Here is a 53785-nt window from a genome sequence, read left to right on the forward strand (position 1 = left end):
TACTGGTACACCTATAAACCATATACACGCTATAGCGCTTTTGTAATCTCGACAAGTAGATCCATTAGTATCGGAAGCATCTGAACAAGCACGTAGCCGAGGCCCGCCCGCTGTATCATCGAAAATCCACGCTCGCTCAGCCCAATCATGACGGATAGACCACCACCCAGCATCATCACGAGGCTGATCGGATAAGATAGCGCACGCACCAAATCGACGAGTGGCGTAAACATCGTAACTACCTTCGCTGTCACCGCCGCATCTACAGCGCCCGCAGCCGCCAATGACACGTCGCCAAACGTAAGTGATACCAACGCTATACCAATGCCTACCGCCGCTTTGACAGCCGTTCCTGACCGCCTAGGAGCATTCGTCTCGCCCCGCATAAATTCACTTATCGTACCCACCCGTTTAATCTTCGCCACACCAATCGCCTCCTATTTTATGTCGCTCACCGTATAAATATAAGCGTTCAGATTTTCGCATAACTTCGCAAGCTGGCGCCGCCGATACTCCGTCGTGGTCAGCCAGATAAACTTCGGTGGCTTTTCGAATACGCCCAGGGCAATGAGCGTACGGTACCTTCCCATCTTCGCACGGTTAGCCGCCATCTTTTGCGTATTATCTACCTCGATGATGTGGTAAACGCCGCCCATCGAATATAGAGCGTCAGCAATAACGCTGACTTCGCCAGGCACCATCAGTTTAACTTCCGCTTGCCAGGTCGTTGGACAGCCGCGAGCGATATATACGTCGTTTCTCATCACACAGTGTTCAATTTGGCCCGACCGCTTCAACGGATGGTCACAGCCGACTTGTTCTCGGCCAGCAGCGTTCAGGTAATAAATCTTTTCGCCAAGTCGGGCCGACGACAAATATTCGCCCATGCCGGCCAGCACCCGATTAGCATTGCGGTCACTCTTCAACCGATGCAGGCGCTGTATCTGCGACCGACTAAGATAGCCGAGTTTTTTCAACGATAAGAGTATGCTTTCGTGGCGTTGCTTTTTCGCAAGTGTCGCTTTCATGTTTCGCTCGCTCCTTCCGTTTGTGAGGCGCTATGGTGCGCTCGATATATTCGTTCTCGATGAACGGCGTCTGGACGATTTGCTTACCGTCGGGCGTCAGGTATATCGCTCGACCCCGCACTTTCGGCAACGCTTCGGCGCCATCCTCGTCTAGTACAACTTGGCTCGCTATCGCCGTCTGAAGCCGGAAGCAAACGCGCGTGTCGGCGTTCTGTTTGATTTGTCGCGGCAAAGTGTCAGCGGTAGGGTACTGTGTGCAAAATATCAGCCGATAGCCTAAGCCGGCGCCCACCTGCGCAATCCTGGCGAGTATCCGTTCGCATTCTATCCGCATCTTCTTTTCCTCGCTATCTGTGACGCCTTTGCTCGCCAGTTGTGCCGCTTCGTCAACGAGGATAAAGTGGCGCCCGGTGTCGCCCGCTTCTCTAACGTCCTCGTATCCTTGCGCCAAGTATTTCGCTTGCTTTGCCGTCATTTCAGCGTCTAAACGTATCAGGGTAGTAAGAGTCTCAGCTACGTCTATCGCCACTGTAGCGACCTGCTGCGCGCTCTGATAACGCGCGAAGGTAAGCCCGCCCTTTAAGTCGATAAGTGTTAGGCGAACATCTTCCGGCTTGCGTGCAATTAGCGACGTGATGACGTTCTTCAGGAACACCGATTTACCGTATCTGGTAGCGCCGGCAACGACCATGTGACCGAGTTCCGTGTCGTGACGAACGAAGCCGCCTCGCGCCTGACCAAGCGGAATTTCCCAGCCGCGACATTGCGCCAACATCGCCTCATCAAACGCCAGGTATTCGGTGAGCGCTTCGTTATAGACGCGAAAAATGAGCATGCCGTCGAAGCTGATTTCGACCTCTTTTCGGATGTTTTTACTTTTGCGAAGTAATTTCCGAAGCTGGTCACCGATGTCACCCCGCCAGTCAATGCGCTTTATATCCGCAAGCGATACATCCAGCAGGCGCTTCTTTGCGTTCAAGCCGTCCTGGAATCGGTCAAGTTTGTCGCGAAACTGTTGCGCCGACAAGCCTTGCGGCAATTGGAACGCATATTCGGAATAGTCGCGCCTAGTCGTCCGTCGATGAATGCGAATATTTGTGCCGTCCTTTGCGGTCAAGCCGGCGTTGGCTGCAATCCGGACGATAGCTTGCGTATCATTTCCGACAAGCCCTCGCTGATGGACGTGCACCGCACCGACCAAGCCGCCTACTGCGAGCGATGAAACGATTTCGAAAAGCATAGTCGCCACCCCTTTATATCGTAAGATAGTCCCGCACGGACAGTACGGTCGAAATGGGCGCCAAGCGCCGCCATAGTTGGATTTGCGTTGTTCCGACCGATGTTCCGCCGAGGAAATTTATTCGGAATAGTAAAAGGTATGACGGTCAGCACGTCCACTATTCACAAATTTTGCGCACGTTTAAAAAATGTTATTTTCGGACAAACTGCGGATAAAAAAGCAGAGGTGACGTAGAATGTTCGGATTAGGGAAGCCGCGCAGTGAGTTCGGGCGTTGGCTCGACCGCAACGGAATAACCCAGGCGGAAGTAGCAAGACGGGCAAAGGTGAGCGCCATGACACTGACGCGCTTGTGTGGTGAAAAAGGCTATACGCCAAAGATAGCGACATGGGTGCGGATTGAGCGGGCGTTGAAGGCGATGGGGTATGACGTGGACGCAAACAAGTTTTTCGATATGTAAAAAGGGTTTTAGGAATTTTTGGCGAATCTTTTCGCATACACTTCCGTAGTAAACAAAAAGGGGAGGAATACACGTGGGAGCTAAACGGTTTATAGTGCTGTTGTTAGTGGCGATTTTACTGGCGGGATGTAGTGCGAAAACAGAGACACCGAAGTATAACGTCAAATATGACGCTGGCGCATTCGTGAATGATACGGAAGAATTTGTCGCGAAGGTTGAGCAGACGCACGCCGGCGGCGATGTTGTCGACGCTTCGCTAGAAGATGCAGCCGACGAGTACGAGGCGTTATATGGTAAGGATAGTAGCTTCGAAGGCAAAAACGATGTGACTGCTGCGCTGTTGGCTACAAGTGTAATGTCGCTGTATTACGATGTAAAAATCGAAGGAGAAGACGACTCTTATTCGGACGATTTGGCGGCAATTAATCGTTATATTGATGACGTAAAAAATGCGCCCCGACCGTAATGGCCGAGGCGTTTGTTTATTTGTCGTCCTTAAAGCCTTTACCTTGCGACGGATTACTGATGACTCCCGCCGCCACCAGGACAGCGAAAATCATATCGACGTACTGTTCGTATTTGTCAGGCGCAACCAGGCCAGCGTCGTTTAAAATAAGTCCGCCAAGCGCTGCCAATGCGAGCCACAATCCGTAGTTTCTAAACCGTTCCATAATTAATCCCTCCTTTATTGTTTACGTTTTTCCATGTGCCAATGCGGAAAAGCCTTCTTTGTCGCCGCAAATGCCCCGTCAATTTCGTGTTGATCAAAGCCGCCAATCACAACGTCGTACCATACTTTTTCCGGTTTAGTATTTGGCTTTGGCTTTGATGCTTGCGGCTTGATTGGGTAATACTTAACGCCTTCATGCCGGCATACAGCCTTTACTACACATTCATACATACCATGCCGGTAAGCCTTGTCTTTTAACTTGTCTGCATTAGGACCATCTACAAAATCATATTCGACAATCGTCATGTTGCATCTGCCTGTTTCCCTGTGCATGAAGTAATAATCTTTTCCGTTATTACCTTGCCTACTGAAAGTTCTTCTTACTGGATATCCGGCCTTTTTGAACTCTTCGGCCAAGAGTTTACCAAACTCTCCATCAGAAAAGATTGAGTGGATAAATTCGGCCCCAGCTCCACCACCAGCATTAAAGTGATGGCTTATTCCAAACTCGGCATTTGAATCGCGCACACGTTTTGTCCTCGGTCCGGAGTCAAGCGTCTCATCTCCAGGCCTAGTGAGCCCCGAGGTAATTCCATGCTCATTCAAGCGCTTGTTCACATACAGTGCAGCTTCTAGGCTGTATTCCTTTTCCTTGATTCCGTTTGCACACGCTCCTGGATCTGTGCCGCCATGCCCAGCGTCGTTAATACATTTGTCTGACATTGATAATCCGCCCCTTTTCGATTATTATTAAAACTAAGGTCGGCGCCGCAATTTCGAACGTGTCCAGCGAGCGAGTGCGTCCGCCGACTGGCTTATCGAAAAACCGCTATGCCAACCGTAATAAGCAAACCGACAACGGTTAAAATTACGCCCCAAACCCACTTCGTATTAGCCTTCATGTCGCGAATGTCCTCGCGTGCTTCAGTCGCAATTTGTTTCGCTTCTTCCGCTAATACTTTCGCTTCCTCTGCCGTATGTTTTACTTCGTTCATATAGTCCATCTTCGTGTCAATACGAACAAGCCACTCGCGAATTTCCGCGATGTCTCGGCTGATTGGTTCCGCCATTACTGCGCCCCTCCCCCCGATGATGTGGCGTTTTTATCCACGCAAAAAAGGCGACCGAATGGCGGCCGCCTTGCGTTGTGGTGCGTGTCTAACTACTGCGTAGTTTATTCCAACTATGATGATTTAGCAGATAACCCATCCTTTTTCAGCTTCAGTGTTTTCCTTTTTTGCATTCGATTCTTGAATATCCTTATTGCTGGTTTTTCTATATAGTAAGTAATTAATGTTGCTAAGATGATAGATACACTTACAGGTATTATCAAATAAAATTCTTGAACCATACCGTTTTTCTCTAAGAAATTGATAATGATATAACCAATGTTTTGGTGAATCAGATATAAACTATATGAAATAGCTCCTAAAAACGTTAGGACTTTATTATTAAGTAGTGACAACTTGCTATTTATCAAGAGATAGAAAACACCGAAAAACATTGTTACAAATAAACTTGCTTTCAAGTCATTGAGCGCGAATTCATAGATTAAACAAAGACCAATTAACAAATGATATTTTAGTTGATTTTTAGTTTTTAATAAATAAAACATTATCCCTGCGATAAACAAGTGAGCATAATCAGCAATAGAGTAAAAAACTAACGCTTTAGTAATTATATAGCCTCCAGTAAGCGCATCTAAAACTTGAAATATCGATGTGCTAATTAACCACAATATCGAAAGTAAATACACTCGTTGCTTTAAACCAAAAAACAGAATAACTCCAATAATAATATAGAAGGTCAGCTCCACTTTTAAGCTCCAGTAAGCACCATCAACGTGGTCTATGACGCCAGGTAAAAACCCTTGAAGCATTGTCAGATTAAAAACACCATCAAACAAAGTTACTCCTCTACCGCCTAAATCATAAAGCTTTACTGCAACAAAAGTGATTATAACCGCTACGATATATGATGGATATAATCTTATAATCCTTTTCTTAGCAAAATCAGTTACATTATTCGTCCTGGTAATTGTCATGAAAATAACAAACCCACTGATCATGAAAAACAGATTTACACCTAAATTACCATAATTAAAGCCAAAATATGAGGTCTTTGCATGTCCAAAAAGGGCCTCATATCTTGTTGTATAGTGATATAAAACTACCGCAAGCGCAGCTAACCCTCTCAGCGCGTCTAATTCATTCAATCTTCCTAGGTTGCTCAATGCAAAACCTCACAATCTAGTGTTAAGGATATATTAATCTTAAAACAATAGACTTGAAAATTCTACAAGTAACTCAAAATTTTTGAATTAAGGTTCTGTTGCAACGACTGCCGGAGATCCTGACGGGAACAGTACACACAACTCTACTTTTCCTGAAGTATTTTTTCTTGCGAAGAACCTTAGTCCGTTTACAGGGAACGTTGATGGGTTTGATATTACGTCTAGTTCAATATGTTTATTTCCGATTTTGAACTGATTGGGCGCTGTTGTTTGAACCCCATACCCAAGCGCTACAGAAAAGTCATGCGACGATTTAGCATTTCTCCCAATAGCAACAGAACCTGGGGCGTTTGCATTAGCCAGTGCCCCAATTGCAACGGCATTAGCATTGTTCGCTGCCGCTAACCGACCGATGGCTGTTGTTTGAGAGGCTGACGCATCTGCAAAAGACCCTAGCGCAACTGATTCCGCTATCGATTTCGCTGACGGTCCCACAGAAGTACCATCGCTGGCTGAACTACTATTTCGCCCTATTGACACACCGGTTTCGGCAGTTGCTGATTTTCCTATTGAAGTCCCATTTCCTGTGACTATTGCAACTGATCCAATCGCCACCCCTTCTGCACCGGCACTCGACTGTTCGCCCAAAACTGTCCCTCGTAATGCAGCATAACTATTGGAGCCTATTGCAGTACCGCGCATATCAGCTTTAGATTTTATACCTGCTGAAGTAGCTAATGGCCCCGCAATGCCACCCTCTAATGCTCCTACTGACGTAAATGTAGGCACTCCACGAACAGGTACATCTGCTATCATTTTGTAGGCTGTCCCTGCTCCAGTAAATGTATTGTAATAGTTTGCCAAAATCCTTCCTTTATACTCAACAATATCAACAAGGTCTACGGAATCATTTGGCGTTGCAGGAGTTATTTTTAAAGTCTCCACAATTCGCTTTCCATCACTTGTAATAACACGACCAGGATAGCCCGCAACACTTGATCTAAAAGCAATATGATAAGCTCCATTTGCACCCTTGATCGCCTTAGTTGCCCATCCGAAAATACCGTCTATATTTTCTCTAATTGCATAAAAAAGCTCGTACTTCATATCTGCAGGGTTTGCTGTTCGCCTCACAACATAAACTCCGACGGTATCTTCATCAGAACCAAAGAGCATACCTTCAGGTGTCGCTATTCCTACCACTGGCTGATACCCCGAATTTGAAAAGCTAACCCACGTTTGACCCCCATCATCAGAGTATTTAATTCGTTTTAAAGGATCAGCAGTATTTGTCGGGTCATCCGCAGTTTTGTGATAACTAATCCATATCCGCGGTGTGACAGCATTCCAATACGGATCTAATACCGCAAGATGCATGTGAGCGTGCGATTTGTCTATAGTTGGCTCAAAGTCCAGCATGTCAAATATCTGCGTAAATGTAACTCCGTTATTTCTCGATAACCAAACATATCGCGAGTTTGTCATATCTCCATTTATATATGTTGTAGCTGAAACCCATCCAGAAGCTTTATCAACGTCTATACTAAACTGAGTTGTTCTTCCGTTAGTGACTAGCACCTGCGTCCACGTAGCTGTAAGTGGATTAGTTGCCCACCCTGTAGATTTCCATAACCCATCTGTCGAACGTATCAGCAAGACTTCTCCGTCGCCTAACATACGTATGCCGTTTATAGCGTCATTTACAGTAAAAGCTTTAACTAACGTCCATGGACCGTTTTCGGAGGTAGCTCGGTATAACGAACGCGAGTTACTTCCATAGAGGTATCCATCCCCGATATTGTCAAGAAAACGAGGGTCACCCGCTGCTGTCGTACTTAAAACCACATTCTGCGCTGGAATGAATGAAAGCCCTGTCGTTGTTTCTGCTAACTGCTCGTTGAACTCTGCTGTCTTCTCGTCAAACTTCGCGAAATTCTCGGTAACCTCCGCAGACTTCTCGTCAAGCTTCACGAAATTCTCGTTAAACTCGACCATCTGCACGTAATCCGTCGACTTCCATTTGTGCAATCCTAAATTCGGTGTCTTTTCGCTACTCATATAATCCGCTCCCTTTTTGCGCCCTATTCCGGTTCAATAAGGAACGCCTTCTCTATACCTTCTGCTTTTCGTTACTTAGCGCTATCCATAAGGGTGATTAGCGCATCTTCAACGACATCGAGTCGCGCCTTCAATTCCCCGTTCTCTTGCTGAAGAAATTCGATAGATACCTCGGCTTCCTCCGTAGGCTCTACGCCAGTCCACGTTACTTTGAACGTATCCCAGTCGATCCCTTTCAAACTTACCCTTTCGATTCCGTTTAAGTAGCCTGTCAAACTGTTAGCCTTTTTAACGAGTTTATCAACCGTGATACGATCGCCTGCTAAGATTATTTCTCCCATTAGTAGATAACCCCTCCGCTAACTGTAGTTTCGAGCGTCGTGGCGTTAAGGTTTAGAGCGCCAGTTTTGTGGACAATTGAAGAAGATACGCTCAGGCCGAAATCACTCTTCGTCGGTCCGTGCGCATTAGTATCAGACCAAACAACCTGCGAACCGAATTGTGCACACATACACGTAAATTGGGCTGTGAAGTAGCTTGTATAAACGTGCCCTTTCGAGGCATCATAAAAAATGGAGTATTTATTATTAACCTTGGCATCTCCGTCAAAACGACAGTTGCTAGCAACTCCGTACATGCTACGAGTGAACCGAAGGACTGAAGAACGTGAAATAGTAGAAGAATTATAAAAGTCAACGTCGTTGATTCGGACATAGCACATACAGTCTTCGACTAGTATTGATAGCACGTTTAATCCCGTTACGCCGTCCCTTGCTGACGGCGCTATTCCGTCCAATTGGATTTTCACGCTGCCACCAATGAGCCCTTTAATTAGCACCTCTTCCGAATAACTCCCCGCAGCGCAGGCGATTGTATAAGCGTTCATGTGTGTATTTGGAATAACGTCAACCGCACGCTGTATTGTTTTATATGGCTTCGCTTTCGTGCCGTCACCAGTCGAATCGTTCCCTGTTGTGCTGACAAATATAAACTTCTCCACCGCACTTTTCGGTAGCACGTCGTCGGATAATACTATTTGACCGAGGCGTAATAATCCATCAGCCCCCGGCATCCGAACAGCTCCGATTTGCTCTGCCGTTACTCCGTGCGGATTGCTCATGTTTTCTAAATGCGTGCCGACTTGTTCGTCAATCTTATCGACAAGGGCGTTATGATTCGCTCGCGATACATTTTCATTTCCTAACGGCTTCGGTAATCCTATCCGCGGCGTATATTCTGGCATGTAGCCACCTCCCGATTTATTCTGGTTTATAAACTTCGAGCTGATCGTGAGTAAATTGTTTAGCGTCCAACGTATCCCACGCCCATGAGAAAGCATCGTATTCATCCCACGAAAGGTAACGATACGTATATTCCACGACCAAATGCGCGGGCATAATCTCTGCCACCGCCGCTTTTAAATCGTCTATATTCGAAGGGATTCCGCGCGAATCAATGAATTTAATCGTAACTTTGTGGGCGTCAGGAGACTCGCTGACTTCTACCTCTCCGCCAACGTACGATTCACAAACGCTTTTCAATAGCGCCACATTGACCGAGCCAAATCCGCGTATTCTCGATTTGATAGTCGACCGTCTTCCGGAGCGATCTACAACAAACGTATCCTCGAAGCTGGTCCAGTCCATCTCCTCAATTTCCTCGAACACCGGACGGATGTCTTCGAGCACCTTCCATACGGAATGACTAGCACCGATCTTAATGCCGAGCAATTTCTCCCAGAGCGCTAACCCCCAAGATGCCTTATCGATGAACATTTGCTCCATTACGTCGTCAATATCGTACATTAGGCGAAGATAAGCGGCTGCTTTCGCGTTTATAATCGCTTCAGATTCGCGAAGTTCTTCGTAATACTTAGGCAGATAGTCGAACATGGCACGCTTTATATCGCGAGTAGTATTCACGTTAAAGTCACCGTCCCGTTAATGGCAACCTGCCCGTCTGGAATGGCGATGTTAGCCGTGCCCCCGTTTATAGTAAGTCCGCTGTAGTCAAGCACGTCCGGAATGTCGAGCAGCAGATTCGCAATCCGTGAGTACCTTACGATGGTATCCCTAAACGCTAAACCTTCAAGATACTCGTCTAACGCCGTTTCGAATTCCGCTTTAACTGCCAAGATGTCTCCGCCAGCCTGCAGCGTCAGCGTTGCCGTAACGTTAATCGGAACCTCGACCACGCCTGTGACGGTTACTGCTGCCCCGAAAGGACGCTGCGATTCGATATACGTAGTTGCTGCGTTGATGATCGTTTGATTCGGCGCTTTTCTGTCCGAGCTTAGTAGGACGACTTTCACCGTACCAGGTCCGGCCCATAATGGATAAACCTTCGCATCACTTACTCCGACGACTTCCCTCGCCCATTGCAAATAATGATTAGCGTTTCCACTGGTAGCCGGCTTCTGCACGCGATCCTTTAGGCGCCCAAGTAATTCTTTGTCAGACTCTGCGTCAGCCCCTCCGCTAAAGGCTAAAGCGTTTGTTGCCATAACCACTCCGGATAAATCTCCTGGAGCTAACGAAGTAATTCGACCCGCCAATATGTTTCCGTCTTCCCCGCCATCTTGCGACTCTGCCGTAACTGTAGCCATTCCTCCCGTAAGGACAACTTCGTCCTTCGTTAGGAAATAGACAGGCTCCTCATCGTCCGTCATAAGTAGCGTATCTACGGGAACGATTGTGCCTTCAGGTCCGGTTAACGTGACGATCCCTTCCGACTTGGCTGCTGCTTTTCGCGTTACACCGAATTCGCCTGCACGTAAGTCGAGCCATTGCCCTTCTGTTGTTTCCGCGAAGGCTAGCATCATAACTGCGTCCAACTCGACGTATGCCAACGATAGCTCGATTGCAGACGGGTAAAGCAAGTCGTAAGCGACCGATCCCTCCCGCTTATCGATCGAATCGTCAACGTCCTCAAGCATCGCCTCGAGTATCGCTTCTGGCGTTTTATATTCATACATTTACTTCCACCTCCTCCGTTATTACAACGTCGTTATCCGCGGGAATCACCGTAACGGTAATGAACAACTTGTCGCCATCCCGTGTAAACGTCGTCTGCACATCGTCAATTCGGTCGTCATAAACAAGTGCCTCGCTAACTATCCGAGGAACCTCTGCGTCGAGCAACTCCTCTGTAATTTCGTCGTCGCCGATTAGCTCGTTTAATTCACATCCGTAGTCGTCCGAATAAATGGCGAACCTTGACCGCTCCGTTAAAATAGCCTTCCGGATGAACTGCCGCAAAGATTCTCCCCCATCTATAAACTTTCCGATGGTGCCATTTTCGAAATCAATCGCCCACGTTTTCGACGGCTCAACGACTATCTCCGCTTCCTCTTCCGCCAGGATTGCTTCGTCTAAAGCATCTGAGTAATTTTCGGGAATAAACGCCATATTTACACCGCCTTATCTATTACGAAATATAATTGCGAATCGTCGTCTCCTATGATGATAACGCGATCCCCTACCGAAAGACCGCCGTTGGCCGCCGTCTGCGATACGATTAAGTCGTCCATGTCGAGGTCAATCTCATCAGTCCCGACGCGAAGCTTAAGGTTAGGCATAGGCGCCAACACTTCGCCTAGTTCGATGGTGACATCCTTGTTATGTCCGTGTTGGCGGATTAGTTGGACGAACTTCGATGCCGATGAACCTTCGAGTCCTATGCGTTTATCCATCGTTAAATCACCCTCCGTATCTCCATGTAGTGACCAGCCCAGTAACCTGTCGTATAGCTGTGTTCCTGGCATCCAGACGAAGCTAAGCTTACGCAAAATCCTGGACGCGTTACGATACCAACGTGGGAAACTCCGGAACGATACGTACCTTGGAAGAACACTAAATCGCCCGCCTGAGCGCTTGCCTTCGAAACTTGCTTTCCTTTTCGTATCTGTGCCGACGTGCCGTGGCCGATGTCTTTACCAGTTGCTTTCTTGAATACGTAGTAAGTAAACCCGGAACAATCGCCCGTACCGTTTGCAATACTCTTTCCGCCGAATACATAACGAACTTTCCCCTTAAAGCTACGCGCTAGGTTAACTACGTCGGTTGCCTTGTCATTTGAGGCGCCGCCGCTTGCCATAGTCTTCTCCGGTTCTTCAGGTGGCTCATATTCTAGCTCGTTTAATTCCAATGTTTTCGATACGGTAATGCTCATCGAATGGAGTCCGTTAGGCTCGAACGTATGCGAGTCGGTAATAACGTAAAATCCTCCGCTGATGCCCGTCATTTTCTCGCTGACTTGCACCATTTTGCCGGAGATAATTGACTTCTCGCCGAGAGCATCTATGTTAGACTCCCTCGCTACTTTGTTGAGTTCCTTCAGTAAAGCGTTGGCAATCGGCATAAGTTGAGCGACTGACTTCTCGCTTTCGTGCTCCTTCTCGCGCATCAGTCCGTATTTCTTAGTGGACGCCGAATCGCTGACCGTGACACCTTTCGATTCCTCGCCGCTCTTCCCTGTGATACGAACGGAGTTGCGTAAGTCTTCAATAGATTCCGAGTAACTGGCGCTAAGTAAGTTCGAGCCGTCCTTTATAATCAAGCGCTTTACCTGCGACTTTCTCTCGCGTAAAACTAACTTTCCTTTTTCGTTTCCAAGCATAAAAACCTTGCCGGTTTTCTTTCGAGTTTCCGTCAAGGCTATCATAATCATGTCGTATAAAGTTTTATCGCGCAGAATTAATTTAGGAATAACGTAGCCTGTGTCGTCGATCGTGCCCGCACTGATTCCATACTTACTGCAGATAGTGCGAATGATTTGTGAAGCCTTCTGCTTAACGAACTTCATCGAGTCCATATTTTTCGTAAGGTAATAGTTATAGTCGTACGCCGTAAACGAAAAGGAGCCGTCGCTGGCTATTTCAGTATTGAAGATAACGCCGCGAAAGATTTCGTCTCCATCTACGTAAAGCCGAACGTCCTTCCCGACCTCGATATTAACCGCCTTCGTCGTGCCGTTTGTCGTATTGCTCATCGACACCTTGCACGAACGGCTGGCCTGCGTTGTTTCCCCTGACCAATTTACCGAAGTGACTAACTCCGTTAATTTAACGTAGGTGTCAGAGCTTGAGTAATACCGAAGAGAAACGCTCATTTTGGTATCACCAACTTTTGCCCCGGATAAATCAAGTTCGGATTCTTGCCGATTAACTTCTTATTCGCGTTGTAAATCTTGCGCCATTTTGTTGCGTCGCCGTAAACGGAAGGCTTCTTCGCGATATTCCACAGGCAGTCACCTTTCTTCACAACGTATATCTTCTTCGGGACTGGCTTCGGCTTAGGAGGACGTGGCTTCGGCTTAGGCTTCGGTTTAGCAACCGTTACCCTTTCGACTCTAACCTCGCGCCATTCCTTTAACGCCAACGTAAAATAAATGTCACCGGGCGAGCCGGCACGTTCAGCTTCGATTTGAAAGTCGCGTATGGTTACGGGGAGATTAACGCCGCCAGCGCCAGTAACTACGTACTGAATCGGTTGCCGACGGTTACGCCAACTTTCGATTTTAGCGACGAAGGCGGTAGGGGAAATGAATCCTCTATAGCCGCAGTATGTCGGATTATAATGCTTCGGCCAAAATGTTTGTATCGTAAATGGGCGCAAGCCCCGTAGTTTGATATTCGTTACCTCGCCGAGTCCTTCAACTTCGATATCTTCGTAATCGAACGGAGAGTCATAAGCATTCGCCGTAGGATTGACGGGCAGGCGCAGTCGTTCTTTACCACTAATAAGCCAGAATTCTACCGCCATTATGCACCTGCACCTCCCGCTTGTTCGACTTTCTTAACGAATATGTCGAAGAGTTGCTCCGCTTGTTGCTCTGTCGAACCACCGCCAATCGTTACGTTAAATTGATACGTATTGCCTACGCCTTTGCCTTGCTTTTGCGCACGGTATTCCGCTGCCTCTCCGCGAGTTAGTACCGCCTCGTCCTTGTGCAAACGGGCGCTGTAACCGTTGTAAGGTACGCGGTCAAGTCCGCCATTGTGCGAACTTTCTCCGCCGAACCAACGTGACGTTTTATCTTTCACCCAACCAACGGCTTTTTTACCGAGCTTACCGCTATAACTACCGACAGCGTTCGTCGGGTTGAGATTGGCGATTTTCCAACCGTTGTCTTTTACGTATTTAATGGCGCCGTCAATTACGCCTTTTCCGATAGCTGTGCCGATTTTTACACCAGCTTCAATGATCGGACCCTGTGACGAAGACAACGCTGTACCTAAGATTTGCACCGCCACTTCTCCGGCTTTCTGAATCTTTTCGCGACCGCCGCCATCAAGCCACGACTGGAATTTCGCGAATAAATCCGTTATTATCCATTCAACTTTTGCGCTCAAAGTGGTCTTTTTCTTCCACTCTTCGGAATTAGATAACGCAGTGAACCAGTTGATTAGCGACGTGGCTCCGTTTGTTAGACCGGTAAGGATATTTTTAATGATTTTAGCGCCAACGTTTGCGGCTTTTGAAAAGTCTCCACCTTCAAGTTTTGCGATTAAATTCGATAAGAATCCGCTGATAACTTCGAGCGACGGCGCACCCATGTCGCGTAACAATAACGCAAATTGTTCGCGAACTCGCGCCCATAATCCGATCGTCGTTCCGCCCATATCGTCGACTAGTTTCGTAGTCATGCCGATTTTGTTAAAGTATTCATCGAGCTTAACAAGCTGCTGTTCTAACGGTAGACTCTTGATTTCGTTCATTATCTTCCGTGGCATTTCAAACCGGTCAATAATCGAGAGGGCGTCGCCACTAAATAATTCACGCAATGAAAACACCGCGCCTTCAATCCCTTGCCCCGGATCTATGGCCGCAAGTCGTTCGGTTATCTTCCACATTTTTTCGAGTTCCTTCGTATTCTTACTCAGCGTAATGAACGATTTTGAGTTTCCGTAAACTGTTTGCGAATCAAGTATCGGAGATTGAACTGAAAGTCGGTCGACCATATCCGTATACTGTTTCGCTAGCTTTTTATCGTCAAACATTGCGCCGATGATTACGTTAGACTGCTCGAATTTCGCCGCCTCAAGCACGGTAGCTTCGAAGACTTTCTTTGCGCCTTCAACCGCCGCATATCCGGCAGCCACGCCGGCAAGTGCTCCCGTTAACATGCCTAGTCCTTTCGTAACTGAGCCGATACCTCCGCCCATCTTGTCAAATGAGCGACCGGCCCTATTTGCAGAAGTTTCCGCCTTGGTTGTCGACCTAGCGAGCGTATCCATTGCCTTTTCTGTTCGCGCTGTTTGGCGGGTGATCTTCCGCATCGGGTCGGAAAACTTATCGTCCAACCGAAGTATCGCTCTTAAATCAAACGCCATTATTTCGTCCTCCCTTCCGCCTTATTTCGTTCTTTTGCTTCCTCTTCAAGTACGAGTTCCATTGACGCGTACATGAACTTGCGGTGTCGCCAAGGCTTTTGGTAAACTTCGTCAGGCGGGATTCCGTGGCGTTGGAAAATTTCGTGTAGTAAGTATGGTTCGCCACCCGCCAGTATTAGTTTTTTACTTCTTCGATTTCCTCTTCATCGTCCTCAAAACCACTAAGTTCGAGGATCGCCATCTGAAGCTTTTCGATTTCTCCAGGCAATAACGTTTTAGTTACGACGTCAGCCGCGTCCTTTGCGCCCTTCGCTTTGATTAGTTCCACGTGGTTAAAGTCGGGCTCAACGCAAGCCTTTGATATAAGTAATCCGCCGAGCATCCTTGTGTCGACTTCCTTCTTTTGCTTAGCACCTTTTCCGACAAAGTGCGTCGCTTCTTCGCGAGCCTCTTCGAGAGTTTCGTCGGTTAACGCCTTTACGATAAAATCCACGCCAAGTCGTTTAATGTGGACGTTCTTTTCGATATTCAAATCCGAAGCCAATAACGCTTTTAATGCGTCGCTCATTTACGTCACCCCTTCATAAACTAATTGTTAGATTTAAAGGCGGGATTTTTACGCCCGCCAGTGTTTTACAGATATTCGAAATCCGAGAATGTGAACGGAGTTTCTTCCGTTACCAAACTACCAACCTCGTAAGATAAAATCGGAATATTATCGAACTGTACGCCTTTGATACGTACATGTGTTTTGCCTTCGTGATTTTCCGGATCATCGAGTTTCATCACTAGCTCCGTAACAAATGAACCTTTTGAATCGTTTTTGACTTGTGCAATTTGTTTCGCTAGTTTTGCAGTAATCTTATACCCCGTCATTGTGCCGGAATAAGTAATACTTACGACTTTATGGCCGGTTACACGCGTACCTGCACGCATGACTTCCTCTTTACCGATTTCTCCGTTTGCTTCCGCTTGTGTTACGTTAGTAAGCCATTCACCATCGGCCGAGTACATTTTCCCGAAGCTGCCGTTCAACGTTTTCGTTGCATCTAATACCATCCGTTATTCACCGTCCTTCTTTCGTTTATTAAACGTTAATTGTTAAGAAAATCCGCTCCATCGAATCAATTTCGCGATAAGCAATCGTTAAGAAAACGGTGTCGCCAACGCTAGGATTCTGTGTGTCTAGTTCGACCACGATGTCCGTCAGCACGTTACTCGCTTCGAGCGTTTCGAGGTACGCTTTGATTGCGTTAATCAACGCTACCTGTCCGTCTTCATTATTGTCTAGCTTGCCGATGTAGTTATCGCGAGCCGTCTTTTCGACGTCCGTTGCAACTGCTTGGCGTGAGCGAGTTGAGCGAATCTTCGTCTTAGCTGTTGTAATACCTTGCTCGATCTTAACTTTTTCGCCGTCATTGACGAGCACCAGCGAGCCTGCTTCGAGTGCCGTAATGATTTCGCTATTACGTAAGCGTTTCGTCACATCATCGACCGCTACTTCTGTAAACGTGATGGAGCGATTGATTGCCGTACCTGCGATTAAGCCTGCGATATGAGCCGCATACTTTCCGCTTGAATAATCAGTCCCATCGATAGATACGCCTGTGATAAGATTTACTACATAATCGTCAAGTAACGCCGCTGAGCGAGTATTTCCTGTCGCTGGGTTAGCGTCGTCTGCCGCTGTGCCGCCCGTAACGAACATGAAATGCTTGCGTTCTGTTCGGTTTGCGACCACCCACGCCACCGTATTAGTTCGTTCGGTTGCGCTTGGCTCTCCGTCGAATACAAACACGTTGAATGGTCGTGCTTCGAATGCGTTGCGCATATCTACGTAGTCCGCAGTTGCTGGCGTTGCTGGCATCGTGTAGACAAGTACCTCTTTCGCGCCGCCTTGTAATGCGAATTTAATCGACTGAATGTTCGCTGCACCGAATAGTTCCGCCGCACCCGTTTCGTCGCTCACCGTGTAAAATGTTTTAGCTGTAGCTGTTCCTCCCGTATACGTGTTTAACGGGATTGCTACGATACCACGTGCGCCTCCTGTGATTTGTCCCTCAGCCGCATTTACGAAATTCGTATATAAGCCTGGGCGAATCGGGGGGTTCGCCGGGTCCCATTGATTAATTGCCATTTACTCGTCCTCCTCCGTAAATACTGTTGTGTCTGTTTCTAGGTTGTTAATTGGTTCATAAGCGACATACGTCCGTGTTTCGCGAATCTCCGCCTCTAACATTCCAATTACTGCGAACACGCCCGTCGTTTCCGTCTTGAACGATTGCGATAACGAAAAAGACCCGATACGTAAGTACCGAGCCCCTAACGGAATCATTTGCTTGTCGTTCAGCAAGCGTTCGATCGCCTGCATTTTAGTCAAGCAGTCGAGCTTGCTAGTTCCGAAGTATACTAGTTGATACGTCTGGTCAATGCGGTAACTGGACGCTGTTTCTGTACCCGCCTTACTTCCGACAAGCTCAATCACCAGCTCAGCCGCCTTGTATGTGTCCGGCATATTCTGCAACTTAAACGTGGCGCCCGGCAGCTCAGGCGCAACAAAATCGCGAATACTTTGAACCTCCGTTTTAATGTCCGCCAAACCTACCACCCCGCCTTCTTAAGTTCGTTCTCTATTTCCTCTTCGAGCCACCGCTGCCATTTTGCCTCGTCCGCCGATTCGTCTAAGAATTTCTTAACCGTGCCTGACGTCCTAAGCGACTTGCCTCCGGCGTTCTCTTCGTGGATGTAGTAGCCGTAGTTGAATCCTTTTTGCGCAGCATTCGCCGTAACGATAACCTTCGAATTGAGCTCCTGCCCTTCAACTTCACCCGCTATTTGCCGACGTAAATTGCCGGTATCTAACGGAGCAATGTCGCGAGCCTCTCGAACCCAATCGTCCTTTATATCGTCTAGTGCCTGCTTAGCCCCGCGCCCTGCTGCGTCCGGCGACTTTGCGATTAAATTGCGTAGTGGTCCGAGGTCTAGATCGAAGTCCTTCGCCATTACAAATGCACCGCCGTTAGCGTTGGCTTTCCGTTAATCATGCGGACCGGTTCAATCTTTATCGGAGTACGTCTGATCGTCACGCCTAATTCGTTTGTATATTCGATTACGTCGTCATAACGTACGTCCGGGAATTTGTTGAACAGGATTTCCATTCCGCTGACCACTTCGTCGCCTAGCTGATTTTGTACGACTTGCGTGCGCTCATCTACGCGACATTTTAACGTGAAACTAGTCGGTACGCCACCTTCGCCCCACTCGTCCGGCTCGCCTTTACGCTGAATAGTTACGGATTGCTTCATTGGAATCATCGCCATGTTACAACACCGTCCATTTCATGACGCGTCCTGTCGATAATTCCACGCCGTTCTCTTCGTTGATGATGTCGATTACTTCCGGTGGGACTAGCGCGTCGAGTCCTTTCTTCGCCCAATCCTTAAATGTAAACGAGATGCCCTTTATCGAGAAGCCCGCGACCCCTTGCTGCTGAAGTTTATTAGTATCGTTATATGCGCTCGCCAACACTGCGCCGAAAAGGTAAACGGCTTCGTTCGGAATCGTTAGTCCGCTGAATTTTCGTGTGAGTGTGCGGCTTGCTACGTTTAATAACGCTGTCTTGCGTGTATCGTCCCCGTCAATAAAGTCCTCGTTGTCTAGCGTGTTAAGCTTGATGTATTCCGTTGCCACTAATAAATCCCACTCCATAAAATCGCCTCCTTATTTTCCGGAGGTTTTCTTCGCAGGAGCTTTAGGTTTCGGCTTCGGCGTTTCCTCCGCTTTTGGTTCGGCTTTCGCCTCTGCGACGCGCTGTGCGTCTGAGATATTCGATAACACTTCGATCGTTGCTTCGTCCTCAGTAGCGTAGCGACCGTCGTTAAACTTCTTAAATTCGCCATCTACGTAAAAGCCGAGCTCTTTATATTGCGATTTAAATTCTGCCATGTACTTCACCGCCTAATTAGAAAAGCCCGCAGAAACCTGCGAGCCGTTAGTTTGAATTAGTTAAGTCCTTTAAGACGTCCATGAGCTTTTTCTTGTTGGAATTCAAGCGTGTACTCGCCAACAAGCATACCGACTGTGTAATCGCCTTTTTCACCCATGTATTTGTGAAAGAATTCGCGACCAACTAATGGACGAATAGCCATACGGTTAGCATCAACGAAAAGTAACTCGTCAGCAGCCAGGTTGTTGTTCAACGCAATTTCAAATTGACCGAAGTCATTTACAAGCGTATCAACTACTTCACCACGAGAATTTTCAGAACGGCTGATTTGTACTTTGTTTGTATCAAGCGCAGACAATTTACGTTTTTGTTTCGCGCCTACGATTACTTTGTAGTTTCCGCCAGTAGCGAATCCGCCAGCTTCGTAGATTGATTGACCAAGGTTCGTGATAGCGTCAAGTGAAATCGCGCCAGCAACGTTAGTGACATTAGTTTGAATGAACTGACGAACACCTTTCATTTGGCGGATTTGACCGTTTTCATATTGAACGCCGTTGATAAGCGCTTTTTCTAATTGCAACGCAAGCTCAACTTGTTTCTTTTGTTTTTCGTACTCGTAAAGATCGCCAATTCCGTACTGTTGAACGGCTTGTGCAGTACCGGAGATTTCAACAGAGTCGTCAAAAATTTGCGTTTTGTTAGACTTAGCAACACGTGCTTTGTATCGAGCTCCACGTACGTCTGATCCTTCTGCACCTTCTACGAATTGTACTTCGATTTTAGCAGCGTCAGCGATTGCAGCGGCAGTAGTTCCAGCATAACCGCGCGTAACAGTTAATGTTTTAGTTCCCGTGGTAATAGCAGTAACTAACAGTAATTCTTCGCCGATTTTAACAACGTGGCCTACGCGGAATGGCTCTACGTCTGCAACTACAACAGCAGTATCGGATACAAGCTTAGCGCCTGCTACAGTAGATTCGTCAGCATACATTTCATCTTCGAACCATTGGTGAGTAGTTTGCGTAACTGGTGCAGCGAATCCTAACATGTTAAGTAGTGGGGTTTGGTGTTGGTTAAGCAATAGAATCTCATCTACTACCGATTGTTTTTTGCCGATTAAACTCGCATCATAAATTTTAGCCATTTTATAATTTCCTCCTGAGTGTTTGTTTTTTTGTACTAAAAAAGACGCGTCAATTTTTTGACAGCGTCCATACTACTTGTTCAGTTCGGCCTTCAGAGTTGCGTAGGCCATCTTATCCTCAATACGTCCGCTCTTACGTGCTTTTTCCGCAGCATCGTGTAGCAACTGCTCGGCTGTCTTGTCGGTGCGCTCTGGAGTTCCGTTCGTCGGCTCTCCGATAGCTGTCGGTTGTTTCTTCGCAAGCAAAAACGGTTTATTGTCAACGAGCGCCTTAATCGCGTCATCCATTCCGACTACTTTTCCGTCCTCGTCGATTGTCACGGCCGATAAATCTGCGAGGCTGAATGCGTCATCGATATAGGCGACTTGATTGCTCGTAGCAACCTTAATAAATTCCGTGCGGATTTTTTCCGCTTTCATACTTTCGCGAGTGGCCTCGAGTTCAGCCGATAGTGCCGATTTTTCTGCCTCGAATTTTTTCGCGATTTCTGCTAAGCGTTCTTTTTCGCTAAGTTCGGCAAGGCGTTTTTCTTCGAGTTGCTTTTCATACTCGCTCGCCTTCGTTTTGATTTCGTCGTAGTCCGCATACTTGTCGAGTTTCTTTTTCTCGCGTGCAATACGGTCAGCTACAATTTTATCTAGTTCTTCTTGCGTAAATGTTTTCGGTGCTGGTGTTGGTTCCTTAGGCGCGGCCGGTGGTTCTGTTGGTTCTACTGGCTCCGTTGGATCTTCACCTGCGAAGTGTTGTAAGTCTAAACGTAATAATTTGCGTTGTTCCATTTTCGTACCTCCGCGTTTAAGGTCATACGTGGACCATAGATTTTTTCAGCCGAAAGTTTAACGCCGTTTCGTAAGGCATAAAAAAGACGCCGACTATAAAAGCCAAGCGCTAGTTAACGTTATTAAGTTTCTTTAAATCGTCTGGTAATCGGTCGGGCCTACGCACAGGTGATACTACATGGGCACATCGGGGATGAAATATCTCGTTCCTCGGTAGATTTCCGATGTAAGGATAATTGCCTGGCGCATCAGGCGTCAGCTTCACGATTTTGCCTTCCCAATTTCGGCAAGCATCCTTCGCGCCGTGCCTCGAAATCACTCCGTATTGAACATCGCGTCCTACCGCCTCGTTAATCGTCGATTCCTTGTGCGCCTCCATCATCTTAGTCCGCACTAACATATCCGTATACTTTGCCAACTTCCAACGGCCCCCGCTCGCATCGATTATCGACGTGTCCGCCGCATCTCCGAGTTGCTTTCGTATTCTTTTCGTCAAATCTCGGCGTAGTGTAGCCGTACCACTCACACCTTGCGCCATATGAGCACGCATCATTTCCGACGTTGCTGTACGGACTGCCGCTCGCGTTCGGCGTTCTACGTTTTGAGTCACCGCGAGTAAATCCGCTTGCGTGTCGGCAATGGCTGCCTTGACAAGTTCCTTGTTCATACGATTAAACTTGACGATATTAGTCGCTTCCTGCAGTGTCGACGCAAGCCCTAGCGCATAGATTGCGTCAGCCGAACCTTGCGTGACAGCTTTCGTTAGCGCTTCGCCAGTCCACTCCGCCGTGAATCCGTTTAGCTCTTTCAACGTTGCCGCTATGTGTGCCTGTACCGCCAGTATTGAGGCACGTTCGAAATCCGAAAGCATTAGCGAATTAAGTTGCGCTTGGATATTCGTCAATGCACGCTCGTAGGCGCTGACTAGCTTTCGCACATCGTAGTCGTAATTGGGGCGAGGTGGCTCGCGAAATTCATTGGCCATTACGCACCAATCCCTTTGTCCACGTTAAATATCGAAGCATCGACCGTGCCAATCGCCGCCTTTTCATCTTTCTCAATACGTCGCGTGATTTCCGTGGCCTTGTCGTCGTCTACTTCGTCAAGCGACTTGATAGCTGACTGTACGTCTAGCGTAGGTTTTCCTCCAGTACGAAGTTGCGCTATTTCCGCTTCTTCTTTGAGATTCTTCGGAAGGCCATCTTTCCAAATAACCGTAGGATATACGTCTTCTCCGGAATATTCTCCGAACTCCTTATCGAATAAGTAGCACGTCCATAGTGCATCTCTAATCGCTTTATCATAGTGATTGCGGATTCTTTTCACCTTGCTCAATATCGGCAAGAATCGCGCTTTAATCGAACCACTATCCGTATGGCTCGTTCCTGTCCCGCCGGAGTTGCCGCCACTTACTGTTGTTCCGAATAGCCATTGCGGCGTTTCGCTCATTTGGAAAATATACGAAAGCAAGAAGTCCATTTCCTTGAATACGGAATCAAGCTGACCGTTCCACGTAACTGCCCCAGGCGTTGCGTCTTCTTTCGTAATAGGTATATATTTACCGCCGAAACTAGTGCTATTCGCCATCGGTCCCTCAATATCTGGGCCGTAAAAAGTCGGATCAGCGTGCTTCTGCAGAATATAAGATAGCGCCGTTACGCAATCCTCTAACGCGTGCAATGCGCTCGCGATGGTTTCGATAAATCCTCCGCCTTGCCAATCGTCATCTACCGACGTGTACGGAATATGGAATACCGGAATATGAGGAAGCCCTGTCGCCACGACATCGGTTTTGCGGCCTGTCGCTACCTTTTCGCCAATCGTGTATAGCGTAATAGGAACGCCAAACTGATTGTTGACTCCGACTTCCGGGAGCTGGTGTAAACGATAGCGTTCATAAATAATAAATCCTGGCACATGTCGCTCAACGTTCAAGAACGGAATCTCTGTTTTACGGGTCTCGACCCATTCGATTGTAGCGATATTTACCGCCTTAAATTGCTTAACGTTACCGTCCGCTGTTTCCGGAAAAACTGTCTCAGCGTTTACATGTTCGATAATCGGCTCCATCGAAATGTCTGCGATATACTGAGCGAATGCTTCCGGCGATAATACGCTTTGAACCTCCGATAAGTCTTGGCGTCTACCATAGCGAACTTTAATAAAAGAATCGCCGCGATATCCGTTAGCCGTTGTACTTTCGTAAATAATCGTATTTAAATCGTTCTCCTCTACGTACTTATTTAGCGCCTTTTGTTCCGGCGAATCGTCTGGCTTGCCTGCTTCGTAAATCGGACGGTCACCAACGAGCATGTCGGCCGGTTTCATTACCAGGATTCTAGCGAGATTTATCGCGATATATAGTCGGTCTAGTTGTACTTGTTGTGGCGTTCCGTCAAGTAATGCGCGAACTCGATCGTAAACTTCCCACTGCTTTCCGTCATAATACTTTTTCATTCGCTTGTATTTTGCGATACGTTCGATGTCTGCTTCCGGCGGAAACTGACCGCCTTCGTAAAATATCGTCACATTAGCGCCTCCTTTCTCGCTTCTTGTATGCGTTTATTTGCTATGTCGACGTAATCTGATTCGCGTTCGATTCCGATAAAATTACGACAGGTATTAATCGCCGCGACCACTGTACTTCCGCTACCTGCCGTTAAATCTACTACCGTGTCGCCCTCATTGCTGAACGTTTTTATTAAATCTTCGAGCAGTAGTACAGGTTTTTGCGTCGGATGGTATCCGTCGTAATCCTTTTTATATCTTAGGATGTTACTCTTATACTTTCCGCCTTCCCAAAGATTGAACACACTGTCGAATCGCTTATCTATTTCTCGTAACTCGGTGTATGTTTTAAATCCGTCCATTTTGTTGATATTGAACACGTTAATTAACTCGTCGTAAGTCCTTTCGGTACATAGACCGTACTGCGTGCTTGTGACGTAAAAGGTGTGCTCCGCTCTGCGATGACCTAGCGTATCGTTTATCTGTTTTAACGTCAGCCCAATATACTCCAACACGTGCGTAAAGTATGATCTTAAGGGATGTACTCCTTCTATGTCATGCGTTTTACTAAATACGAGTATGTCCTCGTAGTAACTGACAGGCGCTTTTTTAGCGATTAAACTATTAGCGAAGTGATCTTTCTCCCACACCATACGGTATGAAAACGGTACATTAGGAGTGGCTTCGTTTATAAGCCTACTAGTGTAAGGTTCTTGGCTGAATAAGACCATTTTTCCGTTCTTGCGTAGAATACGGTTAGCTATTGCGTAAACGTCTTTCGGGTCAATCGCAAAATCCCAGGAAGTTTTATTTCCTCCCCAACCGTCAAGCATTGCGCCGTTCATCGTACCGTAGGGTAAGTCCGTTAGTATTAAGTCAACGCTACCGCTTTCTATACGCTTACTCACTTCGAGGCAGTCGCCTTGCGTTACTTTATTTAGAAGTTCCGTCAAACTACCGCCTCCTTTTCGTTATAGTTTCGTATAAATTCCTCAAAGTCTGACTCTGTGGCGTGTACTCCGTATTGCTTATGAAACTCCTTATGCAGCGATCGCCCTATCGGATAGCCTTTAATATTTTCGTGTTTTTGCTTTATTAATTCGAATAAAGATGCGATTTCTTCGACGGTGTAGTCCGAAACTTTCTTATGCTTCAGTAGACCAAGTTCCGCTATAGATTCGTCACGTATTTCGTTAAACGCCTTCGTATGATGCACGTCTAAATTTTTATGACGCATGCCGGTAACTACACACGTAAACCTCGTACTTTGTAAACACTCCATACGCCATTCAAATGTCGCAGTACGTAAGTGTTCATTTAGGCTCGTTACTCCGCCCTTCCATAACGGGTGCTCGTCTAAGGGTTTCGCCCACTTATTGACGCGCTCTTGCTTAGTGAACTCAGGAGCCCCGCAATGTTTGCGTATTGGTATGGCGTGTTTATGCAATTGCTTCGCTATGTGTTTACTACTACAGCCGACTTCCTCCGCTATATCGCGTGTGCTACGTTTTTTATCTACGTACTCTATGCGTAACCATTCAGAATCTACGTTATAACTTGGTTGCTGTCTTCGCGTAATACCTTCCTCTTTTAATCGCGTAAGTATCGTTTTCTTGGCTACGTCGTAATGTTTTCCGATAGCCTCTGCGGTCATACCGGAATTGTATTTCTCTGCTATTTCCTTCGCAGGTAAATCTATTCGGTTGTGCGCTTTTCGCATAAAACCACTCCTCGTTGTGATTTCTCGGCATTAAAAAAGACCGAAAGCGCACCGAGATATGCGCTTATCAGAACGGCTCATGACTTCCGTTCCTATTCGGTCAGTAAAAATTATTAAGTTATAACCATGACGGCTTATCTTGTAATTGTCGTTTCGCTCTCTTTATTGAGCTTATCGAAATTTCGAGGCTGTCAATGGCGTCATCGTGTTCGCCTTGCCCGTAGCGCTCAAACTGTTCGAGCATAATGCGATGCTTACGGCAGAACCGAATCTTTTTCGACTCTATGTCTGGCATCATTGACTCAATACGCAATTCTTTCCGTGATCTTTGGTAAACCTTCTTTACGCGATTGTGTGCCGGATAGCCTGCGAACTGTAACGCTTCTTTCAATTTATCTACGAAGAACTCCTGCGCAGCCACGCTTTCCGCGCCAATTACGTCAGGTTGCCATTTAATCGTTAATTTCGTTATAGCCTTCATAAACTCATCCGGGTGAATACGCTCCGCATACGAATCCGCTACGTAAATTGCGCCACTTTCCTTATGCTTCGCAACTACGGTTACTGCTGAGTAATCTCCACGTTCTTTTCCGAGGGCGAAATCGACGCCCATTGAAATCGTGTATTGATTATGCGGAAATTGTTTGTCCGGTTCATTGTCGTCCCAATACGTAAAGGTTTCCGGATTAAATACCATGTTTTCTTCGTCTATCGGATTATTCTGATACTCCGTGTTAAAGGCTTTGCTTCCGTTGTCCCATCGCCAAGTCATTAGCTTCCAAATAGACTGAAACTCCGACCATAATACCTTTACGCCGTTATTCATTTCGTCGAAATTCTCTTTATAGAAAGCCTCGGCGTCGATACGTCTGTTAGGATTCTCGCGTTCGATATATATTTCGCGACACTGTTCCCATAAGTCACCGCGTTCAGGCGGATTTATTATCGCCCTATATACGCGCGTTTCGAAGTCAGACCGCTTATATAAGATGTTCATTAATAAGCTGTCATAGTGAACAGTAGTGCCCATTATCACGAAGGCTGTCTTCTCGCCCTTTGGGTCACCGAGAGGCATTACGACAGAACTGAACCAATCACGTAGTTTAGTTCGTTGCTCCGGAGTAGCCGCATTAGTCTTTGCGTCCTCTAAGTCATCACACGTAATTAAATCCGGACGAGAACCATTCCAATTTCGTCCACGAAGCGCTTGACCTGTCGAGGCTGCTTCAATCTTCGTTAATTGTCGTTTTTGCTCTCCGCGTGGTTCCCATGTTATGAACTCCGCACTATTATCTTTCGGATTTTCTTGTTGCTTTATCGAAAGTAACGGGCCAAAGTCGGCGCGTAGCTTCTCGTTGAACTTTAACTGCGTCGCCAACCACTCTAAGTTCGGTCCTGATACGGAAGGAGTTTCCGAAATAATGATAATGTATTTACGTTTGCGGTAAACTGTTTCGTGTAACGGGAACGCCTTAGTTAAATACGTCGACTTACCATGCGACCTCGCTACGGCTACTGCAGTCTTAGCGTTTGGCTTCGTCGTCGATACTTCGTTCATTATTTCGCAAATTTCCTTATGGAACTCCGCCGCATCTTCGCGATTGGTTACGTCAAACCCTTCCCAGTTACCTGCGTTGCCGGGATTCTTGGCCTCCGAAAAATATTCGATGGAAAATTCGAGCAGGTCGCGCTCGCAACGGTGAATCCGTTCAAGCCTCGCCAATTCCTTACAAGCCGCCAGGTAGTCCGCCATTGTATCAGCATCCATTTCGCCTACGTCCGGATACTTTGCGTCAAGCGCCTCTTTATATTCTCGGTAGGTGGCGATTATATCAGCACGTTCTGCTGACTCGACCCACCTGTTACCGAACCATGCGATAATAATCGCCTCCTTTTCGTTTTATTTGCGCCAGAAATCGACGCTATGTAAAACGATTAACCACATCGTTTGTGATTTGCCCCATTTGCTCGGTTATTAACCGGCTCAATTCCAGGTCAAAACTGCGAATCTTCCCCGTAACACTGCGCTCAGTTGCGCTGGACGCTGTGGTCCATAAATATCGTTAGATTACGTTTGACTTTCGTTTATGTATCGTTTATTATGAATGTAACAAAACATTTGAAGGAGTTGTATTCGAAAATGATTAACGAAACGTTAGAATTCTATAAAAGTAAGTTGAGCCGAAAAGAAGCGCTACTTTCAAAATTACAAGCTAAAGAAAATAACCTAGATTACGAAATGGCTCCGAATGAAACAATCCAATTGCACGTACTGCAAGCCGAAGTGAGAATGCTTAAAGAATTCGTAGAGGACTTAGGCGATTTAGCGTGAACGAAGTCCAACCGATTAAATCAATCCGCGACATTAGCCGTATGAAAAAGGCGATGCACGGGCGCGACCTCCTACTATTTACGCTAGGCATTAATACGGCGCTAAGGATTAGCGACTTGCTTACGTTAACTGCCACCGATGTTGCTGGCGATTATATTACGCTACATGAAGGCAAGACCGGCAAGTCTAAGCGTATTAAGATTAACGCCGTTGCTCGCAAAGCTATTAACGAGTTAGCGCCGGCTGATGGGCCGTTGTTCCCTTCGCGAAAAGGTGGCAAGGCGATTAGTCGTGTGCAGGCTTACCGTTTGTTGAACGCAGCCGCCAATCGTGCTGGCGTTAATATTGAAATCGGCTGCCATTCGCTGAGGAAGACAGCCGGCTTTCATACATATAAGAAGACCGGCGACATTGCGCAGGTCATGCGTATGTTAAACCACGCGACCGAGCGCGACACCTTGAAATATATCGGGATCACACAAGGGACAATCGATGAGACTTACGAAACACTTTGCTTGTAAAAATACGAAGAGCCTCCGCTTAATTGACGGAGGTTTTTTCGTATGGCGTGCGCTTTAACCTCGAGTAAACGCCCAGAATACGTATAGCACCAAAGGCCATCCGACAACTACTGGGATACTTTCGCGAATACTGTTCAATCTATACGCCGGATCAACGTAAATGAAATTTAACGTAGATGTTACGATGATTCCTACCGTAAAATAGACGAGACTGACGATAAGTACGGCCGTTAGCATACGTTTTCCTCCTTCCGTTAAAGCCAAAGCGAAAATTTTGTACGCCGATTTGTCGTTGGTTAGAAAACGCACATCTGACGGTAGCCCTTTGGGGGGTTTCCGCCAATGTATGGCGCATTCATAACGTTGTATAACATAAGTAACTCGAACGCATTGTGTTACATTAAGAATCGCTTTACACCAACGTTAACGGCGCTCAATGAACGCTGCTAAGTTTATGCATCGTAAGAACAGCGATACAACAACGTTCAGCATGCCGTATGAATCCGCCTCGACTGCATACAATCGTGCATATTCTAGCGCAGGCTCAAAGCGTTCCGGGCGTGTGTCCGCCAGGAGCCTCGTGCAGGTAATCCGAGACCCTTACGCTACCGAAGTCCGACATAGACGCCACACCTACCGCACGCTATTCCGTGTTCCTTCTACTATATGTCCGCACTATCTACGTATCGGACCGCTCACCGCCACGTATCCGTTCAATCTCCGCCCTCATGCTGTCGATATCTGCCGCATCCCCCTTGCTAGCTACCTCGACCTTCTCCGTCAACATGCCGTGCAGCTGTACGACTGTGCGGAAAGCCGCCGCATTGCCTGTCTCGATAATGTTATCGATCATAGAATCGAACATGTCCGGCAGCCTGTCGGTCGTATTGCGCACCACTGCGTTCTTGATAGCGTCGTTAAATTCGTCCAGCTTCTTCCACTCGAATAGTGTCGACTTAGCAACGCCTACCTCTTTCGCCACTTCCTCATACGTCATGCCTGCGCGTTTAGGCTGCGATAATATCGTAATAGCCGCCCATTGTTTTTCGTTGAGTATACGTTTTGCCATCGTTATCGCCTCCGTTTGATTAGTCGGACTCGGTGTCCGCTATTGTCCGATTATCTCTTCGTACTATATACCGCGAAACAGCGTAAATGTTGACGAATATATGTACGCAGTGATTAGCGAGAAGTCTTACGACTTCAAGACCTTGTAGTCCGGCCCAAAAAGCGAGCCGTCCTACCATATTGTCATATCCTTTAACGTCGGTATTTAAAAGAATAAATAATCATGGCGCCGAATGACTGTTCTTTAGGAATGAAGGCGCAGGGTAGTGTATTTATATATATATAATATATATAATCCCGAGCCAAAAACGGCTGTATCCCTTGCGGCTGTAGGCTCGAAGCCACTTTTCGGATGTCCGAATGAAAACACACTTTTAGGCGAAAGTGTCCGAATGAAAACACACTTTTATTGGAGTCCGAATATCCCTCGCGTTGTTGCGTCGTAATCATCACGGTCAGCCCTGCGGAATATCGACGGATTCAACATATAAAACGTGCCGTCAGTCGCCGTCGTCACTTTCGCAAATACCGACTTCCCGTCGTAAATCATTCTCGTTGTTGCCCTTGATATAACTTGCGGGGTCACTCCGATTGCTTCAGCCAGTGACTTACGGTTGTGCTTTACGACTGCCCTCGCGTCCTTTTCGTTAGGGTTTTCGCAAAGGATATTCGAGTCAACGTGAATATACGGAATCAGCCGGTAAAGCAGCCCGACATCGTGAGCGCTGACATCTTTATACATTTCGCGTAGTTGCGTAATATAGGTGCGGACCACTCGCTCGCCTTCCGTTCTGCCTCGGAAATGAAAGCCTTTCTCGACGTAGTAGCCGTCGTCTTTCTTTTTAATGATTCCGTGGTTTAAGCAAGCGTCCAGGAAGTCTGTAAAGGTCGAGCGCTTGGATTTCGGAAGGTTGAGCGCCTTTTGCATTTCGGCAGGCGTTAATGGCGTTGAGTCCTTTTCGGATCGTACAAGGAGTCCGTTCCAATTGACGTGACTAGTTAATACGAGCAGATACCCGCATTGAGCCGGTGTAAGTGCGTTGGCAACGTAGTGCATGCGTTCGATTACGCTGAAGAAGAACGACTCCTTGCGCCCTTCCCCTTTTTGCTTCATTATTCGCTTAACTGTTTCGCGTTGCTCTACTGATTGAATAAAGAAAGGCTTGCCGGTTTCATCACGTCCATAATTGCCGTTGGTGCGCGTAATTGATCCTCGCGGCGCTCCGCTTACTAGTTTGGATAGGCTTTCGTTTAGTTGGCGCTTATTCATTTTCGTCACACTCCTCGTCGAAAACAAATACCAGCCTACCCTCCATAACAGCGCGGAATATATCGATAATTAATGCTTTTATATCCTTTCGAGACACACCCCAGTTTTTCCGCGGACTATACGTTTTACAAAACTCGATTGATATCCTCCCAGCAACCTTGTCGATGTTATCGTTGTTAACTGATTTGAAGTTTACCCTAACGGCCACATAATCCATAATTAAATTAGCAATCTCTTTATTCACTCCAACGTCTCCTTTTCGTTTAAAATTAAAAAGCCCGCCGAAGCGAGCGTGGTTGTTTCGTAATTTGTTCGAAGTGCGAATTACCCTTCTGCATTGTCATAATCTAAAGTCGACCTATAAACCGTAATTATTTCTCCTTCAAAGCCTGTTTTTAGGGCATAATTTTTGCTTGACCAACATTCTTCGTTTTCACCGTTGTACACAATATCCATAACAACAGGAGGAAATAATGGCACTCTATATCCTCTTGTTTCCTTAACATATTTTTCAGCTTGTTCAGAGAAGTCATTTTCATCTTTAAAGTTATGAATATCACTTAGTACAATTTCTCCATCCCAATCTTCCATAAAACCGTGTACTGTCATTTTTAATTCTCCTTTCTTGAATATGACTTTTCCAACGTTTGCAATTGCACATTTCCACATAAGTGTGTATTACTTAATAATTCTTGATAGCTTTCTAATAGTCCATTCTGCGATTTTAAAAATTCCCATCCTACCTAATACAATATTTAAGTGTCTTTTTAATCTTTTCACCTGAAAATAAAGAGTATCATGCATTTCAAACCGCCCTTTCCTTCGTAATTTGTTCTAACTGGTGTACTATTCTATTTCATCTGAAAGAGTAGGGAATCCATAATTCAAAAAATAATCATCAAAGTCGTATTCCTTTTCGTCACCGCATTTGGTGCATTCTGCAATTACAATTGAAGAATTATAACAACAAACTTCGTAATGATGTTCACACTTCATTGTTTGTTCCTCCTTTTATTGCGCTTTAGAATCGGACTAAGACATACTGATTGGTTTGGAATCAACTTTTCTATCTTTCAGCCATCTCTTAGGTTTTTCTTTGTAGACAGGTTCTCTGTTTTCTGCAATTGCTACCATCAATTCCATACCGTTATATATTCCGAACATGTACTCGTCATAATTCCAATTGCCACTATAACCTTGAATTTTTAATGATTCTTTCATTGCTTCAATTTGATTTTTATTCATTTTTCTTTCTCCTTTTTAATGCAGATTTTTTGTCAGTTATTCAGCAAGCGCCGAAGCGCCCGCGAAATCGTTTCTTCTTAAGACATAGATACGAAACGTGCCAAAAGTTGACGTCTCTTCATCCTACAGTCCGTACTAGTTCCGAAAAGTTGACGTTTTGCCCCCTCTTAACGTATACACAACTGAGGCGCCCATTGTTGATGCCACTCTTAACGTAAGAACACAAAACAGCGTAAAAGTTGATGTCCATTCTCTATTAAGCGCGGCTGTCGCCTAATTTGTAGACAACAACCGGCTGTACTTTCGTAAACTCTACGTACCTATGTTTCCGTTCCTTATTACGAATTCGGGACTTCTTATCTACGAATCTATTTTCATAATCAGTTCGTTTTCTCCGCGTCGGCACGCCGTGCTTTTGGCCATCCGCAGCATTTCCGTCCATACCAGTCGTTGATTTAACCTCACGATTATCACGGCGATCAAACTGGCGCTCGCTCAAAAACGGATATTCAGTCTGCGATATTTTGTGCTCGTTAGTGTCCGTCAACTCCTCATGCAAACACAAATCAGCCAACCGCTCCAACGCCGTGCTGTCCGGCATTTCGCCAGCCTTTGCGAAGTAATCCTCGACCAGCGCCTCGATTTTAACTATGCGAACCTCTCGCGGCATTTCACCGCGCTTGGTCGCTTGTTGTAATTCCGTTATTGCTTCGTGTAGTTTCGTTTTATAGTCCGCCATTACTCCGCCTCCAATGCTTTCTCGTAACAGCTGCACTTATCCGCTAATTTATGCCAATCGCGCACATCTTTTACGAAGACATATCCGCCAATATCTATCCCGATTTTACCGTCGGCCGTTACGTGAATACTCGGCGCATAATAATCGTCTTTAGTTTCACGCCAAATTTCACGGTCAGTATTTACGTAAGCTTGTTCGCCCATTATTCCGCCTCTTTCCTGTTGTAATATTCCGCCACCTTTAACGTATATTTGAATAATCCTTGGCGATAATTACCGTCTACAAATTTAATCACGCCTGTATTTACGAGCGCTTCAGCCGAGCGAACCCGCACATAATTGATGATTACTCCGTTTTTATCACCAATCCATGCGCGATATCCGGGACCCTCATTCGTCCAAAGATAAACGCCGTCCTCTCTTAATGCGGAAACTATTTGCGACTGATATTTCGATAATCCCTTAATCATTCCGATTCCCCTTTCGTCGATAAAATCGTATATCCTTCGTCATGCCTTGACCAATACCAATAAACCTCCGATATTGCTTCGATTGCCCTGTCGAGTAAATGATTAACGGCGTCCTTCGCCAGTCCGCCCATCGCCTCGCCCGCCTTAGCCTGCGTTAGGTCATCCACGTAGACTAGCGTGAGTGCCTGACGCTGCCGGTCCGTTAAGCCTGCCTGATCTATTGCCGTAGCCATGTCGGTTAATAGAACAACCGCGTCATAGTCGCCTTGATACTGCCTACCTATCAAAGCGTGGTACTCCGAAAGTAATAGTTTGACACCCGCTGTACTGTCGAGTGCATAACGTTCGGCTAGGCGTCGTTCGCCTATGTGCATATCCCGTTTTACTGCGCCCATCAGTTCGCCTCCAGTTCGTTGTCAAGGCGTTTGTTTGTGATTTCTACGTATTCCGGCTCGCGTTCAAACCCGATAAAGTTACGTCCTGTTCGGGCGGAGGCTACCGCTGTGGTTCCGCTGCCCATGAAGCAATCAAGTACTACGTCACCTGGATTTGACGAATGGAGTATAATATTTTCTATAAGATCCAAAGGCTTAGGTGTGCAGTGCCCGAGTTTAGGCGCCACCTCATAATCCCATACGTCGTGATGTGTTTTTTGGTGGTTATAGGTGTAACGTTCACTCTCGTATTGCTGACGCATCCCTTCGTAGATACCCGTCAATTCTGCGTACGACACTGCTACAAATGAATTATCGCGCGGAAGCTCCAACAATGATTCATATGTTTCTTGTGTAGGTAAATCCCACTGGCTCGAACTACAACGGAAGCAATGGTCTGCTCGTTGACCAACATTTTCCATCAGAGCCTTTTTCGTAATCCCTAACGCAGCTAGAAATTCTCTGAAGTAACTTCGAAGACTCTCAAATTTATTTACATCGTGTGTAACGTCTGTAAGTTCTTTCTGAAATGTATAGAATAAGCAGTACTCTGTCAGTGGTCGGTAACTTCGACTGGACTCTGTTTTAATTACGTTGTCAAAGTAGTATTTGCGAGGGCTTCCGTTGTAACGCTTATTCCATAGGATGAAATTTTTATATACGAAAGAAGTCTCGTCGTCAATTGCGTCCATTAATTTACGAACCTGCACCATATCATTATGGAAGAAGTAGAACGACCCATTTGGCTTTAGTACACGCTCACACTCTTTAAATACCGTACTCATAAAATCGACGTACCCTTCGACTGACTTCCATTTGTCCCACCGCGAGTCCTTCCCGATATTATAGGGCGGATCAATCACGATTAAATTGACGCTATCGTCCGGAATCAGTCGCATTCCTTCGATACAATCGCGCTGATAAATTCGATTTAATTCCAATTCGCCAAGTAATTTCTTTTCCATTCTTCCGCCTCCATTTCGCTTTTCTTCGCCTTGCCTTGATAATTTCGTTAAACCTTCGTATACTATAGGAAAAGAACCCGAAGGAGCTATCCGCCATGCCTAAAAAAGAACCGAAGGGCTTCGCCTGGATTTCGTACGAAACCGAAGCCGACCAGCCGTACATCACCGTAGATTCTCAGCAGCGCCTGTACCTTTCCTCTGGCGTGTGCAAATTGCTCGGCGCCGACTGCCCGATGCGTCTGTACGTCGGATACGACCACGCCAACATGCGCTTGATTGTCGCCCGTCCGGATATAGTACGTGCTGTTGATACGAAACCATTCCGATTTGACAAACGACGCTATGGTAACGCCAAGCCGTTTATTAGGACGTTGGGCCTCAACCGCAATGAACTTCCGTTACGATTTACGTATGCTGGCAAGGACTTTTCGGACGCTAACCTACCGGAAGGGAGTTTTGCGTTTAGCCTAGCCGGATTTAAGGGCGCCGATGACTTAACGTAAAAGGACTGCGGGATAATTGCCTACTTTATCCCGTCGTTTTCCTCCGTTTTCCCTATTAATTCAATGTCGTAAATACTTTCGAGTATTCCGGTAGTATCGTTGTACTCCGCTTTCATGCGGTACTTCCCTGGTTCCCTCGGAAATCGAACTTCGTATTCAATATCACAAAGCCACGAGCCAACCATTTCGAAATTTACGAGCTCCTTTCCGCTCTGAGCGTGTTTAAACGAACTCACGTAACTCTCCGGCTCTATGTCAAATCCTTCGTTTACGACCACTTCCAAAATTATGTCGGTTATATCGAAACTACTCAATCACTCCGCCTCCTCTACTCTAAATCGACGTTGTAATCCGTCGTAATTGTATTATTCGGTACGTGGAATTCATACGTGTTCGATCCGTTGTAATCTCCGTACATAAATCGCATGAATGCTGAATCAAACTTATTTTCGTAAACTACTACGTATGGATTGTCGATTGACTCTTCTTTTAATGCTGAATTGTCAACTTCAGCCTTCGCGATTTTCTTGAAGCCATCATTACTTTCCGTGACGTAGTAATAGTACTGCTCTTCGTCTACACTGCCATAACCTAGTGAGAATTGTCCTTGCACCTCGCTGTTGTCTTTTATTGCGTAGATTTCCACCTCAATCGGATTAGCCGGAGTTGTTGAAGCCACAAAGGCGGGTATGATTCCGATTGCTAACGAACCTGCCCCGATACATAGCCCTAAAACCACCGACAATAACCATTCGACGAAATCATCCGCACCGGCCGTCATTCCCAATAAGGTTGTCGCAACGATAGCCGCTAATATTCCAAAAAGTAATAAACCCATTCACTCCGCCTCCTTAATTTTCGCAATAACTTCGTCAACCTGCGTATATAAATCGTCCAATGTACCGTCATTAATAATCTCGTACTCTGCGTCGAAGGTATCAACGTAGCTCTCCGTCTCGTGCGTCAAGTCTTCCAGCGAAAAGGCATCTCCAGCCTGTTGCGCTCGGGCAATCCGCAACGCTGACGGAGCCTTGATGCGGATGATTGTGAAGCCCTCGGCGCGCAACCTTTCGTATTCCAATGGCGTGCGTAAGTCCGTAATCACTACGTTAGCGCCTCGCTCGTCAACTTCGCTGTGCCACCATATGTGGGCGTCGACTTGGCGCATGCAGGCGTTAATCCAAATGTGGCGGGCGCCTGGAATGTCGAGATTGCGCAACCCTTCGCCGAATACCTGACAGGCTCGGCGAGGCTTTGGCGATTTGGGCACGTCGCGATATATTTCGTGCAGAAGACGCTTCATTTCGTCAGCGAAGGCGAATCGGGCAAATCCGTAGCGTTCGACGAGATGGTCGGCGATGGTGTCCTTGCCGGATCGAGCAGCGCCAGCGAGGGCGATTTTACGTATCGGATACTTCATCGCCCCCAACCTCCGTCAAGTATTTTTGCGAGCACTTCCGAAGTAGGTATTCCGCTGTACTTAGCGTCTATTTTAGTAGTTCCGTCGATCCGAGACGTTAATGTTAATTCGTTAATTTTCGGCTGTGTCCTTTCGTCGAGCAGTCGAATATCCTCTTCGTTAGACTTGGCGAGGTGTTTTACGGTTTCAATCTCGACGCCCTGCCTTTCGACATTGCCTTGCGTGTCGCGTAGTTGCGACTCTAAGTCGTGTACTCTCGCGGCTAGGTTCGCCAGGATGTCGTGTATGTCCGGAGTTGGTTCGGCGGGCTCGGAGTTGACCGGAATGAGTACATAATAGCCGCCAGAACGACGTCCGCCTCTATCGAAAAATATATGACCGTCCTGAGCAGTCCTCTTGACTGTACGAACACCGTCTACATACGACGCCCCATGACCGTATACGAGCACCTTCTCGCCCACCTCGGCTTTGCGATCGACTAGTCGGTAGCGTACTAATCCCTTTAAGTCTCCGACAGTAATCCATACATGGACGATGTCGGTCGGTTCTAACGTGAGATATTCTCCGTGAGTTAATGGGTGCCCACCAAGTGTCACACCGCTCCCGTCATCGCAGACACGCGTAATTTCAGCGATATTACCTCGATTCCCCATCCAGCGACTAGTTTGAACAGCGTAATCACCAACTTTCGCCTTACGATACACCTCGATATACTCCCGCAAAACTCCGCCAAGCGACTCGTCAGCAATCAAATGTGTTTTAGTCATTCCGATTCCTCCATTTCGAGTAGTTTATCGAATGTGGCTAAATTGTCGCCGATTACTTGCGTCACCACATTACCGAGCCTACGTACTAACTCTTCGTCTTGATCGTCGTAGCCCGCTTCAAAAAGACATGCGTGTAATAATTCGTGTATAATAACGTTTGTTTTTCGCGTTGCTCCCAGCGATGGCTCAATCTCGATACGGCAGTCGCTATACGTTACTTGTCCATATAGATCGTATTTACGCATAAGACCGTCAATCTCGACAACGTTGTAAACATTTGAGCCTACCGTGAACTTTAATTCGCTCATCTTTTCGCCTCCTAATTTTCGATTATCCGCGCCCTGACCGTCCGTCTGCCGAACTCCCTCGCGTCTGCCACGTCCTCAAAGTAAATATCGAGTCTGCCGTCGGTTATTGCTCCTCCGCGATCATCGCACGTCCTAACGCCGAGCCCTTCGATTTCCATGCGAGTATCTAGCGCAATGGATTTCGGACAGGCAATCGTATGATTCTCTCGGACGTGCCTTCCGCTGGCTGTGATTCCGTAGTCTGCGTCGCCGGGCGATTTGCCGGTTGATTCGGGGCCTGCGGTGTAAGCCGTGGCATCGAACGTTAGCCACTGATTACTACCCACATTTCTATCGCTACGAGTATTAGCGCGTAGATGAGCATCCCTTGCTTCTCGTCTTTTCTCACGTTTAGCCACCTCCGCCTTAACCCTCCGTTCGTACTCCGATTCCCCAACTTTGATAACGTAGGGCTCCGGAGACTTTGCGGCTTCTAATTCCGATAATAGTAAATAATGCGCTAGTACCCACGTTGCGATTACGATAGAATCACGCTCCTTCGAAGAATTGGTCGACCCATGGCTCTACGGCTACGACTTGCTTGCGTAGTTCCTCCGCTAGAGAACATATTTCGCCTTGTGCACCGCGACCCTCACGCCTCTTTGCATAGAAGTCGAGCAGGGCGCGAAGGTTGGCCGTCATGACTAAATTAGTTGCCGCTGCGTTCGGTAGGACTGCGCGAGCATCTTCGGCTGGTACGCCTAATTCACGCAACTTATCGTATACCGATTGAATTTCTTGCATAAATAATTCGAAATATTCTTCCGCGGTATACTTGTGTTTTGTATTGGCGTTTAATTCTAATTCAACCGTTTTAGCGCTATTCTTTATCGTCTCTGGTACGGCATAATCAAATCCGCCACTACGATCGTCGCTTCCAAAACGGACATATCGTTGACTCTGTACGCTAAAGCTAAAACCTACACGATGCCGTGTGAGTTGCGCTAACAATGCGCGAGATACGCTTTCAATCGCAAAGGTGAACGAGATATGCTCCAACGTACTCGTATGTTTGGACGCCACTATTTGACGGAACAGGCGGTCGGCTTCCGTGCCTTCCTTGCCATCGGTCGCTCGTGCTCCGAAATACTTGACGCCTTCCTTTACGACGATTTCCGAAGGATTTCCCGGAGAATAGCACGTGCGGATTGCGGAGAGTGCGACCGCTTGGCCGTCAGTTGCGCCCGTGTTGTCTAACTTATTTCCTTCGTAACTGTGTCCGTATATATCGAAGCTGTCGTAAAACTTCTCGCTTAGTTGCGTATGTGCCAGTAGTACGACGTTCATTTTAGTTTCCACCATTATAAAAACTCCTTTACGAATCTAGTAATTTATGGTACATTATCAGTGGAGGTGGTTTTATGTTGCAAACGTTTTTGGGCAACTAGTGTCTAGGAAACTCTGTAGACATGAACAGCAAACCCCTCTTTTTATTTTGCCGAATATCCTTCTTTAACGCTTGTGCCGTCTTGCCTGGCGTGATTTTCTGCGTTCTTCTCCATATACAAACGGTGAATATCGTCAGCCTCTAAGCCCACCACGCGTGACATCGAAAGTAGAAAATGCCACAAATCGATTACCTCACCCTGCAAAGCGTCCTTATCGATCTCCCTCGGATTCTTCCACCACTTCCAGTTAACCTCACGCCGTATCTCGTCGATTTCCGATTCCATTGCGATAGTCAGTCCGACTACCCATTCGTCGGTCGTTTTGTCGATTCCGCGTTCCTCACTAATTCGTGAATCTAATTGCGTCTGCATTTCATACATTTGCGTTAATTTATCGTTATTCAATTCCGGCTCCTCCTTCGTCATCCCTACGAACCTATTCCTCTATTTCTTCATCGTCTTCTGTGTCATGTTCGCTACTGCCTGATACGAATCCGATTGCATGCGATTCCGCGAACTGATCGCCGTGCGGATTGACCATCAGTTGCAAATCGAGGTCGCCATCGCCAATGTCCGTGAGGAATGCCTTGACTTTTACGCCCATTCCGACTAACTCGTCGATTGTGTTAACGTTTATTCCGACCGTGTATTTACGCATTGATAGCGCCCCTTTCTAGTACGATGGCGGCTACATGTTTCTTAAGCATGGCGTGTGCCTCCTTTTAGTTGCGCGGTTGGATCGAAGTGCGTCATAACTACTATTTTTTATCAAGGGGACTTCCTGCTCGTCTGTACACCGAATGGTAAACATTTTCCCAAAGATAAGAGGATGCCATGCCCATCATGCCAATCAAATACAGCACAACCCACAAAGGGATTAGTGTTATCAGCAAAGTCGTCCAAAACCATTTTTTCAAGAAATTCACTCCTTCGTATTTTTCTACTGATTGCCTCGCGCTTCCAACGCCTCAAACTCCGGCGCCATCTCGTGATTACGTAAAATCGACTCCACTACGTCAACCACCGGATGCCTTTGCGTTTCCGTTAAGTTAACGTGATCAAAGTATTCCGTAGCCCCTTGTTCGTATAATCCGTTGAGCAACTGGTATAGCCCGTTCGTCTTCGTGCTCCTCAATCGCGGACTATCAATCTGCGAAAAGTTGCCCATGAATACGAATTTGGCGTTCAAGCCTGGGCGGGTTGCGATTGCTGCCATCGTGTGGACGTCGAGGTTTTGGAATTCATCGCCAAGGAAAAACGTATGATTGAGCGAGCGCCCGCGGATCGTCTGGATTGAGTCGAAGAATATCTTGCGCTTATCTTCGTCACCCTCCGAAAAATACTTCTTGATTTCGCCAGGCTTATCGGTCATCACTTCGAGATTGTCCATAAATGGCGCGATGAACGGGAACGTCTTTTCGTTTAGGTCGCCGGGCAGTGCGCCGACATCCATGCCGACCTGCGTTTGAAGTCGCGTGTATATGAGCTTTCGCTTGCTGCGTTTCTCAATGACGTGTTCCAGGCCGACTGCCTGCGCGATGAGCGTTTTGCCGCTGCCCGCCGGCCCGGTTAAAAACGTAAATGGCTTATCGTTGCTGAGCGCGGTCATTGCCGCCTTTTGCGCTGAATTACGTGAGCTGATTCCGAAATACCCCATCCGTATAGCCTCCTCTATGCGATTGACGCCATTATTTGCGTCCTCACTAGATATTAGTCGTGGACGCCAGCGATTAAGCCGGCGCCCTCTTACTTTATAATAGGCGCGAGAATGTAAAGTCGCGCAGTTGTTGCGCTAAATAATCACAAGCCGCATTTTAACTGAGCGCCGCAATTATTACACGTCGTACATCCCCCCGCATCAATCACTTCGCCTTTTCTGCACACCGGACACGTATCGCCTACCTCATTACCGACATTCACATCGGTCGACCTGACGTCATTGATCGTATTCACTAGGACAACGTGCGTCGCTACTGGCTCGGAATTGTCAAACGTATTTTCCTCGGCTTTCAGCGTCAGCACCTGCGAATCACGCGAGCCGTCAACGTATACTGTTCCGCCTTTTGCGCCGCCTTTGTACAGGCGCTGATATACCGCTTCGACCTGCTCCACCGAATATCCCCTCGGAGCATTTACCGTCTTGGACAGTGACGAATCGATCCACCGCTGAATAATACATTGAACGTCGACATGCTGCTCTGGCGCCAGTTCCATTGCGCTGACAAACCACGCAGGCAAATTATTCGGATCGGCGCCCGGATTAGCGTCGAGATACTCTTGCACGATTTCCGCGTTGACTTCCATAAACTTGCCGAGGCGCCCGCTGCGGTAATACTTAAACGAAAAGTACGGCTCTAGTCCGGTCGAGCATCCGACCATTGATCCGGTACTGCCCGTCGGTGCGACCGTTAATAGATGCGAGTTGCGGATGCCGTATGTCAAAACCATGTCACGGATATGTTCCGGCATTTCTCGCATATATCCGGAATCAATAAATTTACCACGCTTTTCGAGAAAATCGCCGCCGGTTAAGAACGGGAATGCGCCTTTTTCCTGCGCTAATTTCACGGAAGTCTCATAGGCAGTCGTTGCCATAATTTCGAATACTTGGTCGACGATTTCGTTGCCGTGCTCGCTTCCGTATTCAGCTTCGCAATAAATCAGTAAATCGTGCAGCCCCATGACGCCCATGCCCAGGCGCCTTTCTCCGAGTGCTTGCTTCGTGTTTTCCGGCAAGAAGTACGGAGTAGCATCAATAACGTTATCCATCATGCGGACGCCTACTTCGACGGTATTCTTTAAGCGCTCAATATCGACAGTCTTCGTTTGCTTGTCGACCATATTGGCGAGATTTACTGCCGCAAGGTTGCAGACGCTGTATGGCGCCAGCGGCTGTTCACCGCATGGATTTGTTGCAACTACTTTTTGGCCGTAAGCCTGGGCGTTCGTCTTTTCGTTCGCATTGTCGATAAAGAAGATGCCAGGCTCGGCGCTGTACGTTGCGCAAATATTAATTAGGTTCCAAAGTTCCTTCGCCTTGATCGTGCGATAAGTCTTAATACCGAAGCCTAGCGCCTCCCATTCGCGAACGTCACCGTGCTTATGCCATGCGTCATTGTATAGCGCTTTGTCGTATGCGCTGTAATTTTCGATGTCAGGGAATCGGAGCTCATATTCGGCATCGTTTTCGACCGCTGCCATAAATTCTTTCGTGATTGCAACGGAGATATTGGCTCCGGTTAGGAAGTCCGGGTTGTTGACGGAGTAGCGACCGCCGTCCGATAGTTTAGCTTTCAAGTACGAGTAAGCCCCGTCAGAAATACTTAAATATTCGAACGCTTCCTCATAAACCTCTCGTTCAACTTGGGTCAAAGGCGTAAACTTCAGCTTATCTTGCGCCAGCCTGCGAATCTGTTCGTCGTTTGTTGTTTCGATAATAAAGCGAAGAATTCTCGGATTTTGCATTTTCGAAATGATGAACTCGACAATATCGGGATGCCAGTCCGCAAGCATTATCATCTGGGCGCCGCGCCTCGAACCGCCCTGCTCGACTAAGTGCGTCAGTTTAGCGATGTCATCAAGCCACGAAACCGAGCCGCTGGACTTTCCGTTGACGCCTTTAGCGATTGCGTTTTTGGGGCGCAACGTTGATCCGTTTGTTCCAACGCCCCCACCTCTGGACATTATTTCCATTACTTTATTGCGGTGCTCCCCGATCCCTTCACGACTGTCTTGCGGATATGGCATAACGTAGCAGTTGAAAAAAGTCACATCTGTATCGCTGCCCGCTCCGTATAAAACACGCCCGCCCGGCACGAAGTCCAATGACGCCAAGATTTCGTAAAAGTCGCGCTCTGCTTGCTCACGTTTGGCTTCGTCAGTCTCAACGCTGGCCAACCCTTTCGCATTCCTTTTCGCAATCTGCTCGTAATAGATTTCGAGGGGCTTGTCGATAATATCTAATGGGCGAGTCACGATGCCGGTCGCAATTTCCTCCGCATCTTCAAGAACACCGACAAATGACTCGTCTAGTTTTACGCTGACCTTTCGCTCGGCCCAATCGATTGCGGTTACATAGCCGTAGCCTCGCGCCGGAAACTTCGGATCAGTTTTAACAGTCAGCACTACGAAGTCGCCAACTTTTAGCGTTTTCTTTTCCGTATCCTTAAACGTATAACGGTCGAGCATGATTAGCCGCGACACGCCGCTGAACGCCATGTTCATATCGTCTGTAATCGGAAATACCTGGTTGAATTGCGCAATGTCCTCGTTTAATTCCGCTTTTAATTCGTTAGTATATACAGTCACTTAATCCGCTCCCTTAATCCGCTTTAATTCGTCCAATTCTGCCTCAATTCCGTAAATCCCCGCTGACACTTTGTAGTATTCATCCATTTTCTCCCTGTAAGCGCCCTTCAGCCGTTCCATTTCGTGCTCAATTTCGGTGAGATCCCGTTGGAGGTCGGCGAGTAGCTTTCGATATGTTTCTTCGGTGGTCATCGCAACTTCGACTCATCAAACGCTTCGTAAGTGATAAATACGGAGCATTCGTGCATCTTACCGTTGCGGAAATACTTCTTCCACAAATCGCCAGCCTCTTCGCCTTCTCCGCTTAGAACGAAAGTGACGTCCGGATACAGTTTCGAAAATGACCGCATATCCTTTTCGTGGTCGTACCATTTACAAGAATCGTAAGGGTTGCCGTCTTCATCTAAAATATATTCTAAGTCAAACTCGCCGTTGTCGAATTCTTCCGCAAGAATGTCCTGAATTCTACGTTCTCCTTCGTGTACTTTAAGAGTATAACTAGTGTAATATCCCATCAATATCCCTCCGTTTTTATTAATCCTTCGCGAATCAGATACGCAAGCCCAATCGCCGCAGCATCACTTTCATCAAACGTTGCAAATTCGCCAGTGTAGCCGGTTAACTTGCGTACAGATTCTGCAACATCTTCTTTTTCCGCCTTGCCTGAACCGGTCATGATCAGTTTCACTTTCGAAGGAGACGGGCCGAGCGAAGTTTTCTTTCGCCCGCCTTTCGCCTCTTCCGTCCATTTCGTAAACTTGATTCCGAATTTATCGGCTGCGCGTTCGGTTCCAGACCATGCCGCAAAGACCGGATAGTTTTGCGTCGACGACTGTCCGTTAAAGTCTTCACGCAGACAGACCTCGATTCCCTTGCCGATGTGCTTAGCGATAAATAATGTCGCCCAAGACTCGACGATGTCGGCACGTAATCCGTGCGATTGAGTTTTCGAGTCCGTTCGGATGTGTGATAGCGCAATAATACGTGGCTTGCCGTTTTTAACTTCGATGATTGCCACGCCAGGTAATGAAAGCGAGGTGTCGAACGCTAGAACTCTCATTCTACGACCTCTAAACCGTTTGCTTTGACGATTCTTATGTCGCGTCTCCCGTACTTTATTGACTGCGATAGCCCACGTTTGGCGCTGCCGATAGAATCATATCCGCTTATAGACCAATTACGTCCTTTGCGAACAAACTCAGTTAAATCGCCGTCATCATCGAAAACGCCAAGCACGTACAGTTCTTTATTCATTACTTCGCCTCCTTCTCGCGCGCTCCTTGGATGAACATGAACGCGTCGACGTATTGCTGCTTTTTCCATTCTGGTAAACCGCTTCGTTGCGCTCGTTTGACTTGCGCCTTTAATATCGCAAACTCTTCGTCACTTAAACTTTGCGCACATGCCATCTTGAAGTTATTGAATGTCCAACGCGATAAGTCGAGTGCCGGAGGGACGTCGGTATTAATACACTTCGCAATTTCCGCAAAGTTATCAAGTAATTCCGCACGATCGGCATCCGTAATCTCGAAGCCAAACGCTCGAATGTCCGGAGTCGCTTCGTATTCCTCGTCGCTCATGACCCACGCCTTCTTCGCTGCATTCACGTAAAGAATGATGTAATAATCGACGTTGTACATAATCGAGTAGGCTACGCATTGCTTTCGGTGGCCTTCCTCGGCTTCCTTGAAGGAGTAAAGCGACGTCTTAGCCGGCGTAGATTGCTTCGACTTGACCTCGAGTCCAACGCGAACGATCTCGCCATCTTCGTTCACATACTGCATGATTCCGTCGCATGTTCCGTACAGGTAAAAGCGCTGCCCGTTGTGGTTAATTTCCGTGTTACGTTTCGCAAAATCTTCGAATAGTGGCGTGCCATCTTCGTTACGCTCGAATCGAAATGGGCATCCGGGCAAATTGCGCTCCATTGCGAGTACAGTCCGTTGAATAACATCGCCAATAGCTGTTCCGATTTCCTGCCAGCGCCCTTGATGCGGTTGCTTCGGAAAGGCGTCCTTCTTCGCGCGCTTGGCTTTGACGTATAGCTCACGCGGACATGCCTTCGAGTTTGACGGTGAGAAATACGGGCGCTTCGGCCACACAGTCGGTGGGTTCGAATACCACCGATGAATCATCGTATCTAATTCGTTATCCCAGCACTCAGGCTGCGAATACCAGCGGTCAAGTTCCTGCGTAAATTGTTGCGCGATTTCGTTAATATTTATTTCGATAAGTCACCCGCTCCTTTCAATCGTCTCACTACGCCTTCCAAACTCAATCGCAGCACATTATCCGTGTGTAATTTCGAAATGATATGCTTTAACTCTTCGATATCCAGCGCGACATAACCGACTGTTCGAATGATTGCGTTTTTAGGCGTAAACTTTAATGGCCTGCTCGGTTCATCTATAACGATGTTTTGGTAGCAACACCTTTCCGCCCTTTTCGTATAAAGTTTTAACACTTCGATCGTGGCTTCAACGTCATTCAAGGCACGGTGATGTCCGTTTAATTGGATGCCGTTTCGTGCGGTTACGTCTTTTAAACTCGCCGATAATTCTGGTTCTACGAATCTAGCTAATGCGCGAGTACATATGAAACTTTTCGGTTCTATTCCCCCGCGACTTATAAACGAAAGGTCAAACGGAGCATTTTGAGCAACGACTACCGAATCACCAATAAATTCTTCAAGTAATTCCAGCGAACACTGCTCTGTCGGCGCTCCTTCTAAATGCTCGGCTGTGATACCAGTCAGTTTCGTAATAAATTCCGGAATCTCTTTGCCGGGTGCTAGCGCGACCATCGTATGAAACCTATCAATCTCGTTAAATTCCGAGTCAATCTTAATCGCGCCAATCTCCGTAATTTGCTCCTTCGTGTAATCTAGCCCTGTCGTTTCTAAATCGAGCACTACATATGATTTCATTCCGATTCCTCCTTAATCGTTAAATTTCTCGTAAGTGACTTTCTTGCGCAATAATTCCGCAAAAACTTCCTGGCAGTATCCTCCGGTTATTTTAACAACAATCTCGCTATCGAACTCTAATTCGATTTCGTCATTCATTTCTGTAACGTTAGTTAATTCCTTCCCTATTAAACGTATCATTCCGCATCCTCCTCGGTTAATTGTCCGTTAACTAAATACACTTTCGGCGGCTCAGGCGACAGCAACGTCCGCCACACGAACGCCAGCAACGTAATTGCAGCGCTTTGACTCAGCGTCAGGTCAGCGCCGGGCAAGGCGATGGGCACCGTGAAGTACGTAATCGCCATGACTAACGCAAAGTTGAGTACATTCGAAATCATTTCGCCACCAATTCCGTGACGTACATCGCTGTTAGTACGAGAATACATACGATAAATATTAGCGTATTGGAAAAGTAATTCTCCGGCTTCCAGTCGCCTCCTAAAACACTGCCGAGTATAACTAGCCAGCAAACGATTTTTAACGCCAGCATCAGCGCACCACCTTCCGAAGCGTGTATATCGAATTGACCGTGGTGAATATTATTTCGTTATCGCCTTCTTTGCCGAGTACGCAATCCACAACGCTAGTTAGTAACACCTTTCCCTCGTCGTCAACGTGCGGTAATAGGGCACGATAACCCACTGCTAATACTCCGATATAAAAACGGCGTCCAATCCTTGCTGAATCCGCCTCAGCTAATTCGGTATGCTTTTCGATATTAGCAATCTCATAAACTTCGACCATTTAGCGCACCACCTTTGCGAATTCAATTGCGTCAATGATTTCCTCGGTCGGACGTAAGCCGTTGATGCGATGAACTTCGACTCCGTTGCGGAAAAAGATAAGGACTGGTACCGATGTTAGTCCGTATTGATCGATGACTTCCGGATGCTCGCTGATGTCGATATTTTCTAGCGTCGCACCTACGTTGAATAAGTCGATATCACCAATATAATTCGCTAGGGCTTGGCACGGTCTGCAATTCGGTTTGCTAAACTTCTTCATTACGATAATCATTAAACCACTCCTCGTAATTTACTTTTCCAAGCCATTTCTCAGGGTTTAATTCCACGTCGCACCTAACTGGCACAAGTAACTTGACCGCTTGCTCCATCGTTGTTCTTATTTCGTCGAGCGCTTCCGGCTTTATATCTCGCGGACAATCAAATACGAGCTCATCGTGAACCTGAAGTAATATGTGCGAATCATATTTCGGTAACACGCTTTGCAAGTTGACAATAGCCTTCTTCAATATTGAACCAGCGCTGGCTTGGATCGGAAAGTTGCCCGCTTGCCTTTGCGCCCCAAATACTCGGAATCTCTCTTTCGACTTCACTTCGTTATGCAATCGGCGCTTTCGCCCGAATATATCCGTAACAAATCCGAGTTTCATAACTTTCGCGTGCTGTTCGTCCATGTAGCGTTTAATTCCGGGATAACCTCGGAAATAGTCGTCGATGATTTTCTGCGCTTCTTTCTTCGATATTTCTAGCGTATCAGCGAGTTTTCCCGCACCCATGCCGTAGACAATCCCGAAGTTTACTATCTTCGCTTGCTTCCGGTACTTTTGATGCGGAGAGCCATCAATGTCCTTATTCGCCTCGATTTCTTCGTAGGTATATCCGCTGATTAATGCTGCCGTTGTCGAGTGAATATCCTGACCTTTTTCGAACGCTTCAATTAGTATCGTTTCGTTCGCCATGTGCGCCAGAACTCGGAGCTCAATTTGTGAATAGTCAATCGATACAAGAACGCGGTCAGGTCCGGTTGTTAAGAATAAGTGGCGTATCTCCGGTCGTTTAGCCGGTATCTGTTGCGTATTCGGATTCTTACAAGTGAATCTCCCCGTCGCAGCTCCCCATGAATTATGCCAAGGATGAATCTTGCCGTCGTGTTTTACGTCCTTCGGTAACTTCTGCGTAAAGGATGATCGAAGCTTTCCGATTTCCTTGTACTCGATAAGCAACGGAATAACCGGATGCTCACGTTTTAACTTCTTAATGAAACGGCTGTTTGTCGAGCCTTTTCCGTGATCTGTTAGTTTTAAATCGACGAACAACTTCTTACTTAACTGAGCCGGCGAATTTACGTTAATTTCTTCGCCAAACAATTCCGTTATTTTTCGAAGTAATTCCGCTTCCTCAATCGCTAACTTTGCGTCAAGTTCGGCAGCGTGTTCTACGTCGAATTTAATTCCGCGAATATCAGACTTAATAAACTGGCGACATACTGGCATTTCTACTTCAAATAGCAGGCGCTTAATGCCCGCTAGCTTATCCGTATTTAAATGACGCATAATCCAATCGTATAAAGCGAGTGTCTTTTCGGTATCACCTGCCGCATAGGGAAGAGCAACATCGAGGGGCACTTCGTTAAACTGAACGTTTGGAAATAACTCGTCAAAATTATCACTCGGCTTCTTCAGCCAATCGGTCAGCAAGTTTTTCAGTCGGTGGTCACGGTTTTCATCGAGTGCCATCGCCATAATACGAGTGTCAGCGTGCAGCGTATCAATTAAATTTACTCCGTACTTCACCGCAAACCACTTACAGTCAAAAGGCGCATTGTGCATAATTAACGGAGTATTTTCAAGAATTCCTTTTAACTCATTTACCGCAAAAGTATCGCTGAATCCCGTCTTTTCTGTATGATTTAACGGGACATAGAAGTTCATTTTGCGAGTGGAGACTGAGAATCCCGCAACGTTGCCGCGCCACGGGTCTAGCGCCCCCTTTTCTTCGCCGAAAGTTTCACAGTCAAACGCGATTAGTTCGGTGTCTATATCGCCAACACGTAAGAAATATTGCTTCATCTCGTGTAACTTTTGAATGGAGTCGACTAATACGTAATTGCTCGGCGTCTTCGCAACCAAATCCGCCAGTTTTTGCTCGCGCTGACTTTCCGCCAGTTGCTTGTATAATCGCAAAGCCTCCGCCTTGCTAAACCTTTTCGAAACGGAAGCGGGCTCTCTGCCTACCAGCCCCGCATCCATTCCGTTTTTCACTTCGAGTAGCTTCGCTTGCTCCGATTCACTGTTACTCATCGCAAGTATTCGCAACCAAGCATCCTCAACCGTTTCCGTTGCAGCTTTCTTTTTCTTAACCGCGCCCGCTAACCGCTCGGCCGCGCCTGTGTCCGTCTTGATATTTAACGTTAGTTTCGGCGTCATATTGCACCGCCTTTCTATTCCGCTTTTAGCTCTGCCAATATGCTCAACGTAAGGTCGGTCATATCTTCGATTACGTTTAACGCATCTTCTTCCGTCTCGACTCCGTTGTAATATCGATCGACGACAGACGAAACAAACGCTATATCCTCATCAGGTAATGGAGACTCATCAAACTGTTTCTGAATCGTATTTTCAAGCGCAAGAATCAAAAGCGCTTTTTCTATATTGGTCATCGCAATCCCTCCGATTAATTTAGTAGATAACTTCGCGCACATTCATCCGCCGATAAAACGCCTGCACCTTCTCGGCGCCCTTATCCTCCGCCCACTCGCGAAAGCATTGACCGTCGCAAAAGTGTAGCTCGGCGTGGTCATCGTACAGAACGCGCTTGTCGGCGTTGATTGGTGCGTCACAGTTTGCGCAAATGTCTATCATCGGAGGCATTAGCGGTCGAAACGCGCTTCTACTGGCGTGATTAGTTCGATACCTTCGACACATAGCCAGTTACTGTCAGTTACCTCCGCGGTCTTCACACGGTAAGGTACGTCGTCAGTATCAATTTGCGCTATTTCACCAATGTCTCCGTCAGATAGCCAAGAGTCAGATCCGTCAAGAACTCGCACGATATCGCCCACCTTAAACTCGTTCGGCTTACGTCCAATCTTCGCCCACTTTTCAGATTCTAATTTCGCCTTGGCTTCCGCCACTTCTTCGTCGGTTGCACGGACTAGTGAGCGACTATCAAATAGTGTGTAGTCGCTTTTATCAGATACCTTAACGACTCTGAAATCGTAGAAACCTCCGACGTTACTATGAATTTCCACGATATCCCCTGCTCCCGCATAACCGTCGTAGGACACGTGGTCAGCTATTTTCGCATAATCGCCGACCTTCAACGGCTCCTCCGCTGGCTCCAACGCATCGACCCGCTTCTCTAACGTAGCCACTCGTTCTTCGATGGCTGGTGCTGACTGGGCGGAGACTTTACGGAACGGTTGCACACTAGATTGATAGCCGTTAGCTGAACCATCGATGTAGACGAATTCCCTGCCCCGAGTACCGGTCACTTGGTCTACGCTGTAAAACTCGCCTGCCGGAATACCTCCCCACGCTTTTACAATAGATACTAAATCGCCTTTAACAGCGGGCCCATCGACTTTTACGTATTCATCACCCCCGTACGCCACCTTCGTAATTTCTCCGCCAACCATATCGACTGTTTTAACGCCAGTTATTTTCGCCATATTAAATCGCCCCCAATTTTAGATTTCCGATACTTGCGTCAAGCTTCGTCCACTTTGCGCTAAGCTCAGCCGGCTTTGCCCAGTACTCGCATATTTCGCGATTCTCGAACATGTACGCCACGCCTTCGTGAACTCCGATGAAATAGTCCGCCTCATCCATAGAGTATACCGAGCCGTTATTCTTGGCGCCGTGGATTACGATCCAATCCGTGCCGTCCTTATTGCGAGCCCTCGCCGATTTAACCTGTACGCGTTTTAATTCCGTCCAACCCGGGCGTGTAATCCCCAGGTCGAACGCGTCGGGCACCGTCGGCTCCATGACCGTCCAGCCGTTCGCCAGCAGGGCGGTGACTGCGATGAGCTCGGCGTGCCGGCCTTTTGTCGCTGTGTCATGCGCCATTAGTTCGCCTCCAATGCGTCTTGCACGAATACTATTGATAGAAGAGTATAGGCAACAAACGACATTGTGTTGCTCGCTTCAAAATATCCTGCCGCCGTTCCTGCCGCTAATGCCATCCAACATACCGCTGCAATCCAGTTTAGTAATTTCATTTCGCGCCCTCCTTGCATGTGTACATAAGTATGAACACCCATATTGCGTAAAATATGGCGTCAAGTTTATACCCAGCCTCGTAACTTCCCAGAGACAACACTGTGAATATTAGCGTCAGCGTGGCGATAATTATCATTAAAATTACGTTCAATACCAGTAAAAACGCATGAAATCTTTTCATTTAACCGCCTCCTAAAATTCGAATTCCTGCGCATCTTCTACCGTTCCGATTTCGACATCACTTTCGTCTGCCTGCGTCGCCGCTCCGCCAATACTCAATCCGATCAGCGTAATATCGAAGCCAGCCGCGACCAAGTTTTCGATTTGCTGCTTTTCGTCAGCTTCGAATAGTAGTCCGTTAAACAACGCCATGTCGAATTCCTTGTCGGCATACTTAGCGAAATTCTTGCGCTCCTTGTCCGTTAGGTCTTCATCCATGTCGATGACTGGCGATAGGCTTACGACTGTTGACGTACTGCTTCCGTTCTTGCTTAATTCGAACGCCAGCTTGCTAAGTTTCTTTTCGTATTTCTTGATGACTGCGTGTACTCCTTGCGCCTGTTTTTTCGAAAGGTCAACGATGATCGGCTCGCCCGTTTCTAAGTCAATGAATCCGAGAGCATATCGTTCCTTGGCGCGATACTTGCCCGCCTCCGCTTTGTACTCCTCGACTTTCGCAGTTTGACCGGAGTCTTCCGCCTTGCGCTTTAGGTCTGAGTAGTAATTCGAAGCCAAATCCCATGGCGTAAAGTTTGATTCCGCAAAGCCCCGCGCATTTTTAACGGAAGGATCCTTCGCGACAAACGAGTTGACCTTCTTAAAGATTCCGTAACTATAGAAGCGAATCAAGTCCGCCGTCCCTAGTACGCGCACTTTATAGGAAGTTCCGGATTTAAAGCTGGCGAATTCTGCCCCGCTGCCTCCACCTTCGTTAGTTGCGTTCAATGCGGATAAAGCGTCTGCACCTGCTGAATATTGTTGCGTCATTAAATCGTCCCCTTTTCGGCTTTCGCCTGTAGTTTTTTTCGAACACCGGATACTTCCCGCGCCCGCTAGCGATTACTTACGGAGGGTCGGCACTGAGCGCTCAGCTTCCCTCATCTCTTAAACTACCGAATTGCGTGTCTGCTGGTTTCTGCCGGGGTTCACTCGGCGTGTGAGTAACCTTTCTCACCTCGTAAGTAATCGCTAGCGGGCGCGGAATGACCGTCTAACAACTATTCGTAGCTTATTTCGAGTCAATCCGCTGGCTAGGCAACGATGCCCCAAAACCGAGCGCGCTTGGTTGTCCGTTTCCGCAACTCCTTGTCGGCACAAGTGGCGTCAAGCTATTCGCCTTAAAGTTACGGCAACTCTCACGCCCGTCGCAAAGTACGAATCTCTACAATCGATACTAGAACGGCTATTATGCGGCATCCTAGCGACATATTTACTTAACGACTGTCTTCGTACTCTCCGGCGGACGGGCGAAAATTAATTCGCCTTGGCGTCGCCATTTACTCGAACTGTGCATCATTTTTCAATAAATATTCTAGCCTGTCAGATTCTTTTGTTAGTTCTTCACTCGACATATTTAAAAATCTTTTCTCATCAACATTGTCAATATCAATACGGCGAATAACCGATGTAGCCATTACGCAAAATTTAACTAATTTGTACCTCTCTAATTCATTCAATCCCTGCTTACCTCCTTACTGCACAACTTATGTCAAAGATTCATTTCGTCGCCTTGCGTGTGACTTCGTTGGCAGTTCCGTAAAACTTCCGATACTGAGCGATTACCTTCCGCCTCTTCACTTCGCTGAGGCTAACGACCTGAGCGCTCATTCCGCTTCACCTACCGCTTTCGTCGTCATCCGAGCCGCACCGCCTTGATAGTACGAAAGCTGATATTTTCGTTGGCCCCGTCGCAAAGGCGAATCGGATCGTGTTGCAGACGCTCAATTTGTCGCTCAAAAGACGTTTTAATTTCGGATTGTAGGGCATAATATCTATTAAGGCGATTTTTACGTTTCATCTCGTAAATCCCTCCGATTTTGGTTGCGTTTTGCTTTGAAAACGTGTATTATACTAAAAGTGTTGAAACAATACTGTAATTATCTTACTAATGACAATTGCTGTATGCGTTGTTATAATTAGAGTGAGACGATTTGACGCGATGCCTATGTGCCAAACCGTTCTCAATTTATTAAAGCGCAATCAAATAGTCGTGATAATCTCCGAACTGTTTGGTACTAAATTTGCCGGCCAGGCGATTTAATGCGCGTATTACTTTCGAATGGTGAACTCCGAGCTCCTTCGCGATTGCCGTCGCTGTGGGTTTCGGGTGAGCCAGGAATGTTTCAACGATTGCCGTCGTTGATTCATCCGCACCGTTCAGGAGAGAGTCGATTAGCATCCGCTGATCGGCTTTTTTCTTTCCTAACGCAAGTTCTTCCGTGTTAAATTCTGCGTGGACTTTGTTGAAAAATGAACTGAAATCGTCGTCGTCGTTATCGCTAGAACTTTCTGGTACCTCATAATAGTAAAGCCGTTTTTTCTTGCGGTAGATGGCTCGTCGTTCTCGCCAAATGAAGCTGTTCCACATGTGCTCAAAGTCGCCCTTGTTTTCGTCAAACAATTCAATGCACTTTAGCAGCGTGTCTTCATATGTTGCTAGTATTTCAGATTCGTCCGACATTACCGACTTTCCGACTGTGTGGAGGTTTCGCCAGCTTGCGGATACCTCGCGGTAAATTTCGTTGAATATTTCGTCAGTGCGTTCGCGTTTGTAGCGAAGTACCAGACTGTTTAGTGCGTCTTTATTCAATTTAATCGCTCCCTTGTTTTCGGCTTCACTATATAATAGGCGCGCGCTTTTATTTTCGCGCACTTTTTATATATTTTATTTTTCTTTGCCGTTGATAAAAATATAGCACGTCCGATTGGGAATATGTTCAAAGTAAATAAACTTTT

Annotated in this window: 79 protein-coding genes; 5 read left to right on the top strand and 74 right to left on the bottom strand. The window is 46.9% G+C overall.

Features of this window, described 5'->3' with window-relative positions; genetic code table 11:
- Positions 1-29 precede the first annotated feature (29 nt).
- From D1970_RS00005 to D1970_RS00015, 3 genes are read right to left on the bottom strand one after another with little or no spacing between them, the layout of a single operon-like run.
- The gene (locus D1970_RS00005; RefSeq protein ID WP_259339522.1) at positions 30-425 is read right to left on the bottom strand and encodes a hypothetical protein; all 396 of its coding nucleotides are present in this window, start codon (positions 423-425) and stop codon (positions 30-32) included.
- 12 nt (positions 426-437) lie between these two features.
- Positions 438-1028 (bottom strand): replication-relaxation family protein, encoded by a 591-nt coding sequence (locus D1970_RS00010; RefSeq protein ID WP_119110834.1) that lies wholly within the window; start codon positions 1026-1028, stop codon positions 438-440.
- Positions 955-2268, bottom strand: coding sequence for an FtsK/SpoIIIE domain-containing protein (locus D1970_RS00015; RefSeq protein ID WP_119110835.1), 1314 nt, complete (start codon positions 2266-2268; stop codon positions 955-957). Before D1970_RS00015 ends, D1970_RS00010 begins: the two co-directional genes overlap by 74 nt.
- A 235-nt stretch (positions 2269-2503) precedes the next feature.
- Here D1970_RS00015 and D1970_RS00020 point away from each other — a divergent pair, with 235 nt between their 5' ends.
- Positions 2504-2728, top strand: coding sequence for a helix-turn-helix domain-containing protein (locus D1970_RS00020; protein WP_119110836.1), 225 nt, complete (start codon positions 2504-2506; stop codon positions 2726-2728).
- Positions 2729-2801: 73 nt separating this feature from the next.
- Positions 2802-3194 carry a hypothetical protein gene (locus D1970_RS00025; protein ID WP_119110837.1) on the top strand — a complete coding sequence of 131 codons (393 nt, stop codon included), beginning with the start codon at positions 2802-2804 and terminating at the stop codon, positions 3192-3194.
- Between the two features lie 16 nt (positions 3195-3210).
- On the opposite strand, the gene D1970_RS00030 is transcribed toward D1970_RS00025, so the two are convergent.
- The 29 genes from D1970_RS00030 to terL all read right to left on the bottom strand — a co-directional run bounded on the left by D1970_RS00030 (position 3211) and on the right by terL (position 26888).
- Positions 3211-3399, bottom strand: coding sequence for a holin (locus tag D1970_RS00030; protein ID WP_119110838.1), 189 nt, complete (start codon positions 3397-3399; stop codon positions 3211-3213).
- 14 nt (positions 3400-3413) lie between these two features.
- Entirely contained in the window at positions 3414-4121 is a 708-nt protein-coding gene (locus D1970_RS00035) for an N-acetylmuramoyl-L-alanine amidase family protein (RefSeq protein WP_119110839.1), read from the bottom strand.
- A 92-nt stretch (positions 4122-4213) separates the two neighbouring features.
- A complete protein-coding gene (locus D1970_RS00040) occupies positions 4214-4468 on the bottom strand; it encodes a hemolysin XhlA family protein (RefSeq protein WP_119110840.1) in 255 nt (84 codons plus the stop codon).
- Between the two features lie 113 nt (positions 4469-4581).
- A complete protein-coding gene (locus D1970_RS00045; RefSeq protein ID WP_119110841.1) occupies positions 4582-5631 on the bottom strand; it encodes an acyltransferase family protein in 1050 nt (349 codons plus the stop codon).
- A gap of 87 nt (positions 5632-5718) precedes the next feature.
- Positions 5719-7689 carry a hypothetical protein gene (locus D1970_RS00050; protein WP_119110842.1) on the bottom strand — a complete coding sequence of 657 codons (1971 nt, stop codon included), beginning with the start codon at positions 7687-7689 and terminating at the stop codon, positions 5719-5721.
- 71 nt (positions 7690-7760) lie between these two features.
- Positions 7761-8030, bottom strand: coding sequence for a hypothetical protein (locus tag D1970_RS00055; RefSeq protein ID WP_119110843.1), 270 nt, complete (start codon positions 8028-8030; stop codon positions 7761-7763).
- Positions 8030-8932 (bottom strand): DUF1565 domain-containing protein, encoded by a 903-nt coding sequence (locus D1970_RS00060; protein ID WP_181213304.1) that lies wholly within the window; start codon positions 8930-8932, stop codon positions 8030-8032. The genes D1970_RS00055 and D1970_RS00060 overlap by 1 nt, the downstream gene beginning before the upstream one ends.
- Positions 8933-8948: 16 nt before the next feature.
- Entirely contained in the window at positions 8949-9611 is a 663-nt protein-coding gene (locus D1970_RS00065; protein WP_119110845.1) for a putative phage tail protein, read from the bottom strand.
- Entirely contained in the window at positions 9608-10663 is a 1056-nt protein-coding gene (locus D1970_RS00070; RefSeq protein ID WP_119110846.1) for a baseplate J/gp47 family protein, read from the bottom strand. The genes D1970_RS00065 and D1970_RS00070 overlap by 4 nt, the downstream gene beginning before the upstream one ends.
- The gene (locus D1970_RS00075; RefSeq protein WP_119110847.1) at positions 10656-11096 is read right to left on the bottom strand and encodes a DUF2634 domain-containing protein; all 441 of its coding nucleotides are present in this window, start codon (positions 11094-11096) and stop codon (positions 10656-10658) included. Before D1970_RS00075 ends, D1970_RS00070 begins: the two co-directional genes overlap by 8 nt.
- A gap of 2 nt (positions 11097-11098) precedes the next feature.
- Complete coding sequence (locus D1970_RS00080) at positions 11099-11380, bottom strand: hypothetical protein (RefSeq protein WP_119110848.1); 282 nt, start codon at positions 11378-11380, stop codon at positions 11099-11101.
- Between the two features lie 2 nt (positions 11381-11382).
- Positions 11383-12798: a C40 family peptidase gene (locus D1970_RS00085; RefSeq protein WP_119110849.1), complete on the bottom strand. Its 1416-nt coding sequence runs from the start codon at positions 12796-12798 to the stop codon at positions 11383-11385.
- Positions 12795-13451, bottom strand: coding sequence for a LysM peptidoglycan-binding domain-containing protein (locus D1970_RS00090; protein WP_119110850.1), 657 nt, complete (start codon positions 13449-13451; stop codon positions 12795-12797). The genes D1970_RS00085 and D1970_RS00090 overlap by 4 nt, the downstream gene beginning before the upstream one ends.
- On the bottom strand, positions 13451-15022 hold the full coding sequence (locus tag D1970_RS00095; RefSeq protein ID WP_119110851.1) for a hypothetical protein: 1572 nt from the start codon (positions 15020-15022) through the stop codon (positions 13451-13453). The genes D1970_RS00090 and D1970_RS00095 overlap by 1 nt, the downstream gene beginning before the upstream one ends.
- Positions 15023-15197: 175 nt before the next feature.
- Entirely contained in the window at positions 15198-15590 is a 393-nt protein-coding gene (locus D1970_RS00100) for a phage tail assembly chaperone (protein ID WP_119110852.1), read from the bottom strand.
- Between the two features lie 65 nt (positions 15591-15655).
- Positions 15656-16081 carry a phage tail tube protein gene (locus D1970_RS00105; protein ID WP_119110853.1) on the bottom strand — a complete coding sequence of 142 codons (426 nt, stop codon included), beginning with the start codon at positions 16079-16081 and terminating at the stop codon, positions 15656-15658.
- A gap of 28 nt (positions 16082-16109) precedes the next feature.
- Complete coding sequence (locus D1970_RS00110) at positions 16110-17159, bottom strand: phage tail sheath subtilisin-like domain-containing protein (RefSeq protein WP_119110854.1); 1050 nt, start codon at positions 17157-17159, stop codon at positions 16110-16112.
- Positions 17160-17537, bottom strand: coding sequence for a hypothetical protein (locus D1970_RS00115; protein WP_246370113.1), 378 nt, complete (start codon positions 17535-17537; stop codon positions 17160-17162).
- Between the two features lie 86 nt (positions 17538-17623).
- A complete protein-coding gene (locus D1970_RS00120; protein WP_119110856.1) occupies positions 17624-18025 on the bottom strand; it encodes a hypothetical protein in 402 nt (133 codons plus the stop codon).
- Complete coding sequence (locus D1970_RS00125; protein WP_119110857.1) at positions 18025-18342, bottom strand: hypothetical protein; 318 nt, start codon at positions 18340-18342, stop codon at positions 18025-18027. Before D1970_RS00125 ends, D1970_RS00120 begins: the two co-directional genes overlap by 1 nt.
- Position 18343: 1 nt before the next feature.
- The gene (locus D1970_RS00130; protein WP_119110858.1) at positions 18344-18730 is read right to left on the bottom strand and encodes a hypothetical protein; all 387 of its coding nucleotides are present in this window, start codon (positions 18728-18730) and stop codon (positions 18344-18346) included.
- 12 nt (positions 18731-18742) lie between these two features.
- Positions 18743-18967 carry a hypothetical protein gene (locus D1970_RS00135; RefSeq protein ID WP_119110859.1) on the bottom strand — a complete coding sequence of 75 codons (225 nt, stop codon included), beginning with the start codon at positions 18965-18967 and terminating at the stop codon, positions 18743-18745.
- 56 nt (positions 18968-19023) lie between these two features.
- Positions 19024-20112, bottom strand: a complete 1089-nt coding sequence (locus D1970_RS00140) for an SU10 major capsid protein (protein WP_119110860.1) — start codon at positions 20110-20112, stop codon at positions 19024-19026.
- A 72-nt stretch (positions 20113-20184) separates the two neighbouring features.
- The gene (locus tag D1970_RS00145; RefSeq protein WP_119110861.1) at positions 20185-20892 is read right to left on the bottom strand and encodes a phage scaffolding protein; all 708 of its coding nucleotides are present in this window, start codon (positions 20890-20892) and stop codon (positions 20185-20187) included.
- Positions 20893-21001: 109 nt separating this feature from the next.
- Positions 21002-21877, bottom strand: coding sequence for a phage minor capsid protein (locus D1970_RS00150; protein WP_119110862.1), 876 nt, complete (start codon positions 21875-21877; stop codon positions 21002-21004).
- Complete coding sequence (locus D1970_RS00155) at positions 21877-23421, bottom strand: phage portal protein (RefSeq protein ID WP_310648604.1); 1545 nt, start codon at positions 23419-23421, stop codon at positions 21877-21879. Before D1970_RS00155 ends, D1970_RS00150 begins: the two co-directional genes overlap by 1 nt.
- A complete protein-coding gene (locus D1970_RS00160; RefSeq protein ID WP_119110863.1) occupies positions 23418-24353 on the bottom strand; it encodes a DNA-methyltransferase in 936 nt (311 codons plus the stop codon). The genes D1970_RS00155 and D1970_RS00160 overlap by 4 nt, the downstream gene beginning before the upstream one ends.
- Positions 24350-25120: a hypothetical protein gene (locus tag D1970_RS00165; protein ID WP_119110864.1), complete on the bottom strand. Its 771-nt coding sequence runs from the start codon at positions 25118-25120 to the stop codon at positions 24350-24352. The genes D1970_RS00160 and D1970_RS00165 overlap by 4 nt, the downstream gene beginning before the upstream one ends.
- Positions 25121-25238: 118 nt before the next feature.
- A complete protein-coding gene (gene terL, locus D1970_RS00170; RefSeq protein WP_246370114.1) occupies positions 25239-26888 on the bottom strand; it encodes a phage terminase large subunit in 1650 nt (549 codons plus the stop codon).
- A gap of 372 nt (positions 26889-27260) precedes the next feature.
- On the opposite strand from terL, the gene D1970_RS00175 reads away from it, so the two are divergent.
- Together D1970_RS00175 and D1970_RS00180 are read left to right on the top strand one after the other, a co-directional pair.
- Positions 27261-27452, top strand: a complete 192-nt coding sequence (locus D1970_RS00175; protein WP_119110865.1) for a hypothetical protein — start codon at positions 27261-27263, stop codon at positions 27450-27452.
- Positions 27449-27973, top strand: a complete 525-nt coding sequence (locus tag D1970_RS00180; protein ID WP_259339524.1) for a tyrosine-type recombinase/integrase — start codon at positions 27449-27451, stop codon at positions 27971-27973. The genes D1970_RS00175 and D1970_RS00180 overlap by 4 nt, the downstream gene beginning before the upstream one ends.
- Positions 27974-28027: 54 nt before the next feature.
- Here D1970_RS00180 and D1970_RS00185 read toward each other — a convergent pair whose 3' ends face one another.
- The 12 genes from D1970_RS00185 to D1970_RS00235 all read right to left on the bottom strand — a co-directional run bounded on the left by D1970_RS00185 (position 28028) and on the right by D1970_RS00235 (position 34163).
- The gene (locus D1970_RS00185; RefSeq protein WP_119110866.1) at positions 28028-28210 is read right to left on the bottom strand and encodes a hypothetical protein; all 183 of its coding nucleotides are present in this window, start codon (positions 28208-28210) and stop codon (positions 28028-28030) included.
- Positions 28211-28652: 442 nt separating this feature from the next.
- Entirely contained in the window at positions 28653-29042 is a 390-nt protein-coding gene (locus D1970_RS00190; RefSeq protein ID WP_119110867.1) for a phBC6A51 family helix-turn-helix protein, read from the bottom strand.
- Positions 29043-29447: 405 nt separating this feature from the next.
- Positions 29448-30311 carry a hypothetical protein gene (locus tag D1970_RS00195; RefSeq protein ID WP_119110868.1) on the bottom strand — a complete coding sequence of 288 codons (864 nt, stop codon included), beginning with the start codon at positions 30309-30311 and terminating at the stop codon, positions 29448-29450.
- Positions 30304-30555, bottom strand: a complete 252-nt coding sequence (locus D1970_RS00200) for a hypothetical protein (RefSeq protein ID WP_119110869.1) — start codon at positions 30553-30555, stop codon at positions 30304-30306. The genes D1970_RS00195 and D1970_RS00200 overlap by 8 nt, the downstream gene beginning before the upstream one ends.
- Before the next feature lie 80 nt (positions 30556-30635).
- Entirely contained in the window at positions 30636-30920 is a 285-nt protein-coding gene (locus D1970_RS00205; RefSeq protein ID WP_119110870.1) for a hypothetical protein, read from the bottom strand.
- Positions 30921-31157: 237 nt separating this feature from the next.
- On the bottom strand, positions 31158-31307 hold the full coding sequence (locus D1970_RS22085) for a hypothetical protein (protein ID WP_181213306.1): 150 nt from the start codon (positions 31305-31307) through the stop codon (positions 31158-31160).
- Between the two features lie 36 nt (positions 31308-31343).
- Positions 31344-31556 carry a hypothetical protein gene (locus D1970_RS00210; protein ID WP_119110871.1) on the bottom strand — a complete coding sequence of 71 codons (213 nt, stop codon included), beginning with the start codon at positions 31554-31556 and terminating at the stop codon, positions 31344-31346.
- Between the two features lie 256 nt (positions 31557-31812).
- The gene (locus tag D1970_RS00215; protein ID WP_119110872.1) at positions 31813-32295 is read right to left on the bottom strand and encodes a hypothetical protein; all 483 of its coding nucleotides are present in this window, start codon (positions 32293-32295) and stop codon (positions 31813-31815) included.
- On the bottom strand, positions 32295-32498 hold the full coding sequence (locus D1970_RS00220; protein WP_119110873.1) for a hypothetical protein: 204 nt from the start codon (positions 32496-32498) through the stop codon (positions 32295-32297). Before D1970_RS00220 ends, D1970_RS00215 begins: the two co-directional genes overlap by 1 nt.
- Positions 32498-32764: a hypothetical protein gene (locus tag D1970_RS00225; protein ID WP_119110874.1), complete on the bottom strand. Its 267-nt coding sequence runs from the start codon at positions 32762-32764 to the stop codon at positions 32498-32500. The genes D1970_RS00220 and D1970_RS00225 overlap by 1 nt, the downstream gene beginning before the upstream one ends.
- Entirely contained in the window at positions 32761-33138 is a 378-nt protein-coding gene (locus tag D1970_RS00230) for a sigma factor-like helix-turn-helix DNA-binding protein (RefSeq protein WP_246370115.1), read from the bottom strand. The genes D1970_RS00225 and D1970_RS00230 overlap by 4 nt, the downstream gene beginning before the upstream one ends.
- A gap of 20 nt (positions 33139-33158) precedes the next feature.
- On the bottom strand, positions 33159-34163 hold the full coding sequence (locus D1970_RS00235; protein ID WP_119110876.1) for a DNA-methyltransferase: 1005 nt from the start codon (positions 34161-34163) through the stop codon (positions 33159-33161).
- Positions 34164-34258: 95 nt separating this feature from the next.
- Between D1970_RS00235 and D1970_RS00240 the strand changes: the two genes are divergently transcribed.
- Complete coding sequence (locus tag D1970_RS00240) at positions 34259-34666, top strand: hypothetical protein (RefSeq protein WP_119110877.1); 408 nt, start codon at positions 34259-34261, stop codon at positions 34664-34666.
- 20 nt (positions 34667-34686) lie between these two features.
- Here D1970_RS00240 and D1970_RS00245 read toward each other — a convergent pair whose 3' ends face one another.
- From D1970_RS00245 to D1970_RS00385, 30 genes are all read right to left on the bottom strand, one after another.
- Positions 34687-34980, bottom strand: a complete 294-nt coding sequence (locus tag D1970_RS00245) for a hypothetical protein (protein WP_119110878.1) — start codon at positions 34978-34980, stop codon at positions 34687-34689.
- A gap of 14 nt (positions 34981-34994) precedes the next feature.
- Positions 34995-35504 carry a hypothetical protein gene (locus D1970_RS00250; protein ID WP_119110879.1) on the bottom strand — a complete coding sequence of 170 codons (510 nt, stop codon included), beginning with the start codon at positions 35502-35504 and terminating at the stop codon, positions 34995-34997.
- Positions 35505-36086: a deoxynucleotide monophosphate kinase family protein gene (locus D1970_RS00255; RefSeq protein ID WP_119110880.1), complete on the bottom strand. Its 582-nt coding sequence runs from the start codon at positions 36084-36086 to the stop codon at positions 35505-35507.
- Positions 36083-36853, bottom strand: a complete 771-nt coding sequence (locus tag D1970_RS00260; RefSeq protein WP_119110881.1) for a hypothetical protein — start codon at positions 36851-36853, stop codon at positions 36083-36085. The genes D1970_RS00255 and D1970_RS00260 overlap by 4 nt, the downstream gene beginning before the upstream one ends.
- A complete protein-coding gene (locus tag D1970_RS00265; protein WP_119110882.1) occupies positions 36850-37161 on the bottom strand; it encodes an ImmA/IrrE family metallo-endopeptidase in 312 nt (103 codons plus the stop codon). The genes D1970_RS00260 and D1970_RS00265 overlap by 4 nt, the downstream gene beginning before the upstream one ends.
- Positions 37162-37172: 11 nt before the next feature.
- Positions 37173-37559 carry a 3D domain-containing protein gene (locus D1970_RS23310; protein ID WP_119110883.1) on the bottom strand — a complete coding sequence of 129 codons (387 nt, stop codon included), beginning with the start codon at positions 37557-37559 and terminating at the stop codon, positions 37173-37175.
- 130 nt (positions 37560-37689) lie between these two features.
- The gene (thyX, locus tag D1970_RS00275; RefSeq protein ID WP_246370116.1) at positions 37690-38502 is read right to left on the bottom strand and encodes an FAD-dependent thymidylate synthase; all 813 of its coding nucleotides are present in this window, start codon (positions 38500-38502) and stop codon (positions 37690-37692) included.
- Between the two features lie 128 nt (positions 38503-38630).
- Positions 38631-38993 carry a dUTPase gene (locus tag D1970_RS00280; protein ID WP_246370117.1) on the bottom strand — a complete coding sequence of 121 codons (363 nt, stop codon included), beginning with the start codon at positions 38991-38993 and terminating at the stop codon, positions 38631-38633.
- Between the two features lie 31 nt (positions 38994-39024).
- Entirely contained in the window at positions 39025-39246 is a 222-nt protein-coding gene (locus D1970_RS00285) for a hypothetical protein (RefSeq protein WP_119110885.1), read from the bottom strand.
- Between the two features lie 100 nt (positions 39247-39346).
- Positions 39347-39505: a hypothetical protein gene (locus D1970_RS22090; RefSeq protein ID WP_181213307.1), complete on the bottom strand. Its 159-nt coding sequence runs from the start codon at positions 39503-39505 to the stop codon at positions 39347-39349.
- A gap of 23 nt (positions 39506-39528) precedes the next feature.
- A complete protein-coding gene (locus D1970_RS00290; RefSeq protein WP_119110886.1) occupies positions 39529-40245 on the bottom strand; it encodes a PhoH family protein in 717 nt (238 codons plus the stop codon).
- A gap of 143 nt (positions 40246-40388) precedes the next feature.
- Positions 40389-42896: a vitamin B12-dependent ribonucleotide reductase gene (locus D1970_RS00295; RefSeq protein ID WP_119110887.1), complete on the bottom strand. Its 2508-nt coding sequence runs from the start codon at positions 42894-42896 to the stop codon at positions 40389-40391.
- A complete protein-coding gene (locus D1970_RS00300) occupies positions 42897-43088 on the bottom strand; it encodes a hypothetical protein (protein WP_119110888.1) in 192 nt (63 codons plus the stop codon).
- Entirely contained in the window at positions 43085-43411 is a 327-nt protein-coding gene (locus D1970_RS00305) for a hypothetical protein (protein WP_119110889.1), read from the bottom strand. The genes D1970_RS00300 and D1970_RS00305 overlap by 4 nt, the downstream gene beginning before the upstream one ends.
- Complete coding sequence (locus D1970_RS00310) at positions 43411-43956, bottom strand: RuvC family protein (protein ID WP_119110890.1); 546 nt, start codon at positions 43954-43956, stop codon at positions 43411-43413. Before D1970_RS00310 ends, D1970_RS00305 begins: the two co-directional genes overlap by 1 nt.
- Positions 43953-44150 carry a hypothetical protein gene (locus tag D1970_RS00315; RefSeq protein ID WP_119110891.1) on the bottom strand — a complete coding sequence of 66 codons (198 nt, stop codon included), beginning with the start codon at positions 44148-44150 and terminating at the stop codon, positions 43953-43955. The genes D1970_RS00310 and D1970_RS00315 overlap by 4 nt, the downstream gene beginning before the upstream one ends.
- A complete protein-coding gene (locus D1970_RS00320; RefSeq protein WP_219915647.1) occupies positions 44150-45031 on the bottom strand; it encodes a hypothetical protein in 882 nt (293 codons plus the stop codon). Before D1970_RS00320 ends, D1970_RS00315 begins: the two co-directional genes overlap by 1 nt.
- An 86-nt stretch (positions 45032-45117) precedes the next feature.
- On the bottom strand, positions 45118-45822 hold the full coding sequence (locus tag D1970_RS00325; RefSeq protein ID WP_219915648.1) for a 3'-5' exonuclease: 705 nt from the start codon (positions 45820-45822) through the stop codon (positions 45118-45120).
- 12 nt (positions 45823-45834) lie between these two features.
- The gene (locus tag D1970_RS22095) at positions 45835-46002 is read right to left on the bottom strand and encodes a hypothetical protein (protein WP_181213308.1); all 168 of its coding nucleotides are present in this window, start codon (positions 46000-46002) and stop codon (positions 45835-45837) included.
- The gene (locus D1970_RS00330; protein ID WP_119110894.1) at positions 45999-46202 is read right to left on the bottom strand and encodes a hypothetical protein; all 204 of its coding nucleotides are present in this window, start codon (positions 46200-46202) and stop codon (positions 45999-46001) included. The genes D1970_RS22095 and D1970_RS00330 overlap by 4 nt, the downstream gene beginning before the upstream one ends.
- A 151-nt stretch (positions 46203-46353) precedes the next feature.
- Positions 46354-46608 carry a hypothetical protein gene (locus D1970_RS00335; protein WP_119110895.1) on the bottom strand — a complete coding sequence of 85 codons (255 nt, stop codon included), beginning with the start codon at positions 46606-46608 and terminating at the stop codon, positions 46354-46356.
- The gene (locus D1970_RS00340; RefSeq protein WP_119110896.1) at positions 46609-46881 is read right to left on the bottom strand and encodes a thioredoxin family protein; all 273 of its coding nucleotides are present in this window, start codon (positions 46879-46881) and stop codon (positions 46609-46611) included.
- Positions 46856-49033 carry a DNA polymerase gene (locus D1970_RS00345; RefSeq protein ID WP_119110897.1) on the bottom strand — a complete coding sequence of 726 codons (2178 nt, stop codon included), beginning with the start codon at positions 49031-49033 and terminating at the stop codon, positions 46856-46858. Before D1970_RS00345 ends, D1970_RS00340 begins: the two co-directional genes overlap by 26 nt.
- Positions 49034-49047: 14 nt before the next feature.
- Positions 49048-49266 (bottom strand): hypothetical protein, encoded by a 219-nt coding sequence (locus tag D1970_RS00350; RefSeq protein ID WP_119110898.1) that lies wholly within the window; start codon positions 49264-49266, stop codon positions 49048-49050.
- A 210-nt stretch (positions 49267-49476) separates the two neighbouring features.
- Complete coding sequence (locus D1970_RS00360) at positions 49477-50277, bottom strand: hypothetical protein (protein ID WP_119110900.1); 801 nt, start codon at positions 50275-50277, stop codon at positions 49477-49479.
- Between the two features lies 1 nt (position 50278).
- A complete protein-coding gene (locus D1970_RS00365; RefSeq protein ID WP_119110901.1) occupies positions 50279-50677 on the bottom strand; it encodes a group I intron-associated PD-(D/E)XK endonuclease in 399 nt (132 codons plus the stop codon).
- Positions 50677-50829, bottom strand: coding sequence for a hypothetical protein (locus D1970_RS22100; RefSeq protein ID WP_181213309.1), 153 nt, complete (start codon positions 50827-50829; stop codon positions 50677-50679). Before D1970_RS22100 ends, D1970_RS00365 begins: the two co-directional genes overlap by 1 nt.
- A gap of 193 nt (positions 50830-51022) precedes the next feature.
- Positions 51023-51817, bottom strand: a complete 795-nt coding sequence (locus D1970_RS00375; RefSeq protein ID WP_119110903.1) for a hypothetical protein — start codon at positions 51815-51817, stop codon at positions 51023-51025.
- A 509-nt stretch (positions 51818-52326) separates the two neighbouring features.
- Entirely contained in the window at positions 52327-52506 is a 180-nt protein-coding gene (locus D1970_RS00380; protein ID WP_119110904.1) for a hypothetical protein, read from the bottom strand.
- Between the two features lie 512 nt (positions 52507-53018).
- Positions 53019-53510: a hypothetical protein gene (locus D1970_RS00385; RefSeq protein WP_142920978.1), complete on the bottom strand. Its 492-nt coding sequence runs from the start codon at positions 53508-53510 to the stop codon at positions 53019-53021.
- Between the last annotated feature and the right edge of the window lie 275 nt (positions 53511-53785).

The organism is Mesobacillus zeae, assembly GCF_003570705.1.
Classification (GTDB): Bacteria; Bacillota; Bacilli; order Bacillales; family Cytobacillaceae; genus Mesobacillus_C; species Mesobacillus_C zeae.

Bases quoted from the DNA above. Each gene is read 5' to 3' on its own strand.
- D1970_RS00010 (WP_119110834.1), bottom strand. From the start codon at position 1,028: ATGAAAGCGACACTTGCGAAAAAGCAACGCCACGAAAGCATACTCTTA.
- D1970_RS00015 (WP_119110835.1), bottom strand. From the start codon at position 2,268: ATGCTTTTCGAAATCGTTTCATCGCTCGCAGTAGGCGGCTTGGTCGGT.
- D1970_RS00020 (WP_119110836.1), top strand. From the start codon at position 2,504: ATGTTCGGATTAGGGAAGCCGCGCAGTGAGTTCGGGCGTTGGCTCGAC.
- D1970_RS00030 (WP_119110838.1), bottom strand. From the start codon at position 3,399: ATGGAACGGTTTAGAAACTACGGATTGTGGCTCGCATTGGCAGCGCTT.
- D1970_RS00035 (WP_119110839.1), bottom strand. From the start codon at position 4,121: ATGTCAGACAAATGTATTAACGACGCTGGGCATGGCGGCACAGATCCA.
- D1970_RS00040 (WP_119110840.1), bottom strand. From the start codon at position 4,468: ATGGCGGAACCAATCAGCCGAGACATCGCGGAAATTCGCGAGTGGCTT.
- D1970_RS00050 (WP_119110842.1), bottom strand. From the start codon at position 7,689: ATGAGTAGCGAAAAGACACCGAATTTAGGATTGCACAAATGGAAGTCG.
- D1970_RS00055 (WP_119110843.1), bottom strand. From the start codon at position 8,030: ATGGGAGAAATAATCTTAGCAGGCGATCGTATCACGGTTGATAAACTC.
- D1970_RS00060 (WP_181213304.1), bottom strand. From the start codon at position 8,932: ATGCCAGAATATACGCCGCGGATAGGATTACCGAAGCCGTTAGGAAAT.
- D1970_RS00070 (WP_119110846.1), bottom strand. From the start codon at position 10,663: ATGTATGAATATAAAACGCCAGAAGCGATACTCGAGGCGATGCTTGAG.
- D1970_RS00075 (WP_119110847.1), bottom strand. From the start codon at position 11,096: ATGGCGTTTATTCCCGAAAATTACTCAGATGCTTTAGACGAAGCAATC.
- D1970_RS00080 (WP_119110848.1), bottom strand. From the start codon at position 11,380: ATGGATAAACGCATAGGACTCGAAGGTTCATCGGCATCGAAGTTCGTC.
- D1970_RS00085 (WP_119110849.1), bottom strand. From the start codon at position 12,798: ATGAGCGTTTCTCTTCGGTATTACTCAAGCTCTGACACCTACGTTAAA.
- D1970_RS00090 (WP_119110850.1), bottom strand. From the start codon at position 13,451: ATGGCGGTAGAATTCTGGCTTATTAGTGGTAAAGAACGACTGCGCCTG.
- D1970_RS00095 (WP_119110851.1), bottom strand. From the start codon at position 15,022: ATGGCGTTTGATTTAAGAGCGATACTTCGGTTGGACGATAAGTTTTCC.
- D1970_RS00100 (WP_119110852.1), bottom strand. From the start codon at position 15,590: ATGAGCGACGCATTAAAAGCGTTATTGGCTTCGGATTTGAATATCGAA.
- D1970_RS00105 (WP_119110853.1), bottom strand. From the start codon at position 16,081: ATGGTATTAGATGCAACGAAAACGTTGAACGGCAGCTTCGGGAAAATG.
- D1970_RS00110 (WP_119110854.1), bottom strand. From the start codon at position 17,159: ATGGCAATTAATCAATGGGACCCGGCGAACCCCCCGATTCGCCCAGGC.
- D1970_RS00115 (WP_246370113.1), bottom strand. From the start codon at position 17,537: ATGCCGGACACATACAAGGCGGCTGAGCTGGTGATTGAGCTTGTCGGA.
- D1970_RS00120 (WP_119110856.1), bottom strand. From the start codon at position 18,025: ATGGCGAAGGACTTCGATCTAGACCTCGGACCACTACGCAATTTAATC.
- D1970_RS00125 (WP_119110857.1), bottom strand. From the start codon at position 18,342: ATGGCGATGATTCCAATGAAGCAATCCGTAACTATTCAGCGTAAAGGC.
- D1970_RS00130 (WP_119110858.1), bottom strand. From the start codon at position 18,730: ATGGAGTGGGATTTATTAGTGGCAACGGAATACATCAAGCTTAACACG.
- D1970_RS00135 (WP_119110859.1), bottom strand. From the start codon at position 18,967: ATGGCAGAATTTAAATCGCAATATAAAGAGCTCGGCTTTTACGTAGAT.
- D1970_RS00140 (WP_119110860.1), bottom strand. From the start codon at position 20,112: ATGGCTAAAATTTATGATGCGAGTTTAATCGGCAAAAAACAATCGGTA.
- D1970_RS00145 (WP_119110861.1), bottom strand. From the start codon at position 20,892: ATGGAACAACGCAAATTATTACGTTTAGACTTACAACACTTCGCAGGT.
- D1970_RS00150 (WP_119110862.1), bottom strand. From the start codon at position 21,877: ATGGCCAATGAATTTCGCGAGCCACCTCGCCCCAATTACGACTACGAT.
- D1970_RS00165 (WP_119110864.1), bottom strand. From the start codon at position 25,120: ATGCGAAAAGCGCACAACCGAATAGATTTACCTGCGAAGGAAATAGCA.
- terL (WP_246370114.1), bottom strand. From the start codon at position 26,888: ATGGATGCTGATACAATGGCGGACTACCTGGCGGCTTGTAAGGAATTG.
- D1970_RS00175 (WP_119110865.1), top strand. From the start codon at position 27,261: ATGATTAACGAAACGTTAGAATTCTATAAAAGTAAGTTGAGCCGAAAA.
- D1970_RS00185 (WP_119110866.1), bottom strand. From the start codon at position 28,210: ATGCTAACGGCCGTACTTATCGTCAGTCTCGTCTATTTTACGGTAGGA.
- D1970_RS00190 (WP_119110867.1), bottom strand. From the start codon at position 29,042: ATGGCAAAACGTATACTCAACGAAAAACAATGGGCGGCTATTACGATA.
- D1970_RS00195 (WP_119110868.1), bottom strand. From the start codon at position 30,311: ATGAATAAGCGCCAACTAAACGAAAGCCTATCCAAACTAGTAAGCGGA.
- D1970_RS00205 (WP_119110870.1), bottom strand. From the start codon at position 30,920: ATGACAGTACACGGTTTTATGGAAGATTGGGATGGAGAAATTGTACTA.
- D1970_RS22085 (WP_181213306.1), bottom strand. From the start codon at position 31,307: ATGAAGTGTGAACATCATTACGAAGTTTGTTGTTATAATTCTTCAATT.
- D1970_RS00210 (WP_119110871.1), bottom strand. From the start codon at position 31,556: ATGAATAAAAATCAAATTGAAGCAATGAAAGAATCATTAAAAATTCAA.
- D1970_RS00215 (WP_119110872.1), bottom strand. From the start codon at position 32,295: ATGGCGGACTATAAAACGAAACTACACGAAGCAATAACGGAATTACAA.
- D1970_RS00220 (WP_119110873.1), bottom strand. From the start codon at position 32,498: ATGGGCGAACAAGCTTACGTAAATACTGACCGTGAAATTTGGCGTGAA.
- D1970_RS00225 (WP_119110874.1), bottom strand. From the start codon at position 32,764: ATGATTAAGGGATTATCGAAATATCAGTCGCAAATAGTTTCCGCATTA.
- D1970_RS00230 (WP_246370115.1), bottom strand. From the start codon at position 33,138: ATGCACATAGGCGAACGACGCCTAGCCGAACGTTATGCACTCGACAGT.
- D1970_RS00235 (WP_119110876.1), bottom strand. From the start codon at position 34,163: ATGGAAAAGAAATTACTTGGCGAATTGGAATTAAATCGAATTTATCAG.
- D1970_RS00240 (WP_119110877.1), top strand. From the start codon at position 34,259: ATGCCTAAAAAAGAACCGAAGGGCTTCGCCTGGATTTCGTACGAAACC.
- D1970_RS00250 (WP_119110879.1), bottom strand. From the start codon at position 35,504: ATGGGTTTATTACTTTTTGGAATATTAGCGGCTATCGTTGCGACAACC.
- D1970_RS00255 (WP_119110880.1), bottom strand. From the start codon at position 36,086: ATGAAGTATCCGATACGTAAAATCGCCCTCGCTGGCGCTGCTCGATCC.
- D1970_RS00260 (WP_119110881.1), bottom strand. From the start codon at position 36,853: ATGACTAAAACACATTTGATTGCTGACGAGTCGCTTGGCGGAGTTTTG.
- D1970_RS00265 (WP_119110882.1), bottom strand. From the start codon at position 37,161: ATGAGCGAATTAAAGTTCACGGTAGGCTCAAATGTTTACAACGTTGTC.
- thyX (WP_246370116.1), bottom strand. From the start codon at position 38,502: ATGGTGGAAACTAAAATGAACGTCGTACTACTGGCACATACGCAACTA.
- D1970_RS00285 (WP_119110885.1), bottom strand. From the start codon at position 39,246: ATGCGTAAATACACGGTCGGAATAAACGTTAACACAATCGACGAGTTA.
- D1970_RS00290 (WP_119110886.1), bottom strand. From the start codon at position 40,245: ATGGGGTATTTCGGAATCAGCTCACGTAATTCAGCGCAAAAGGCGGCA.
- D1970_RS00300 (WP_119110888.1), bottom strand. From the start codon at position 43,088: ATGACCACCGAAGAAACATATCGAAAGCTACTCGCCGACCTCCAACGG.
- D1970_RS00305 (WP_119110889.1), bottom strand. From the start codon at position 43,411: ATGGGATATTACACTAGTTATACTCTTAAAGTACACGAAGGAGAACGT.
- D1970_RS00310 (WP_119110890.1), bottom strand. From the start codon at position 43,956: ATGAGAGTTCTAGCGTTCGACACCTCGCTTTCATTACCTGGCGTGGCA.
- D1970_RS00315 (WP_119110891.1), bottom strand. From the start codon at position 44,150: ATGAATAAAGAACTGTACGTGCTTGGCGTTTTCGATGATGACGGCGAT.
- D1970_RS00320 (WP_219915647.1), bottom strand. From the start codon at position 45,031: ATGATTCATCGGTGGTATTCGAACCCACCGACTGTGTGGCCGAAGCGC.
- D1970_RS00325 (WP_219915648.1), bottom strand. From the start codon at position 45,822: ATGAAATCATATGTAGTGCTCGATTTAGAAACGACAGGGCTAGATTAC.
- D1970_RS22095 (WP_181213308.1), bottom strand. From the start codon at position 46,002: ATGATACGTTTAATAGGGAAGGAATTAACTAACGTTACAGAAATGAAT.
- D1970_RS00330 (WP_119110894.1), bottom strand. From the start codon at position 46,202: ATGATTTCGAATGTACTCAACTTTGCGTTAGTCATGGCGATTACGTAC.
- D1970_RS00335 (WP_119110895.1), bottom strand. From the start codon at position 46,608: ATGGTCGAAGTTTATGAGATTGCTAATATCGAAAAGCATACCGAATTA.
- D1970_RS00340 (WP_119110896.1), bottom strand. From the start codon at position 46,881: ATGATTATCGTAATGAAGAAGTTTAGCAAACCGAATTGCAGACCGTGC.
- D1970_RS00345 (WP_119110897.1), bottom strand. From the start codon at position 49,033: ATGACGCCGAAACTAACGTTAAATATCAAGACGGACACAGGCGCGGCC.
- D1970_RS00350 (WP_119110898.1), bottom strand. From the start codon at position 49,266: ATGACCAATATAGAAAAAGCGCTTTTGATTCTTGCGCTTGAAAATACG.
- D1970_RS00360 (WP_119110900.1), bottom strand. From the start codon at position 50,277: ATGGCGAAAATAACTGGCGTTAAAACAGTCGATATGGTTGGCGGAGAA.
- D1970_RS00365 (WP_119110901.1), bottom strand. From the start codon at position 50,677: ATGGCGCATGACACAGCGACAAAAGGCCGGCACGCCGAGCTCATCGCA.
- D1970_RS22100 (WP_181213309.1), bottom strand. From the start codon at position 50,829: ATGAAATTACTAAACTGGATTGCAGCGGTATGTTGGATGGCATTAGCG.
- D1970_RS00375 (WP_119110903.1), bottom strand. From the start codon at position 51,817: ATGACGCAACAATATTCAGCAGGTGCAGACGCTTTATCCGCATTGAAC.
- D1970_RS00385 (WP_142920978.1), bottom strand. From the start codon at position 53,510: ATGTCGGACGAATCTGAAATACTAGCAACATATGAAGACACGCTGCTA.